Source organism: Kiloniellales bacterium (genome assembly GCA_030064845.1).
In the GTDB taxonomy this organism is placed as follows: Bacteria; Pseudomonadota; Alphaproteobacteria; order Kiloniellales; family JAKSDN01; genus JASJEC01.
This window is the reverse complement of the sequence record JASJEC010000010.1, coordinates 1-54584: the sequence shown is the minus strand read 5'-3', so window position 1 is coordinate 54584 and position 54584 is coordinate 1. Positions and strand designations below refer to the sequence as shown.

The window sequence follows — 54584 nt, the reverse complement described above, 5'->3', positions numbered from 1 at the left end:
CCAGGCGGCGCAGAATCGGCAGGTTCATCGGTACCAGGGACTCGCCGATATGGAACCGGGGATGGCGATCCTTTTCCAGGACCGTCACCGACCAGCCCTTCTCGGCGAGCAGCGCGGCCGCTGTCGAGCCGGCCGGCCCGCCGCCGATCACCAGCACATCGCAGGACGAGGACGCCGCCGGTAAAGGCCCGTTGCCACGGTGTTCCGTTTGCGCGTCTGTAATGGTCACGCCCTCAGCTCCAGCCGGTTTCGAGCCACCGAAGGCCCCGCGCGAGAGAGACCTCAGCCCAAATTAGTAGCCAACGCGCGGAACGCTCTCAAGCGGGAATCGCCCCCGCGCAAGGGCAGCACGATTAGATTTTTACTCCGCTAACTTTTTTGGCATAACAACAGCGCGCAACGCCTGCTCGGCACTCTGAGCTGGTTGCGATTGCATGCAGCTTAGGGCTTTCCGCCGTGGGAAAACCTGTTTAATTTCAGGAAGCTGATTGATTTGGTGCAGTGAGTGAGCGCGTTTACGGAGATCAAGTTTGTCTAGCCTGACGGCTATGGAACAGGAGGTCGCGGCCCTCATCGTCGAGGCCCTCAATCTGGAGGTTTCGCCGCAAGATATTGCGCCGGAAGACCCGCTCTTCTATGAGGGTCTCGGCCTCGATTCCATCGATGCCCTGGAACTGGCGCTGGAGATCTCACGCAAGTACGGCTTCGAACTGAAAGCCGAGGACGAAGAGAACAAGAAGATCTTCGCGACCCTGCGCAACCTGACCGCGCATGTCGAGAGCAACAGGGCGAAGTAGCGCTTGGTCGCGGCGGGCATGACAGAGCGAACCCGGCACTCCGAGACAGACCCTCTCACGGCCTCGATCCCGTTTCGCCGCGTGCTTGCCCGCGCCGCGCCCGGGTTGCTCTTCGTCTTAGCGATCCATGGCGTGGCTTTGACCGACCTGGCGCCGACGAGCATCGCCGTGCTCTGCGCCGTCTGCTTCCTGAACGGGGTCCTAGCCCGGATGGTCGGGTCCGGCCGCCGCGCCGTGGCCGCCTGGCTGGTCGTCGGCGTCGCCGTCGCGGCTTTGCTGTTCGGCCTCTCCCTGGGCGTGACCGCCGTCGGAAAGGTTGTGTTTCTGCCGCCGATCCTCGCCAATGGCCTTATGTTGATGGTTTTCGCCCGCACGCTACTGCCCGGCCGGGAGGCGTTGATCCAGAAGATGGGCCGGCTCGAAGTCGGCGAGCTCTCGCCCGAGTTTGGCGCCTATATGCGCGGCCTTACCTGGGTCTGGGCCGCCTTCTTCGCGCTGACTTTCCTCGCTTCGATCATCCTGGCCCTCTGGGCGGATCTGGCGACCTGGTCCTGGTCGGTCAACTTCGGAGTGCCTTTTCTGGTTCTGCTTATTTTTCTCGGAGAGCACGGCTATCGGGCGCGACGCTTCGGCGGGCGGACCCCGCTTTCTCCGCTCCTGACCTTGCGCGCGGCACTACGCCCCTCCGCCTGGATTGCCGATGCCTAGCAGAGAGCCTTGGACCGCTTAGGATCGATAGCCCTTTCCGCCTCCCGGGACCCGGAGCGTACGGTGTTCTGGGACCGGGGGCGCGCGGTTTCCCAGGGCAGGCTCTTCGCGGACGCCTCCTGTCTCGCGGGAGCCCTGCCCGAGCGGCCTTACGTCCTGAACCTCTGCGATCGGCGTCACGGTTTCCTGGCCGGGACCCTGGCGGCCATCCTGCGGGGACAAACGGTCGTTCTGCCGAACGACCGGTCGCGCCGTTTCGCCGATGAGCTCGAGCGGGCGTTGCCCGGGCTCTACGCGATCGGCGATGCCGCGTGGGGCGATCATCCGTTCGAGCCCCTGGATGTGACGCCGAGCCTCGGCCAAGGCGGTCCGCTTGCCGAACTGCTCCATGCCGACGCGCGGCGCGGTAGTCTCATGGTCTTCACCTCGGGCAGTACCGGCAAGCCCCAGCCGCACCTCAAGTCCCTGGGCATGCTGCGCTTCGTCGCCCGTGCGCTGGTCGACCGCTTCGAGCTCGGCGGCGGCACGGTGGTCGCCACGGTGCCGTCGCAGCATATGTACGGTCTGGAAACCTCGATCGCCCTGCCCTTGTGGAGCACGATCGCGGTCCATGCGGGGCGTCCCTTCTACCCGGCCGACGTTGCGCGTGCCCTCGATGAAGTCCCGGGCCCACGCATCCTGGTCACGACTCCGATCCATATGCGGGCCTTGCTCGCCAGCGAAGTCCGCCTGCCGCCCCTGCACATGACGATCTCGGCGACGGCGCCGCTCAGCCGTGAGATGGCGGCGCAATTCGAGCAGCGATTCGACACGCGGATCCATGAGATCTTCGGGTTCTCTGAAGCCGGGACCGTGGCGACCCGCCGGACTGTCGAAGAGACCGCCTGGCTGGCCTGCGACGGGCTGACATTCCGCGAAGATGCTGGGATCTGCCGAGTCCATGGGGCGCAGTTTCCCGCGCCGGTACCCCTCAACGACATGGTCGATCTCCTGGCTCCCAACCGCTTCCTGTTGCGCAGGCGGACATCCGACAACGTCAACGTGGCCGGAAAGCGGACCTCACTGGCAGGCCTCAACGCCGTGCTCAACGCGATCGATGGCGTGGTGGACGGCACCTTCTACCTGGAGGACGAAGGGGAAGCGGCGCGGCCGGCGCGCCTGATCGCGTTCGTCGTCGCGCCGGAGGCCAGGTCCAAGGACATTCGAGAGGCGCTCAGAAAGGCGCTCGACCCGGTCTTCGTGCCGCGCCGGATCTATCGGGTGCCGGGACTGCCCAGGAACGACAACGGCAAGCTGACACAGGCCGCCCTGGTCGACCTCGCGGCAAGGGTCGCGGGGGCCGCCTGATGGAGCCGGCGGAAGAAGGCCTGGTGATCCCGGCAGATCATCCCGCCCTGGCGGGGCACTTTCCCGGCCGGCCCCTCGTCCCCGGTGCGGTTCTGTTGGACCATGTGCTGGATTTCGCCGAGCGTTCGTCCGGTCTGCGGATCGGCCGCCTGCTCTCCGCCAAGTTCCGGGCACCGCTGGAGCCAGGCATAGCCTGCAGGCTTCGATTGGCGCGGCGCGGCGATGGCGCTATAGAGGTCACCTGTGAAGCGGCAGGGGCGGTTGTGATGGTAGCCCTGCTCGAGACCGGGGAATGCGTTTAAGGCTGTGACCAAGTCCGCCTGGCAGGAACGGCCCGAGCGCGGCGTCGATTTCGTGACCCGCTTGTTTATTTGGCTCAATCTCAGCGCCAGTGAGACCCTGGGCCGCCTGTTGCTCTATCCGATCGCCGCCTACTTCCTGGTCTTTTCCGGCGCTACGCGGCGCGCCTCGCGGAAGTATCTGGCACTGGCGACAGGACGTCCGGCATCCCTGCGCCAGGTCTATCGGCACTATCTGACGTTCTGCCGCATGACGCTGGACCGCGTCTATTTCCTCACGGGTCGCGTCGATGGTTTCGATCTCGTGCTGGAGGGCAAGGAAGTCTTCGACACGCAGTACGAAAAGGGACGGGGGTGCCTTTTGCTGGGCGCCCATATCGGCAGCTTCGAGGCCTTGCGGGCTGTCGCGCCGCCGTCCCGGAATTTGAGAATCAAGGTATTGATGTATCCCGACAACTCGCCAATGGTCATGTCGCTCGTGCGGTCGCTGAACCCGGAGCTGGCGAGCGACATCATACCCCTGGGTCGTCCGGAGACCATGCTGGCCGTCAAGCAGCACGTTGAGAGCGGGGGGCTGATCGGGCTTCTCGGGGACCGCAGCACCAAGGGCGACAAGCTGGTTCGTACCCAATTGCTGGGCAAGCCCGCATATCTGCCTGCCGGGCCCATGCTGCTCGCGGCCATGCTCAAGGTGCCGGTGATCATCTTCTGCGGCCTCTATACGGGGGAGCGCCGCTACAAAGTTCATCTCGAGCTTTTCGCCGATCAGGTCGTGATCGATCCGCGGCATCAGGAGGATGACCTCCAGCGCGTCATTGATCACTATGCGTCGCGCCTTGAGCATTACTGCCGGCTGGCACCCTACAATTGGTCGAACTTCTACGACTTCTGGGACCTCGCCAAGGATGACCGCTAGCCATCAAGGATGGGGCGGGCGGCCGCCGCTTGGCGCCCTCTGGCCGCAGTGCAAGGGGGTGCTGTTTGTTCTCTTGCTCTGCTGCGTGCCTGATGCCGGCCGGGCGGCCGACTGGAATCTCACCCGCCTGGCCGAGTTGGTCTCGGAAGCCGGCCCCGGCACTTACCGCTTCGCCGAGGAACGATATCTGCAGTACCTGACCGAGCCTTTGCGGCTCGAAGGCACGCTCTCCTACACGCAGCAGGGTCAACTGGTCCGGCGGGTCACCAGCCCACGGCTCGAGCAGGCGATCATCGAAGGCAATCTGGTTACGATCCAGATGAACAAAGTCGATCCGCCGGTCCGCGTCCTGCTCTCGGAGCAGCCGGTCCTGAATGCACTGATCCTGGCTTTGCGAGCGACGCTGACCGGCGACCTGCCCATGCTGAACGAGACCTTCAAAACTCAGTTGACGGGCTCCGAGCAGGCCTGGGCCCTGCGCTTGATCCCGGATTCCAATGATCTGCGCCAAGCCGTCGACGGGGTCACGATCGAAGGCCGGTCCAATGAGATCCGAAGCATCGAAATCGTGGAGGCTAACGGCGACCGCTCCGTGATCACCATTCGTAGCCGCCTATGAATTTGGTGCGGGTCTTCAGGCTCGGGTGCCTCTTCGCCCTGCTTGCCGCCAGCGCCGCGCTGGTCTTCAACGTCGCCGAATTGCGCAGCGATCTCAGCTTCGTGGTCCCGCGCAACCCCTCCCCCGATGTCTCGCTTCTGGCCGAGAGATTGCAGCGCGGACCCTCGTCGGGCCTGATCCTTGTTGCCATCGACGGCCCCCCGGGCGAGGCCCTGGCGCAAGCGAGCGGAGATCTGGCGGCGGCCTTGAGGCAGAGCGGCGTCTTTCACCTTGTCGCGAACGGCCAGTTCAAATCCCACCAGCGTGAACTCGCATTTCTTCACGAGCACCGCTATCTCCTCAATCCGGCGATCGAACCCGGCGACTTCACGGTCGAGACTCTGCGCGCCGGGCTGCAGTCGACCCTCTCTACCTTGGCTACGGCCTATGGGCCACTGGCGAAGCGCTACCTGCCGAGCGACCCGACGGGCCGCGTGCAGCAAGTGGCAGGCTACTGGACCGCGGGCGTAGGACAGGGGCGCAGTGCCGGCGTCTGGCTCTCGGAAGACGGGCGCCGGGCCTTCCTTCTGCTCTGGTCGAAGGGCGAGGGCTTCGACCTGGACCAACAAGAGGCCATCTTGGGCCTAATCAGGAACGCCTTCGCGAAGATCAACGCGGCCGGGACGCTCGATCTCATTCTTTCCGGGCCGAGCGTCTTCGCCGCGGCCGCCAGGGAAACCATCAAGCAGGACATGCACGACCTCTCCAGCCTTTCCATAGCTCTGGTTATGGCGCTCTTGTTCCTGGCATTCCGTTCTCCCACGGTGGTCGCGGTCCTGGTCCTGCCGCTCGGCTTCGGGGTCTGCGCCGGCGCACTTGCCGTGCAGTTCGCCTTCGGCGAAATCCACGGCATCGCCATGGCTTTCGGCGCGACCCTGATTGGCGTGGCGGTCGACTACCCGATTCACGTCGTCAGCCACAGCGGCGTTGCGGGTTCACCGGTCCGGGTCTGGCGCACCCTGCGATTGGGCGTTCTCACCACGATGGCGGCCTTCCTACCGTTCTCCCTTTCCAGCTTCCCCGGGCTCGGTCAGATCGGACTCTTCGCTGTGGTTGGACTGCCGGTTGCGGCGCTGGTTACGCGCTTTCTCCTGCCCTCGGTCCTGCCCGGGGATCCCATGCCCGGCCCGGGGCCTTCGTGGCGCCGGATGATCGCCGCTTCTCCCGGATTGTCGCGCTTGCGCATTCCGCTCGCCCTTGTCGCCGTCTTGGGAGTCTGCCTCGTCTGGGTGCGCGATCAGAGCATTTGGGAGAGCGATTTGCGCAACCTCAGCCCGGCGGCTGCGGCCCTGCGGACTCTCGACCGGGATCTCCGGCGGGAGATCGGCGCCGCCGACGTGCGCTTTCTGATGGTTCTGCGGGGCGGGTCGCAGGAAGCGCTCCTGCGCCGCTCGGAGGCGATGATGCCGGCCCTCGATCGTTTGCGCGACCAGGGCCGGCTCTTGGGCTTCGACCTTCTGGCGCGCTACCTGCCCAGTTCGGCCAGCCAGGCGCAGCGCCGCGAAGCCTTGCCTGCGGTCCCGGAGCTTCGTTCCGCGTTGCAGGAGGCGACCCAGGGCCTGCCGTTTCGCGAGAATCTCTTTGAGCCCTTCATCGAAGACGTCGCGCGAGCGTCCGCGGCGCCCACGCTAACTCTGGAGGATTATCGGGCCGCCGGCCTGGGTTGGCGGGTCGATCCGCTGATTTTTCGCCAGGGCGGAACCTGGGTCGCGATGATCGTCCCGACCGGGGTGCGCGACCCTGCCGATCTCGCCGAATTCGTGACGGCGCAGAGCCGCGGAGACCTCGCGCTTCTCGATCTGAAGGCGGGATCGGAGGCTCTGGTGGCGGACTATCGCGAGGAAGCTTTTCTCTGGCTCGGTCTCGGCTTCCTCGTCGCCATCGGGGTCCTGGTTCTCGGTCAGAGATCAACCCTCGGCGTGGTCCGGGTGCTGCTTCCGGTCTGCATTGCCGTCACGCTCACCACCTGTACCCTGGTGCTGACCGGCATCTCGCTGTCGCTCTTCCACCTGCTCTCCATGCTGCTGGTGCTCGGCGTCGGGCTGGACTACGCTCTCTTCTTCGATCGAAACACCGAGGATGACGAGTCCCGAGCCCGAACCCTGCGCGCCAACGTCTTGTGCGGCGCGACCTCGTTCAGCGTCTTCGCCATACTCGCCACCTCCGAAGTTCCGGCCTTGCGGGGCATCGGTGTCACGGTGGCTCTCGGAGCGCTATTCTCCCTGATAACAGCAGTCATCTACGCGAACCGAGCCAGGGTATAAGTCGCGATGAGCGCCTTGGTTGTCACCAGCTACTCGACAGTGAACGCGGCCGGCCGTGGCAGCTCCGCGACCCTGAAGGCCCTCTGCGACGGCACTTCGGGACTGCGCCCCTGCGACTACGACGGGGCCGACCTCGATACCTTCATTGGGCGGGTCGACGGGGTGGAGGACTGCCGGATCCGCCCTGACCTGAGCAGCTACGACTGCCGCAACAACCGTCTGGCGCAGATGGGCTTGGAAACCGACGGCTTCGCCTCCGCCGTTTCCGGGGCGGTCGAGCGCTACGGCGCGGAGCGGATCGCGGTGATCATGGGGAGCAGCACCTCGGGCGTCGGTGAAGGCGAGGATGCTTACCGCAGGCGGCCCGACGAAGCGGCGCCCTTGCCGGAAGACTTCGACTTTCAGCGCACCCACGACTACTACTCCCTGACCTGCTTCGTCTCCGAATACCTTGGGCTTTTGGGGCCGAGTGCGACGGTTTCGGCGGCCTGCGCCTCGAGCAGCAAGGTCTTCGCCGATGCCTGGCAGTGGATCGAAACCGGCATCTGCGACGCCGCCGTGGTGGGCGGGGTCGACAGCCTCTGCTTGATGACCCTGCGCGGCTTCAACGCACTCGAGCTGCTATCCAAGGGCCCTTGCAGGCCGAACGACGCGGCGCGCTCGGGCATCTCGATCGCGGAAGCTGCTGGCTTCGCCCTGATCGAACGCCCGGAACGGGCTACCCGCGCTGGACCCCAACTGCTCGGCTACGGGGAGAGCAGTGACGCCTTCCACATGTCGTCGCCCCATCCAGAGGGCTTGGGCGCCTCCTTGGCGATGGCCGCGGCTCTGGAGCGGGCAGGCATCGGTCCGGGCGATATCGACTATATCAATCTCCACGGCACCGGGAGCGGCGCAAACGATAGCGTCGAGGACTCGGCGGTCTTTCGGATTTTCGGCGCCGAGGTCGCAACCGGTTCGACCAAGGGCTGGACCGGGCATGCCTTGGGCGCGGCCGGCATCACCGAGGCCGTAATCAGCTGGCTTTGCCTCGAGGAACAGCTGGTGCCCGGAAACCTGAACCTCACAACAATCGACCCGGAACTGCGGTGCAGGGTTCAGATCGACACGGAACGCAAGCCGGTCGCGCGGGTCTTGAGCAACTCCTTCGGATTCGGCGGCAACAACTGCAGCCTGGTCTTCGGTCGGTCCGTGCCGTGAAGGTCGGGATCACCGCGATCGGCGTCTTGGGCCCGGGCCTCGAAGGCTGGGACCAGAGCCGCGCCGTGCTGCGCGGCGACACGGCCTACCGCGAGCAGGCCTTTGAGCCGCCAGCACCGGAGATCCTGCCGAGCCGTGAGCGCCGGCGCTGCGGCGCGTCAGTGCGTCTTGCCCTCGGAGTCGCGCTCGAAGCGGTCGACCGGTCGGGGCGCCGGCCGGACGAGCTTGCGGTGGTGTTCGGCTCCTCGGGCGGCAGTGGCCTGGAGGTCCACCGGATCCTGACAGCGCTCAGCCAGCCGGAGATGCTGGTTTCGCCGACCCACTTCCACAACTCGGTGCACAATGCGGCCGTCGGCTATTGGTGTATCGCCACCTCTTGCCACCTGCCGAGCACGAGCATAGCGGCCTATGACTATACTTTCGCCGCGGCGCTGCTGAAGGCCTCCGCGCAAGTGGTGACGGAAGCCCGGCCGGTGCTTCTGGTGGCGTTCGATACCCCATTCCCCGAGCCGCTTCATGCCAGACGGCCGCTCTCGCATCCCTTGGCCCTCGCCATGGTCATGGCGCCCGCCGGCGACCAAGCAGCCTACGGCAAGCTGGAGGTTGCCTGGCGAGCCGGCGCCCCTCGGGTCGAAGAGACGCCGCCGAGCGACCCCGGACTGCGGCCGCTCTGGTACGGCAATCCCGCTGGCCGCGGACTTCCGCTGCTGGAAGCGATTGTGCGGGGCCGCGCGGGGCAGGTATTTATGCGGTTTCCCGATAACGGGCACCTGGAACTGGCGCTGACGCCGACATGAACCGGAGCGAGATCACCCGGATGCTGCCTCATGACGGCTCGATGGTGCTGCTCGACCGGATCGCCTCCTGTAGCGAGCGCGAGATCGTCTGCGCGACACGTTCCCATCTCGATCCGGATAATCCCCTGCGCCGCCGAGGTCTGTTGCCGGTGATTTGCGGGATCGAATATGCCGCCCAGGCCATGGCGGTGCACGGCACCCTGAATGCCGGATCCAAGGCCCGTCCCGGCGTGCTCGCCAGTGTCAGGAAAGTCTCCTGGTCGACCGACCGGCTCGACGATGTGGCGGGTGAGCTCGCGGTGCGCGCGGAGGTTCTGATGGCAGTCCAGGATCGTTCGATCTACGCGTTCCGACTGCAATCCGGAGATGCCGACGTGCTCACGGGCGAAGCCGCGGTTTTTCTTCTATGAGTGGGCTTCGGGCCCTCGTAACCGGCGGCAGCGGCGCCATCGGCTCGGCCATCTGTCATGCCTTGGCGCGCGATGGACGCCGGGTCGTGGTCCACGGCAGCGGCCGGAACCGGCAACCCGAGACGGTCGCCGCGGCGATCGAGCAGGCCGGTGGGCAGGCCGAAACGGTGTACTTCGACGTGACCGACGAGACAGCCTGCCGTGAGCGGCTGGAAGCCTTGCTCGCCGACGCGCCGATCCAGATATTGGTCAATAACGCCGGTCTGCATCGAGACGTTCCGCTCGCGGGCATGTCAGCCGAGCAGTGGCATGACGTGCTGCGCACGACGCTGGACGGCTTCTTCAACGTAACGAGGCCGCTGATCCTGCCAATGATGAGGACGCGATGGGGCCGCGTGGTCAATCTCTCCTCGCTTTCGGCCATCAAGGGCAATCGCGGTCAGGTGAACTACGCGGCCGCCAAGGCCGGACTCCACGGCGCGACCAAGTCGCTCGCCTTGGAATGCGCCGGCCGCGGGATCACCGTCAACGCGGTGGCACCGGGCGTGGTCGATACGCCCGAGACGCGGGAAGCCTTCACGGCCGAGAGTATCGCCAGCCTCGTGCCCATGAAGCGGGCGGGCCGACCGGAAGAGATCGCCGATCTCGTGGCTTTTCTCGCCTCCGAACGCGCTGGCTACATTACCGGACAGGTCATCGCGATCGACGGCGGCATCGCCTAAAGCGGATCATGTTCTAACGGAAACGCTTCGCGGTTCCGGGCAAGGCATATAGATCCGCTCTAGCTGTCGGCGCGTCTGCCCAGGGGTGCGCGCTCGGCAGCGTTTTGGTCCAGGGGCTCGGAGGCGTCGCCAGGCAGCGAGCGGCGGCTGCGCGCCAGCAGCCATTGCCGCGTCATCGCCGCCAACCCGTCGAGATAGAGGCCCCGGGAAACCAGCTTCCGCGTCACCATCACGGTAATCTGCCAAATGTCGGTGACGGGGCGAAAGTGGCTCGCGCGTCTGGTCACCTGGTCGTAGAGCGCGGGGATGGAAACCGGGACGCTGCGGTATCCGGCGCTGGCGGCATCGATCAGAATTTCGCTCTCGAAAACGAACCCTTGGAGGCGTTCGTACTTGGGCTCGACCAGCTCCAGGACGGCGCGGGGGTAGAGCCGGTAACCGCACTGGCTGTCCTTGATCGGATAGCCGCAGGCCCAGGAAATCCAGAAGTTGGCAAAACGGTTGGCGAATAGGCGCGAGCCGGGAAAGCTTTCACGGCCGATGTCCCGGGCACCGATCGCGATATGGCCGGGCGTCTTCGCGAACTGCCGCAGAAAAGCCGGGAGGTCCTCCGGGCGGTGCTGACCGTCCCCGTCCAGGGTGACGACGGCGGCGGCGCCCTGCGTCAGCGCGTGCGCCATTCCCGTGGTCAAGGCGGCCGACTTGCCGCGCCGGTCGCTGTGGCGGAGGAGCGTAATCGGCAGATCGCCGAGGCACTGGGCCGTGCCGTCGTCCGACCCGTCGTCGACCACCACGACATGGGGGACGTGGAGGAGCACGCCCGCGACCAAGGCCCGAATCGTCGCGGCCTCGTTGAGCGCCGGTATCACGACATAGACCGGGCCGGTGGTAGACAAGACCTGGGCACTCCTGCGCTCGGCGTGGAACAAGAGCCTGTTCCGCCCGGCGGTTCGAAAAGAAGGCCGACGTCCCGCCTCCGGCCGCCGGGACCGGGGGTGGTCTTCAGAGGGCCTCAGCTGCTCCAGACGAACCCTTCGATCTCGAACAGGAGGTTCGCCCGGCAGATGTCGGCTTCGACGTACAGCATCGGCGTATCCGGCCCGAGCACGCCTTCGAGATGCCGCCTGACCGCGCCGTAGTCGTCGGTGTTCCGGATGAAGGCCTTGAAGAAACTGCGCTCCGGGACCAGCGGAAAACGCGCGCCCGACAGCTTCTCCCCATTGGCGATCAAGGCACGAAGGTTGAAGACTGTTTCTTCGGTCTGGGCGACCGGCAGCTCGAGATGCTTGGTCCTGTGGCCGGCGACGCTGGCCGTGCCTGAAAGGAATAGAACGGCAGACCCGGGCCAGCGCTTGACCAGAGCCCTGGAGAACGAGGGGCTGCGCGGGCCGTACTGGGGCGGATAGTGATAGGCGCTGACCTGATTGGGGTTCTCCACCGGCAGTCCAGGCTCGCGAGCGGCCAGACAATAGAGGCAGAGGTCGCCGACGCGGGGACCGATTGCGCTGGCCGAGGGATAGCGCTCGGCCAGCTCCGGACGCTCCATCATGAAGGCGTCGTGCCGCCCGATGCAAAACCTCTTGTAGCGTTCCATCCCGTCGGCGTCGTCGTTGATGCCGGGAACGATATTCCAGACCCGCAGCAGGTGCCGGTAGCCGAACTGCTCGATCAGCCGCAACATGCGCAGATAGAGGTCCTGGACTTGGAGCGTAATGCCGCCTCCCGTCTCGATCGGCACTTGCACGCCGACGAAGATCAACTGATCGGTTGCCGCGACCTGGAAACCCTCGTGGCGGTCATAGCGCGGCGACTCCGGCACGTGCCACGTCTCGACGGTGGTGCCGCTGCCGTCGCAGGGCCGCATGCCGCTGCTCAGCCTCGGCCAAGCCGCGTCGGGCAGAGCTTGATCGCCGTGCACGATGGTCGCCAGTATCGGCGGCCGCAGCCCGGCCGGTTGCTGGATGAAATCACGGTAGCTGGAATAGCGGCACGCGAAGGGCGCCCGTTCCATGACCTGTTGGTGTGAGCCCGTCATCCTGACCTTCTGCCTTGGGGCCGCTGATCTGGCGCCGGGGACAGGTCCGCCAAGACGCGGATCGCCGGCCCGGCGCCGTGAAAACGAAGATCGTTCCCGCCAAAACCTACCGCCGAAATGCCGCTTCCTCTTAGGGGCCGCCCGATCGACGGGCAATACCCTTCACGTCCCTTCCAGGCCGCGCGCCGTCCGGCCGAAGGGCGAAGGCGCTGCTCGGCGCGTCTCCGAAGACCAGTGTTTCCCGCTACGCTTCGATGGCTTTCGGCAGGCATGAACTCTCTAACTGTCTCAGTTGTTCCTAGCGGCTCAATTGACCGAAACCGGATTGGGGGCAAAGGCGCCGGCATCGAGCTTCTCTCTCAGCAGCCCGACTAGCTTCGTGACGCTTCCCAGCTTCTTAATGGCAGAATTGTATTCCTGCCGAAGGGTCAGGGCCATGCTCAAGCCTTCCGCGGAGATGTCGAGGATCTTGAACCGATTCTCGCGTTCACGCATGCGCCAGATCAGATTGATCGGGTCCTGTTCGTCGCGGAAGATCACCACCGTGACAAAGATGTGACCGCCCTTGGATTCGTCACGGTTTATGCTGACGATCTCGAAACCGCTGCCCGAGTATTCGTGGTCGTCGCGCGTGAACATGGGCAGGAACCGCTGGACCGCAATGTCTTCAAAGACCCGCAGGAAGTCCGCACGTTCCTGCTTGGTTGCGCGCCGCCAGTGGGCGCCCAGAACGAACTTGCCGATCGTCCTGACATCCACGGCCTCGTTGAAGAGCTCTCGGAATCGCTGATCCCGCTCGGCCGGCGAAAGCGCCTCGTCATTGATTTCCTCGACCGCCCGCTTCCCGAAGTTGACGAGGAATTCACCGGCCTCTTGAGTGCTGGCCGCCATGACCCGCCCGTCGGCGAGCCAGACGAAGGCTGCCATGAGAAGGGCCGCTGTCAGACCGGCCCAGGGCGGGAGGCGTCGCACCAAAGTTCCTTGCATATCTATCTTCCTTCTCTGTTGCCTATGCGAGGCTCAGGGCAATAACGGGGTGGCCGCTCATCCACCGCCGGCGCTCTTCAGGTAGGCGCGGGCACGGGCGACCTTATCCAGGCAGTTCGGATAGCGCTCGAACTGGAGCTGCACCTTTGCGGCGCTGAGCAGCGAGGCGGCCTTGGTCCATTGAACGGTTCCGCCCAGATCCAAGTCCTCGGCCTTCTTGAGCGCGACATAGCCGGCTTCGATGCCCCGCGCGCAGGCTTCGTGCTGCTCTGCGTCGAACCTGCTTGTGCAGGCACCGAGCCCGACCGCAACAATGAGACCCGCTGTAAATCGAGCAGCCTGCCTGCCTTGGCGCATCATGCTCGTTCGATTTGGTTTCTCGACAGACCCGTGCTAGCAGTCAATCGGCGCTCACGACAATGATTGATTCGCAGCCTCCATCCCGAGGGCAAGTGCCGTTCTCCTGACCGTGGCGAGTGGTGGCAGTTTTGGGAGTACACGGTCAAACGTAAGGATGGAGTTAAGGTTAGCGGGCGACGTGGTGCCGGATGGCCGTTGTACAAGGACTGAGCCGTTGCACAAGTTGATGGGGTCTCGGCAATCGCGGCGAGGGGGCATGGAAGACGTATCGCGCGTTGAGAAGACCGAGGGCGTTTTGCCGCCGCACCCCACCTTGCGGCAGTGCTACAGAGTCGACGACGAGCGGCCGGGCTATATCCAAACGCTGTTCGACGCTTCCGCTCGGCACTATGACTGGATCAGTGCGCTCATGAGCTTCGGCACGGACAGGCGTTATCGCGGTGACGTCTTGCGTCGGCATGGCTTGACGCCAGGCATGGCCATGCTGGATGTGGCCTGCGGCACCGGCCTCGTGTCGGTTCCGGCAAGAAGGATCGTTGGCCCTTCCGGTATGGTCGTGAGCCTGGATCCCAGCCCCGGCATGCTCTCTCGGGCGGTCGAGCGCGGCCGGGCGGATTTTCCCGTTCTCGGCGCGGCCGAGAACCTGCCCCTGGAGAGCGATTGCTTCGATCTCTTGTGCATGGGCTTTGCGCTGCGCCATGTCGAAGACCTCTACGCCGCCTTCTCGGAGTACAAGCGCGTGCTGAAATCCGGCGGTAAAGTTCTGATATTGGATATGACCCTGCCGCCCTCGCGCCGAGCCTATCCTTTCATCAAGTTCTACCTGAATTCCTTTGTTCCCTTCTTGGCCAGGGTCAGCACCTTCAACAATCAGGCGACCCACCTGTTGAAGTACTTCTGGGACACCGTCGACCAATGTGTGCCGCCCGAGGCGATACTGGGCGCGCTGCGCGACGTCGGCTTCGAGCAGGTCGATCGTAAGGTCGAGGCCAAGGTCTTCAGCGAGTACACGGCGATCAAGCCGTAGAACACTTCCCTCTGCCGCAACGCCGCAAGCCGGCCGGGCTCGGCGCGCCGGCATCGGCCCCGCAGGGTGCCGCTGGGGCGAGCCGCGCCGCCCTACGCACGCATGGGTGAGTTTACGCAAATCCCAAACAAAAACCCGAGAAGTCATAAGTAAAAACAAAGACAATTTAAGTAATACATATCTCTTATCCCAAAATAACAAATATAGAACAGAGCTAGTCTCAGTATTTTAGCATTTATTAATTGAGACGGTAGAAGAATACCCTACAAGTTTTCTGGCAGTGACATTGGAGTGTTTCGGCATGCATGGTCTAGCGCAAAGCGGTAGGCGGGTCCTCGGGGGACTGCGCCGGCTGTTGTCCGAGGATCGGGGCGCCTCCATGCCCATCGTCGCCGCCGTTCTGGTCCCCCTCATGGGATTCGTCGGCCTCGCGACCGACGCCGCGCGGGCCTACGTCGTCAAGGCGAGGCTGGGCGACGCCCTCGACGCCGCGGGCTTGGCCAGCGCGCACGAGGTCTTCGCGAGCGACTTCTCGACCCAAGTGGAACAGTACTTCAAGGCCAACTTCCCCGATGGCTACCTGGGCGCCGATGTTACGCTGGGCGAGCCTCAATTGAGCAACAACAACAACGTGCTGACCCTGACCGCCTCGGCGGAGATCAACACGACCTTCATGCGCCTCTTCGGCTTCAATTCGCTGAACATCGTCAGCTCGACCGAGGTCACCCGCCTCACGTCGAGCCTGGACGTGGTGCTTTCCATGGACATGTCGGGCTCGATGGGCAACTCCGACGGCAGCGGCAGCACGCGGATCGCGGCCGCCCGATCGGCCGCCAAGGAGATGATCGACATTCTCTTCGGCTCGTCCGAGAGCAAGGACCTGCTGCAGGTCGGGCTCGTGCCCTGGAACGGCAAGGTCAACGTCACCCTGAACAATGGGCCGGCCTTCGATCCCGCGCTGACCGATCCGGTGACGGTGCCGACCTTCACGAATCCCGTGACCGGCCTGGCGCAGACCCAAGTCTTCTATGCCAACAACTCGCCGGTGCCGCTCCTGGTTCCGCCGCCGGCCGGATGGGACGGCTGCGTCAATGCGCGCTACATCGACGGCGAGGACGAGAACCAGCAGGGCGACGTCTGGCTCGGGCCGGAGACCTACGACGAAACCGATTGGTTCGGCTGGGAGCCGAACACCCTGTCCCGGTGTCTCAGCCACGGCATCACGCCGCTACAGAGCACGCAGACCGACATCAACGACGCGATCGACGAGCTCCTGTCCCCGGACCACGTGACCAACATCGCACAGGGCCTCGCCTGGGCCTGGCGCGTTGTTTCGCCGGGCGCCCCCTTCGACCAAGCCGATCCCAATCCCAAGGGAAATCACCAGCGCGCCATCGTGCTGCTCACCGACGGAGAGCAGTGGGGCAACAGCCGGGACGCCTACAAGGCGGTGTTCGGCTCCGGATCCAGCGCCGGGCCGAACGGCCAGAACGACCGCCTGCGCGAGCTGGCGACCAACATCAAGCGCGAAGGCATCAGGATCTTCGTCATCCAGTTCTACTACGACTCCGGTTCCCTGGCCAATCTGATGAAGGATGTGGCCTCGGGCTCCGGCGCCCCCTACTACCACTTTGCTCCGGACGGCGACGCGCTGCGTGACGCTTTCACCGAGGTCGCCGACGAGCTCTCGGCCTTGAGGATCTCAAGATGACGACCAAGAAAGCGGGCCTCCTCCGGCGCCTTCGGCGCTCCGAGCGGGGCGCGACGGCCCTGGAATTCAGCTTCGTGATGCCGATCCTGGTGCTCCTGGTGCTCGGCTCCATCGAGTTCAGCATGATCGCTTTCGCCAGCGCCTTGCTCGAGGGCGGTCTGCGCGAAGCCTCCCGCTTCGGCATCACCGGACAGGTGCCGGAGGGAACGACTCGCGAGCAGTACATCGTCGATGTGATGAACGCGCACGGCAACGGCGTCGTGAGACTCACCGAAGAGGACGTCTCGGTCCTGACCTACCCGAACTTCAGCAAGATCGGGCAGCCCGAGCCCTTCACCGACGAGAACGGCAATGGCACCTACGATTCCAGCGAGCCCTACACCGACGTCAACTGCAACAACCAGTGGGACGAGGACATGGGACTGGCCGGCGCCGGCGCGGGCGGCGAGGTGGTCCTCTACAGCGTGACCTACGAATTGGAGCTGATGACCGGCTATCTCAATGGCGTCATAGGCAAGGACGGCAAGTTCCCGCTCGCGGCCAGCGTCGCCGTGCGCAACGAGCCCTTCGAAGGGGGGACCGGGATATGCCAGTAGCCAGAACGCGCGCCCGTGCCGCGAAGGGACGCCGCAGCTGGTCTCCTTTTCGCCTCCTGTCTTCCGGGGAGAGCGGCGTCGCCATCGTCGACTTCGCCCTGGTGGCGCCGTTCCTGGTCTTCCTGTTCATGGGCGGGGTCGAGATCAGCCGTTTCGCCCTGCTCAATCAGAAGCTGTCGCGCGTGGCGACCAACGCCAGCGACCTGGTTTCCCAGTCGGAGTTCCTGACCGAAGACGACATGGAGCAGGTCTTCATCGCCACGCAGTTCTCACTGCAACCTTTCGCGCTCGGCGACGACGGCGTCGTCATCCTCTCTTCCGTCAGCACGGAGGACGAGCCGACCGATCCGCGCGTCAACTGGCAGCGTTCCGGCGGCGGAACCGGGTCGTTCTCGAGCCGGGTCGGCAGTCCGGGCGGGCCGGCCGACCTGCCGTTCGGCTACGAGATGAAGGCCAACCGCAACATCATCGTCTCGGAGGTCTACTTCGATTTCGAGCCGCTATTCTTCGGCGGCGTGACCTCGCCGAAGGAGCTTGCGCACTTTGCGATCTATCGTCCGCGCCTGGGCGCGCTCACTGAAATTCTGCCCTGAGGGGCGGCCGGTCACATCTCGGCGGCGAGCAGGCGGCAGAGCTGGCTGACCGCCTGCTGGTGACGTTCGTTGGTGATGTTCGCGAAGTTGCGCGAGACCTCGAGACACAGCCGCTGCCTGTTGTCGAGCACGGTGCGCTCTCCGCCGTCCTCCAGCTCTTGGAAGAAGTAGCCGATATCGACCCTTAGAGCGCAGGCCAATTCGAACAGCCGCCCGGCCGAGATTCGGTTGACGCCGCGCTCGTACTTGTGCGCTTGCTGAAAGGTGACGCCGATCAGCTTGGCCAGTTGTTGCTGGGTCAGCCCGAGTTCGATGCGACGCTTGCGGATCCTCAGACCCACGTGCCGATCGACGGATTCGCAGCTGGGTGATGATCTCTTCGCCAAGGGAGGACCTGCCATGAAATTTTAGCAATTTGGTATTAGTCGAAAAGTCAATCTACGCAAAACTCAGAAAAATTCAACTACAAATAACAGTTAAATAGAATAAATATTGATCAGTTTACTATAGAATTTTGTAAATATAAAGCGATTGCAGACATATATCGGCCCTACTCAAACCGCGATATTGTATTGACTGTTTGCCGGACCTGCGGCGTTCAACTCCTCCGACGCCTTTCGATAGAGCGCGTTCCCAGTATCGGCGCCGTCCGACGTGAGCGCCGGCCCCGGCATAGCGTTGGTCTCGATCGCTTGGCCAATCAGTTGCGCCAGAAAGCCGGCAGAAGCCCCGTAGGGTAGGGAGTAGGCGCCCTTGGCGCCGCCCTGGGGCGACGACGCGCCGCGCGTGCCCTCGAAGCCTCCCGAGCCCGTACCGGGGCGCTCGGGCGCCGGTTCCGGTGGGCGCCGCAGCGAGAATCGCCCCGACGCGAGACGCGCTCGGTTCTCGAGCCGTTCGACGCGCGCTTCGTCCTCGCCGCGAACGCCATAAGTGACTGGCCGCAGCGCCGGGGCGGGTGCAGGACTGGAAAACGGAATCGGCAGTTTGTTCATCTGCCGCGAATGTCTGGTATCTTTCTTAAAATTGGCTCAAATTTGAGAGCATTTTAGGCAGTCGCTCGATGGAACAAAAAGATTAATCAAGATAGCGGGTGAAAAAGCCTGAAATACCACTAGATTTTCAAATATAGTAAACACAAGTGATTTAGGAAATGTTGTGATTTACACGAGTTAATCAAGTATTCAGATAATATTAAGGCGCGACCCATACTCTCCCAAGTCGGGCCTGCTTGGCCCGGCAGGTCGCTTCCCAGGCAGGGGAGCAGATCTTCAGGTAGGAGAACCCGACCTTGCCAACCGCCGATTCCGAGGAAAGCCTGGCTGAGCTGGCTCGCCTTCTGACGGTGATCGAGGCATCGGGCGACCTTCTCTACGACTGGGACCTCACGAGCGACCGTCTGGTGTGGACCGGCGCGACCCCGCGGCTCTTCGGCGAGTCCAAGACCGGCTTTCCCGAGGTCGGGGAGGCCTTTCAGGGCCGGATCCATCCGGAGGACTTGCCGCACTGCGTGAGCGCGCGGGTCGATCACATTTCCGGCCTTGGCGAGTACGACTGCGAGTACCGCGTGCGGCGCGCCGACGGGCGTTTCCAATGGGTGCACGACCGCGGAACCGTGAAACACGCCGCCAACGGGACCCCCTGCCGCATGGTTGGAATCCTCCGCCTGGTAACCCGGCGCAAGCAGCACGAGGCGAAGCTCGAGTATCTCGCCGGTTTCGACGACCTGACCGGTCAGTTCAACAAGCTCCGGGTCCGCGAGGCGCTGGATCATGCCCTGCGCGACGGCGAGCCGGGCCAGGGCGGGGCCTTCGTCACGATCGGTCTCGACCGCATGGGACTGATCAACGCGGTCTACGGCCATGAAGCGGGCGACCGCGTCATCTTCGAGATCGCCCAGCGCCTGGAGCGGGAGTTCGGCGAGGGCGGGGTGATCGGCCGCCTCGACAGCGACCGTTTCGGCGTCGTGCTGACCGACTGCAGCGAAGAACAGGCGCTGGAGATCTCCGAGCGGCTGCTGCATGCCGTGCGCCACTACCCGATCGAGATCGGCGGCCGGGAGGTCCACGTGTCCGCCTCGGCCGGCCTGGTGCTCTACCCGGGGCAGGGCGACGCCTCCTTCGACATCATCACCAAGGGTGATGCAGCGCTGCTCAGGGCCAAGACCGCCGCGCGCGACGGCGTCGCCCTCTACGAGCTGACCGAAGCGCAGCGCCAGGACCAGCTCGACAGCATGAACGTCGGCGAAGAGGTGAAGCTGGCCCTCAAGGAGAACCGCCTCGCCTTCGCCTATCAGCCCATGGTCGATGCCGAAACCGGCGAGATCCGCTGTTACGAGTGTCTGCTGCGCATGCGGAGCCCGAGCGGCGATACCGTCCCGGCGCACCGTTTCGTTCCGGTGGTCGAGAACCTCGGCTTGGTGCGGACCATCGACCGGCGCGCCCTGGAGCTGGTCATCCGCGACCTCGAGACCCACCCCGATATCGAGCTCGCTCTCAACATCTCGGGCCTGACCGCGACGGATCGCTCGTGGCTGCGGCTGCTGAAGTCGCGGATCAAGGACCGTCCCGATCTGGCGCGCCGCCTCATCGTGGAGATCACCGAGACCGCGGCGCTGCAGGACATCGAGGAATCGGCGAGCTTCGTGTCCGCGATCCGCCAGCTGGGCTGCCGCGTGGCCGTCGACGATTTCGGCGCCGGTTATACGACATTCCGCTACCTCAAGGCCCTGACCGTGGATCTGGTCAAGATCGACGGGTCCTTCACCCGCGACATCGACACCTCGTCGGAGAACCAGCTGTTCATTCGAAACCTGCTGGACCTGGCCCGGAGCTTCGGTCTCCTGACGGTCGCCGAATGCGTCGAGCGGTCGGAGGAGGCCTCTTATCTGCGCCGTGAGGGTGTCGACATGCTGCAGGGGCACCTGTTCGGACTGCCGCTGGACGCCCTCCCCGATCCGGGCAGCAGTTCCCGGCTCGTGCCACGAGAGGTGGAAACTCAGGGTGCGCGCTCACACGTCGGCTGACCGCCTAGCCCTTCTTGCGTCCTGGTGTCAGAGACTCGAGCTGTTTCTGTAGAAGATCGACCTGTTGCTTCAGCTGGGCGAGGCTTTCCTGCTGGGCCTTGTCGCCGGGACCGGTCGCTCCCTTGGGCGGTTTGGCCTGAGGGTAGCCGCCCTGCGCGCGCGCCTTCTCGCCCCCCTGCTGCTCGACGCCGCCTTGCTCGCTCCCGTCCTGCTCGCCGAAGGGGGAGAACATGCGCAGCGTGCTCTCGAACAGCGCGAGGTTCTGCTTGCCCATCTCCTCCAGGTTGCCGAACGGAAACATGCTACCGAAGGTCTCCTGCATCGACTGGCGCATATGGTCCTGGTTTGTGGCGAAGGCCTCCATCATGTGCTCGAGGTAGCGCGGCACCACCCATTGCAGATTGTCGCCGTAGAGGCTTATCAGCTGTCGCAGAAAGGCGATGGGCAGCATGTTCTGGCCCTTCGATTCCTCCTCTACGATGATTTGAGTGAGGACGGCGCGCGTGATGTCCTCGCCTGTCTTGGCGTCGTAGACCGCGAAATCGATGCCGTCCTTGACCATCTGGCAGAGGTGATCGAGCGTGACATAGCTGCTGGTCGCCGTGTTGTAGAGACGGCGGTTGGCATATTTCTTGATCGTGATTGGCGCATTGTCGCCGGCTTTTCCCGCGTCGGCCAAAGTCACCGCCTTTTCTTTACAGTTTTTCTATCGCTACTTAGCTAACCTACCACCGGCCCGACGGACCTTGTCCAACTTTTTTTGCGGTGCATCGGTGTTACGCGGCATTGCAGCAACGGCGACTCCCTTACTGCGGGCCGGACGTCCACCTTTCTGGCAGGGCAGAGGTCGGCTGGTTATACTGCGGCGCGATGACGGACCGAGCTGATCTCGAGGCGCTGGCACGCCGCTATCTCGATCTGTGGCAGGATCAGATGAGCGCCCTCGCCGGAGATCCGGCGTTCGTTCGCGCGATGGACACCTTGATCGCTGCCACCGGGTTGACGGTGCCGGCCGGGGCGACGGCCTGGTCGATGTGGCCGGAGATGATGAAACTGATGATCGCCGCGGCGGATCAGCCGGCGCCCCGGAGCGGAGAGACGGTCGACAGGCATGACAGCGCAGAGCCGCAAGCATCCGCCGCCGCGCCAGGGGCCCCGTCCCTTGCCGCTTCATTTGGCGACCGCGCAGTTGACGTGGCTGAGCTCGCTCGCCGCCTTGCCGCGCTTGAGAGACGGGTCGCTGCCTTGGAGTCCGGCACTGGCCGAAGCCGGAGCCGCCCTCAGCCGAAGCCTCGCCGGCGTCGATCCTGACGAGTTTTCGGGGGCGGTCCAGGCCGAGGTATGCCGGCGGCAGTCGGCCCTGCTGGCCGGAATCGCTGGCTACCGGGCTCACCCCTACAGGCGGGAGGCGCGCACGCGCCCGATCGCTTGGCAGAGAGGCAGCACGCGGCTGGTGGACTACCGCTCCGACCCGACGGGTCGGGCGGGAGGCGCCCGCCCTCTCATCGTGATCCCTTCCCTGATCAACCGGGCCTATATCCTCGATCTAACGCCGCGCACGAGCCTGATGGGATGGCTCGCGAGCCAGGGCTTCGACCCCTTTCTCGTCGATTGGGACCATCCTGGTTCCGCCGAGCGCGGCTTCGGGCTGAGCGACTACGTCAGCGACCGCCTGATTCCCTGCCTGGAGCAGGTTTCCGAGCGCACCGGCGCGCGCCCGGCGATCATCGGCTACTGCATGGGCGGTCTGCTGGCGCTGGCGTTGGCGCAGAAGCGTCCTGATGTGACCGGCTTGGCCCTGCTCGCAACGCCGTGGGACTTTCACGCCGGTTACGGCGCGCAGGCGCGCCTGGCGGCAACCGGCTTGGCGTCCTTCGGTCCGCTGCTCGACCAACTGGGAGTCCTGCCGGTCGATGTGATCCAGGCCTTCTTCGCCGCCCTGGATCCGCAAGGCGTTAGCAGGAAGTTCATCGACTTCGCCGGCCTCGACCAGGGGAGCGAAAAGGCGCGGAACTTCGTGGCCCTGGAGGATTGGCTGAACGACGGGGTGCCCCTGGTGGCGCCGGTCGCGCAGGAGTGCCTGGCCGGCTGGTACGGCCGGAACACCACGGCCACGGGCGGCTGGCTGGTGGATGGCGAGGCGGTAGATCCGCGTCGGCTCTCCGTACCCGCCCTCTGCCTCGTGCCGGCGCAGGACCGTATCGTTCCGCCGGCTTCGGCCGAAGCGCTTGCGGCGGCGCTGCCTGAGGTCGAAGTGTTGCGCCCGGCCGTGGGCCACATCGGCATGATCGTGAGCAATGCGGCGCGCAAGCGCGTCTGGCGGCCGCTCGGGACCTGGCTCGAAGACCGCTTCCGAACCTGAGTCGCGCCCGACCTTGGCGGGCCCTAGGGCCGCTCTTGCTTCGCCGAACCGGCTCGTGCGAGCATAATCCCCTTGTGCCCCAAGCGGCGGGGGGCCTATAACTGTCGCATTGTGCACTGCAGCAAAACGCGGTTCGGCGGCAAACTCCGGCACGCTGGCTGGAAGCGGCACGACCTCAAAACGGGAGAAAACTGGCGATGACGGAAGTGGTAATTGCCGGGGCCGCACGGACCCCGGTCGGAGCGTTCAATGGGGGACTCTCGAGCGTTCCGGCATCTTATCTGGGCACTGTTGCGATCACCGAGGCCATGAAACGGGCCAATGTCGAAGGAGCCGATGTCGACGAAGCCATTCTCGGCCAGATCCTGACCGCCGGCACCGGGCAGAACCCGGCCCGCCAGGCGGCCATGGGGGCGGGCATTCCTTTCGAGAAGACGGCTTACCAGATCAATCAGCTCTGCGGCTCGGGCCTGCGCACTGTCGCCCTTGGCTATCAGGCGATTCGCCTCGGCGACTCCAAAATCGTGGTGGCTGGCGGCCAGGAATCCATGAGCCAGTCGCCCCATGTCGCCCATCTGCGCAACGGGACCAAGATGGGCGATCTCAAGATGGTCGACACCATGCTTAGGGACGGTCTGTTTGACGCCTTCCACGGCTACCACATGGGCAATACCGCCGAGAACGTGGCGCGTAAGTGGCAGCTGACCCGCGAGGAGCAGGACGCCTTCGCCGCCGCGTCGCAGCAGAAGGCCGAAGCGGCCCAGAAGGCCGGCAAGTTCACCGATGAGATCGTGCCCGTGACCATCAAGACCCGCAAGGGCGAGACCATGGTCGAGACCGACGAGCATCCCAAGCACGGCACCACCGCGGAGTCGCTCTCCAGCCTGCGTGCCGCCTTCGACAAGGAAGGCACCGTCACCGCCGGCAACGCCAGCGGGATCAACGACGGCGCCGCGGCGGTCGTTCTCATGTCGGCGGAGGAAGCCAACAAGCGGGGCGTTCAGCCGCTCGCGCGGATCGTCTCTTGGGCGACCTGCGGCGTCGATCCGGCGATCATGGGCACGGGGCCGATCCCGGCCAGCCGCAAGGCGCTGGAGCAGGCCGGCTGGTCGGTCGATGACCTCGACCTGATCGAGGCCAACGAGGCCTTCGCCGCCCAGGCTCTGGCGGTCAACAAGGACCTGGGCTGGGATACCGGCAAGGTTAACGTCAACGGCGGCGCCATTGCTCTCGGCCACCCGATCGGCGCATCGGGCGCCCGCGTGCTGGTCACGCTGCTGCACGAGATGGCCCGGCAGGACGCCAAGAAGGGCCTGGCCACGCTGTGCATCGGCGGCGGCATGGGTATTGCCCTCTGCGTCGAGCGCTGACCGGGTCGCTCTCGCGTGATCGGCGGGCCGAAGGTTAACGGTCGGCCGCAATAAAAAGAGCTTGAGTGTGATCAAGGCCCTAACGGGTCTTGATCACGCTATAGTATAGTCGTGGCGTCATGTACGGCACGGCAAGCAAAAGAGATAGCAAGGGAAGGGAAGGCCATGGCGCGAGTTGCGCTCGTAACGGGGGGAACCCGTGGTATCGGTGCCGCCATCTCGGTGGCGCTGAAGGAGGCTGGGTATACTGTCGCGGCCAGCTACGGCGGCAACGATGAGGCGGCCAATCGATTCAAGGACGAGACGGGCATCTCGGTCTACAAGTGGGACGTCTCCGACTTCGGTGCCTGCGCCGCCGGCGTCTCCGACGTGGAGGCAGGTCTGGGGCCGGTCGACGTGCTGGTCAACAACGCCGGCATCACCCGGGACGGGACCCTGCACAAGATGTCGCCCGAGAACTGGCAGGCGGTGATCTCGACCAACCTGGACTCGGTCTTCAACATGTCCCGGGCGGTGATCGAAGGTATGCGCAGCCGGGGTTTCGGCCGGATCATCTCGATCTCCTCGGTCAACGGGCAGAAGGGCCAGTTCGGCCAGGCCAACTATTCGGCCGCCAAGGCCGGCCTGGTTGGCTTCACCAAGGCCGTCGCCCAGGAGAACGCGGGCAAGGGCATCACGGTCAACGTGGTGTCGCCGGGCTACATCGGCACCGAGATGGTGCGCGCCGTGCCGGAGGAGGTCCTCAAGAGCAGGATCCTGCCGCTGATCCCGGTCGGACGTCTCGGGGAGCCGGAAGAGGTCGCCCGTTGCGTCGCCTTCCTGGCGAGCGACGATGCCGGCTTCATCACGGGTTCGACGATCTCGGTGAACGGCGGTCAGTACCTGGCCTAGAGCAGATCCTGGTTTGATGGAATCGCCAAGGGCGGTTCTTCAAACCGAGTGAAACTGCTCTAAGACGATGATCTAGAGCGGATCATAATTTGACGGAGGCGCTTCGCGGTTCCGGCAAAAGAGTTCCGTGCGAAGTCAAGTTGTTGGAGCAGACCCGACCCGGGTTCGGTGGAGTCGTCAAGGACGATCCATCGACCCGGCGGCTCCGCTCGAGTCTTACGGTGTCGGGCGTGGGGAAACGTCGCGCCGACCCCTTCCGGTCAGAAGTTGTAGCGGAATCCTATCAAGCCGCTGTGGGCCGAATAGCCCTCGGCGTCCTCGCTGCCTTCGTCCGGGCCGGAACTGAGGCCGAGGTTCTCGGCGGCGAAGAAGCGGTACCCCAAGAAGATCTCGACCGGGTCGTCGGGTTGGTACGAGAGGCCGAGCATTCCCTGGTAGGCGATGTGTGCCTCGTCGTCCTGGTACCAGGGATCGTCCAAGCCGGCCGCGCCTGCAGACACCCCGCCGCCCTCTCCCGGCAGGCGCGCGAGCCCCAGGCCCGCGCCGGCGAAGAGGCGCCACCGCGGCGAGACGCTGTAGTCGTAGTAGCCATTAGCCATGAGGGCGCTCGACCCGGCCTCGGGGCCGATCACGTCCGTCAGGGGGAAGAGGTCGTCGGAGGCCTGCCAACCTACCCCGTCCGCCAGCTCCGCGCCCGAGAGAATCTGGCCTTCGGCCCGAAAACCGCTCCAGCTGAAATCCAGGGGATCGACCAGGTCACTGTCCTCCGGGGACGGCTCGTCAAGGGCCGGCGGCTCTTGCGGCACGCCCTGATCGAAGTTGCCGATGACGTACCAGCTGTCCTGAGCCCCGGCCTGGCTTGGCCAGACGGCCAGGGCTCCAAGCACCGGCAACACCAGGCTGAGCGGGGTCGGTTCGTGATGGTATGCGGCGGTCGGCAAGGTTCTATTACGGCTCCGGTCGCCGGTGCCTTCGCGTCCGCGGAGAAGATCAAGTGCCGTTGCGCGATGACCACCGGCAATGCTCAATCCCAGATGCTATCGGGCAGAGTGTTAAATTTGGTTAACGCGGCGGTGGCCGGCGGCGCTTCCGCTGTGTCAGTCCGGTGTCAATTCTCACCTCGCGGGTCGGCGCGGGCATTGTCTTGCCGTTCGCCGTAACCTCGCCAAGATGTCCTGCCGCCTCACCCGGCGGAAACGGCCGCGGCTGGACGTGAAGGGGAAGGCCCGATGAGAAGCGACTATCCGAACCGTCCCTTGGTCGGCGTCGGGGTGGTGGTGTTCAAAGACGACCGTGTGCTGCTGATCCGCCGGGGCAAGCCGCCGCGCGCGGGGGTCTGGTCGCTGCCGGGCGGCCGGCAGCGGCTGGGCGAGCGGGTGCGCGAAACCGCGGTCAGAGAGGTCGCCGAAGAGTGCGGCATCGAGATCGAGGTGACGGCCCTGCTCGACGTGCTGGATTCCATGACCCGCGACGACCAGGGTGTGCTCGCCTACCACTACACCCTGGTGGATTTCCTGGCCGAGTGGCGCCACGGGGAAGCTCGCGCCGGAGGTGACGCCGCCGAGGTCGCCTGGGCCTCCCCGGCGGACCTGGATCATTTCGATCTATGGCGCGAAACGCTGCGCATCATCCGCCTGGGGGCCGAGCAGCGAAACTAGCGGGCACTCAGTCGGGCGGCATGGTCGCCTTCATGGAGGGGCGCTCGGCGAAGTCAGCGTACCAGGCGGCCAGCCGCGGCCGACCCTCGCGCCAGGCATCCTCGGCGAAGCGGAAGTCGAGATAGCCCAGGGCGCAGGCGACCGCGATCTGGGCCAGATTGACCGGCCCGGTGAGCGGCGCGCCGTCGGCCTGGCGCTCCAGGGTGTCCAGCGCCTTGGCGATCTTGCTCTGCTGGCGTCCCAGCCAGTCGTCCCAGCGCAGCTCGGCGGGACGCATCTTGATCTCGATGATCCGGGCGACCGCGCTATCCATGATGCCGTCGGCCAGCGCCGCCGTATTGAGGACCTGCCAGCGCGTTGTCCCGGCATCTGGGATCAGGGGCGCGCCGCCGTGCAGGGAATCGAGATGCTCGCAGATCAGCGGGGAGTCGCAGAGGACCGTACCCTCGTCGGTGGTCAGCGCCGGGACCTTGCCGAGGGGGTTGTCGTCCTGGATGTCGGTCGCCGGATCCCAGACGTTGGTTGCCACCCGCTCGATGCGGCCGTCGAGACCTGTCTCGAGCGCCATGACCGCGACCTTTCGGACATAGGGGCTGGTCGGCGCGTAGCGCAGTTTCATGGTTGCCTCCCGATGTTTCCTGCCAAGCCTCCGGCGGTCGCCGGGCGGCGCACGTTAACACTCCGGGCGGGCCGGGCAAGGGCGCCTTTCGCCGGGCCGCCCGGCCTGCTAAGATCGGTCTCATCATGTGGCACGATGTCGTTGATCTCAGGGACTTTTACGAAACCCAGCTGGGCGAGGTCGCGCGCCAGACGATCCGCCGCGCGGTGCGCAACCTCTGGCCCGACCTGCACGGGCAGTCGCTGCTCGGTCTAGGCTACGCGACCCCCTATCTGCGCCAGTTCCGCGCCGAGGCCGCCCCGCTCCTGGCCTGCATGCCGGCGGCCCAGGGCGTGCTGCACTGGCCGCCGGAGGGACCCAACACCGTCGCGCTCGCCGACGAGTTCGAGCTCCCGCTGCCCGACTACTCGATCGACCGGGTTCTCCTGGTCCACGCCTTCGAGAGCACCGAGAACCTGCGGGCCATGTTGCACGAGGTCTGGCGGGTCCTGACAGGGGACGGCCGGGTCCTGATCGTCGTGCCCAACCGGCGCGGCCTCTGGACCCGCTTCGAGCGGACCCCCTTCGGCTGGGGCCATCCCTTTAGCCGGGCCCAGCTGTCGAGGCTTCTGCGGGACAACCTCTTCACGCCGGCGCGCACCGAGCGGGCGCTCTACATCCCGCCGGTCAGATCGCGGACGCTGTTGCGCTCCGCGATGGCGTGGGAGCGTCTCGGCCAGCGCTGGTTCCCGACCTTTTCCGGGGTCCTCATGATCGAGGCGAGCAAGCAGCTCTACGCGCCCACCGCGGTGCGGGAACGGGCCCGGCGGCGACGGCCCGTGGTGGTCGCCTTTCCCCAGGTCGCGCGCCGCCTGTCGCGCAGCGACGAGAGCTAGCCGCTACGTCCCACCCACTTTACGGGTCTGCGTGGCGCCCTCCTGCCGACAGGCCGGTAAAGCCGTGCAGCGCGCTGCTGACGCGTCGAAATGCGGGCGCTGACAGGGGCTGGAAGTCTTTGCTTTTGCCCCGCCGCCGGACTATTTCTTGCGCCCGCCACAACGCTTTTGGGCCATTCAGGCCAATCCGGCGAGGAGAAGGAATTTCCATGCCGCTTGCCGCGAGACCGGGCATCGAGCAGATCAAGGCCTACGTCGGGGGCGAATCCGGGCTGGCCGGCGCCGACCGGGTCATCCGGCTGGCCTCCAACGAGAACCCGCTGGGGCCGAGCCCCGCCGCCGTCGACGCCTACCGGGCGATCGCGCAGGATCTCCACCGCTATCCGGACGGCGGCAGCGTCGAGCTGCGCGAGACGCTGCAGCAGGTTCATGGTCTGGACGCGGCGCAGATCGTCTGCGGTTCCGGCTCCGACGAGCTGATCGCCCTGCTGGTGCGGCTCTACGCCGGGCCGGGCGACGAGGTGCTGTACAGCGCCCACGGCTTTCTCATGTACGCCATCGCCGCCAAGGGCGTCGGCGCGACGCCGGTCTCGGCGCCGGAGAGCAACCTGACGGCCGATGTCGACGCGCTCCTGGAACGGGTAAGCGAGCGCACCCGGCTGGTCTTCCTTGCCAACCCCAACAACCCCACGGGCAGCTACCTGCCGACCGCGGAATTGGCGCGCTTGCGGGCAGGCCTGCCGGACAACGTGCTGCTGGTCATCGACGCCGCCTACGCCGAGTACGTGAGCGCGTCCGACTACGACGACGGGGCCGGCCTGGTCGCCGCGCTCGATAACGTCGTCATGCTGCGCACCTTCTCCAAGATCTACGGGCTGGCCGCCCTGCGCCTCGGCTGGGCCTACTGCCCGCCGGCCGTCGCCGACCTGCTCAACCGCCTGCGCGGCCCCTTCAACGTGACGGCGCCGGCGCAGGCGGCCGGCGTCGCTGCCCTGCGCGACCAGGCCTATGTGCACCGCTGCCGGGACGACAACGCCCGGACCCTGGCGTGGTTCACGGAGCGGGTCCGAGGTCTCGGTCTGGAGGTCGCGCCCAGCGTCGGCAACTTCGTGCTGGCGAGCTTCCCAGAACGGCCCGGCGCCGACGCCAAGGCGGCCGCCGCGCATCTGAGGCGCCGCGGGATCCTGGTCCGCGGCATGGCTGGCTACGGCCTGCCGAGCGCGCTACGCATCTCGATAGGCACCGACGAGGACATGGCGGCGGTGGTGGAGGCCCTGTCGGACCTGGCGTCATGAGCGCGGAACGCACGACGCTCCCGTTTCGCCGGGTTGCGATCCTCGGCATGGGTCTGATTGGCTCGTCCCTTGCCAGGGCCGCGCAGCGTCACGGGCTCGCCGAGTCGATCGTCGGCTGCGCGCGCAGCCCGGAGACCCGCAAGGCGGCGCTCGACTTGGGGCTCGCCGAACGGATGGAAGAATCCGCCGCGGCGAGCGTGACGGGCGCCGACCTGGTCCTGCTGTGCACCCCGATCGGCACCTTCGAGAGCCTGGCCCGGGCCATCGCGCCCGCGCTGGAGCCGGGCGCGATCGTCAGCGACGTCGGCTCGGTCAAGCAGTCGGTGGTTCGCGACGTCGGACCCCATCTGCCCGAGGGGGTTCACCTCGTACCGGGCCATCCGATCGCCGGCACCGAGCAGTCCGGCCCGGAGGCCGGCTTCGCAGAGCTGTTCGAGGACCGCTGGTGCATTCTCACCCCGCCGCCGGGCACCGACACCCGGTCCGTCGAGCGGGTCGCCGACTTCTGGCGGGCCTGCGGCAGCCAGGTCGAGATCATGGAGGCGGGGCATCACGACAAGGTGCTGGCGATCACCTCGCACCTGCCCCACCTCATCGCCTACACCATCGTCGGCACCGCGACCGATCTCGAGGAGGGCGAACGGGCCGAGGTGATCAAGTTCTCGGCCAGCGGCTTCCGCGACTTCACCCGGATCGCCGCCTCCGATCCGGTCATGTGGCGAGATGTCTTCCTGAACAACAGGGACGCCGTGCTGGAGATTCTCCAACGCTTCTCGGAGGACATCACCGCGCTGCAGAGGGCGATCCGCTGGGGCGAGGGCGCGGTTCTGGAGCAGCATTTCACGCGCACGCGCGCGATCCGGCGACGCGTGATCGAGGCGCACCAGGCCGGTACCTTCGATACTAGAGAACCGGAGAAAGCCGGGCGACCGCCAGAGGGCCCAGATAAAGGCGGCCCCGCGTAAGGTTGACCGGCATGGACATGGCGCCGCTCCCCCGGCGCGAGACGCCGACCCCCAGGAGCGCCAGCACCCCGCGCGCCGCCCGCGCCTGCTTGGCCTCGATCAAGCCGGCTTCGGCCAGCAGGTCGACGAGCTGGTCGAGCCCGTGGAAACGCGCACGCAGCTTGCCGCTCGGCCTGAGCTCGGGGTCCAGGGTCAGGGTGCCGCGTCCCTCGGCGTAGAGCGGGCCCCAGGTCAGGACCAGCCGGTGGACCTGGACCAGTCCGCCGGCGTCCCGCCAGGCAGCCAGCGCCGCGGCGCGATCCTCCGCTCGGCCGCCGGCCTCGAGGCGGCCCTTGAGCGTGGCGTCGATCTCTAGGCGTTCGATCTCCTGGCCGAGCACCGCCTCGACCCGGTCAGGCAGGACCAGGCCGCCCAGGTCGATCCGGAAATCAAGGCTCTCGGGCTGTTCTCCGTCGCCCTGGCGCAGCGGGCCGAGGATCGCCGAGAGGCGCTCGGCGCTGACTTCGGTGGGCGGCAGCGCGCCTTCGGACAGCTCCGCCTGCAGGGACCCGGTCTCCAGGAAGATCCGCTCGAGGCCGCCATGGGGCTGCAGGGTGACCTGCGAGCGCCCGCTCGAGAGCGCGAGCTCGGCCGAACGGGCCTCGGGCCCGGCCTCGTCGAAGCGGTGCCGTCCGGTCAGGTCGATCTCGAATTCGAAGGGTTTCCAGGGATCGGCGCTGGCCGCGAGGGAGGTCCCGCTGTAGCGCCAGCCGGCCGGCGCCGCGATACGCGGCGCGGCGAAGACCGTGCGGGCCCGGCCGGGAAATCCGCCGATCTCGGGCCGGCCGAATTCGATGGCGTAGCCCCGCGCCTCCTGCTCGGTTTGCCATTCGGCGATCGCCTGCGCCGCCCGGCCCGCCGCCCAGAACCAGTAGCCGGCGTAGGTCGCGGCGAGCAGGACTCCGAGCAGGGCCGCGGCGGCGAGCAGCCGGCGGCCCCAGCGGCGCACGGCGCCGGGCCGGTCGGCTTGCCCCGCGGCGTCGCCGGCCGTCATAATGCGCGGCCCAAGCGAAGATCAGTGTCCCGTTCCGAGAACCCATGTCCAAGTCCGCCGTGGAGCCGGCCAAGAGCCAAGGCGAGGTCGCCGGACGGGCCCGCCTCGTGCTGCCTCAGGGCCGGGATTTCTGGGTCTTCGGCTACGGCTCCTTGATGTGGCATCCGGGTTTCCCCCACATCGAGGTAAGGGTCGCCCGTCTCAGCGGCTATCACCGCCGCTTCTGCGTCTATTCCCACCGCTACCGCGGCACGCGGGAACGGCCGGGCCTGGTCCTCGGCCTCGACCGGGGCGGCTCCTGCCGCGGCCTGGTCTACCGGGTCCCCGCGGCGGAAGGCGAGGCCGCCATGGCCTACCTCTACGAACGCGAGATGGTGACCGGCGTCTACATGCCAACTTGGCTCACGGTCGCCACCGAAGCGGGCGCGCTCAGCGCCGCCGGGTTCGTCGTCGACCGCGCCCACGGTCAGTACACGGGACGGCTCAGCCTGGATGAGACCGCGTCCCTGATCGTCCAAGGCCGGGGCGAGAGAGGAACCTGCGGCGAGTACCTGGCGAAGACGGTCGGGCATCTGGAAGGTCTCGGTTTGGGGGCGGGTTCGCTGAAACGCCTGTTGAAGCTGGTCGACGCGCGCCGCTCCGGGCGGTAACCGCTTGGCGGGTCACTGGCACTTGGAGTAGCCGCAGGACGTGCAGAGGTCGCAGCCTTCCTGGTGGATAAGGCTCGCCGCGCCGCACTTGGGGCACTGGCGCACAAGCGACCCCGGCGCCTCGGCGCCGCCCGCCCGAAGGCGCAGCGCCTGCCTCTCCTCGTCCGGGCGATCCTCGGGGCGCGGCAGAAAGCCGATATCCATCATGTGGCGTTCCAGCACCTCGCCGATCGCGGCCAGCAGGGAGGGAACGTAGCGCCCGTGCATCCAGGCGCCGCCGCGCGGATCGAACACCGCCTTGAGCTCCTCGACCACGAAAGAAAGGTCACCGCCGCGCCGGAACACGGCCGAGATCATCCTGGTCAGCGCGACGGTCCAGGCATAGTGCTCCATGTTCTTGGAATTGATGAAGACCTCGAAGGGCCGGCGCCGGCCGTCGGTCATCACGTCGTTGACAGTGATGTAGATCGCGTGGTCGCTCTCCGGCCAGCGTAGCTTGTAGGTGCGGCCGGGCAGGGCCTCGGGCCGATCGAGCGGCTTGGCCATGTAGACCACGGCCCCTTCCTTCTCGACTTCCGCCGCTCGGCCGGTCGTCGCCACCGGCCCGGCCGCCGGCTCCTCAGGCGGCTCGGCGTCGGCGGCGACCAGGACCGCGCCCGTCACTGGGTTCGGCCGGTAGGTCGTGCAGCCCTTGCAGCCCAGCTCGTAGGCCCGGGCGTAGACGTCCTTGAAGGCCTCGAAGGAGATGTCGGCCGGCAGGTTGATCGTCTTGGAGACGGCGCTGTCGATCTTGCGCTGCACCGCGGCCTGCATCACGAGGTGTTCCTCCGGCGTCAGGGCCTGGGCGTCGACGAAGGCGTCGGTGAGCGGCGCGTCCGCGCCCTTGACTTGGCGGTAGAGCCGGTAGGCGTAGTCGCTGACATCCTCCTCGAGATGGGTGCCGTCGGCCTGCAGCACGCGGCGCCGGTGCCTGAAGCTGAACACCGGCTCGAGGCCGGACGAGAGGTTGTCCGCCAGCAGCGACGTGGTGCCGGTCGGCGCAACGGTGTTGACCAGAGCGTTGCGCATGCCGTGCTCGGCGATCAGCGCCCGCGTCTCGGCGTCGAGCGCCGCGACGGTCTCGCCCTCCAGATACTTGTCCCGGTCGAACAGGGGGAAGGCGCCCTTCTCGCGGGCCAGCGCCGCCGATGCGCGGTAGCTGGCGCGACGCAGCGCCTCGAGCCAGCTCTCGGTCGCGGCCACCGCCTCCGGGCTGCCGTAGCGCAGACCGCACATGATCAGGGCGTCCGCCAGGCCCGTGATGCCGAGGCCGATCCGGCGCTTGTCGCGCGCCTCTTTCTTCTGCTGAGGCAGGGGAAAGCGCGAGGCATCGATGGCGTTGTCCAGCATCCGGACGGCGACCGGCACCAGCTGCTCGAGACGGCCGAAGTCGAGCGCCGCGTCGGCCTCGAAGGGCCGCTCGACCAGCGCCGCCAGGTTGACCGCGCCGAGCAGGCAGGCACCGTAGGCGGGTAGCGGCTGCTCGGAGCAGGGGTTGGTGGCGAAGATCTCCTCGCAGTAGCTGAGATTGTTCCGCCGGTTGACCTGATCGATGAAGATCACGCCCGGTTCGGCGTAGTCGTAGGTCGCGCGCATGATGCGGTCCCAGAGGTCGCGCGCGCGCACGACCCGGTCCACCCGATCGCCGAAGCGCAGTTCCCAGGGCCCGTCGTTGCTGACTGCCGCCATGAAGGCGTCGGTCACCAGGACCGAGAGGTTGAACATGGTCAGGCGACCGGACTGCTGCTTGGCCTCGATGAAGGCCTCGATATCCGGGTGGTCGCAGCGCAGGGTCGCCATCATGGCGCCGCGCCGGGCGCCGGCGCTCATGATGGTCCGGCACATGGCGTCCCAGACGTCCATGAAGCTGAGTGGGCCGGAGGCGTCGGCGCCTACGCCGCTGACCGGCGCGCCGGCCGGCCTCAGGGACGAGAAGTCGTAGCCGATGCCGCCGCCCTGCTGCAGCGTCAGCGCCGCTTCTCTCAGGTGCGCGAAGATCCCGCCCATGTCGTCCGGGATCCGGCCCATGACGAAGCAGTTGAACAGCGTGACCTTGCGCCTGGTTCCGGCGCCCGCCAGGATGCGCCCCGCCGGGATGAACTGAAAGCCTTGCAGGGCCTTGAAGAAGCTGCCAGTCCAGGCTTTCGGGTCGTCCTCGGGTGCCGCCAGGGCCTTGGCGACCCGCCGCCAGGTATGCTCGATCGTTTTGTCCACAGGCTCGCCCGCCTCGTTCTTGAGGCGGTACTTCATGTCCCAAATGCGTTGAGCCAGGGGCGAAAGGTCGGTCATGGTCATAGGTCCTTCGCGCTGATCGCGATCAAGCCGGCGACAGCTAAACTAACTATATAGAACTAAAGCAGAATATTCGACACTCGCCGGCCGCTAATTCGTGCCCGCCGCGGCAACCGTAGCAGCGGCCCGGTCGCGGCGTGAGAAGCGCGGTCAGGGGCCCGGGTACGGTTCCAAAAAGCCTTGAATCCTCAATAGTGTACGTATGATCACTCCACAGCTTTATCCACAAGTTTCGGCGCTGTTCCGGTCCCCTCCGGCCTCCGCGATAAGACGCTCGCTGTTCGCCTCGATCACCTCCTTCAGCCGGTCGAGGAACTCCCGGCGGGGCAGTCCCGGGGGCATGCTCGGCAGCACCTCGAGCAGGATCCGCCCGGGCCGCTTGACGAACTTCCGGCGGCCCCAGAACAGACCCGAATTGAGGGCGACCGGGACCACGGGGACGTCGAGGGCGCGATACAAGGCGGCCACGCCTGGATGGTAGGGCCGGTGGTCGCCCGGCGCGGTGCGGGTACCCTCGGGAAAGATGACGATCGACCGGCCCGCCGCGAGCCGGTCCTCGGCGTCGGCGATCAGACCCTTGAGCGCTCGCGGCCCGCCGGCCCGGTCGATGGCGATCATCTGGGCGTGCGCCAGGGCCCGGCCGAACAGCGGGATGCGCAGCAGCTCCTGCTTCAGCACGTAGCAGGGCGCGTCGAAGACGAAGAGAAAGATCAGCGTGTCCCAGGCGGACTGATGCTTGGAGGCGATGATGCAGGGTCCCGGCGGCAGCCTTTCCAGGCCGAGCAGCCGGTGATCGATGCCGCAGAACAGCTTGAGCAGGCCGAACACGCTCCCGATCCAGAAGCGGCCCAGGGTGAAGACCGCATGGGGCCGGCAGAACGCGACCACCCAGGGAACCGTGATTATCGCCAGGAACACGGTCCAGACCCAGAAGCAGACATTGAAGGCGAGCGAACGCAGGACTTTCATGTGCCGGGCGCCGTGAGCCAGGTCCGCGCCACCGCGATCAGATACTTGCTGTACTCCGAGATCAGCAGATAGGCGCTGCCCGGCCAGAGCCACCAGTTCTCCTGCTTGAAGGTCTGCGGAAACACCGGGTGCGGCACGATCACCGCTTCGGGCATGGCGTGGCGGAACTCGAGCAGGCTGCGCGGCATGTGGTAGCTGGCGGTCACCAGGCGCAGCGACCGGAACCCCTGCTGCTCCATCCAGGCGGCCGTCTCGACCGCGTTGCCGCGGGTATTGTCAGCCTCGTGGCCCAGCGTGACGCAGCAGGAGAACTCCTCCGGCGACTGTTGGCGCACGCGAAACAGCTCGGTGATATCGACGCCGCGGTAGACGCCCGAAATGAAGAGCTTGCGCGCTTTCTCCTCGGTCAGCAGGTCGAGCCCCTGGGTGAGCCGCTCGCTACCCCCGGTCAGCACGACGATGGCGTCGGTGCCGCGTTCGAGGTCGGCGACCCCCGTCGGCAGGGCGGCGGCGTAGCGGACCAGCCCGGTAATCCAGGCCACGGCCAGCAGCGCTATCACGCCCCCGCCGATGTAGAGCGATGAGCGACGGCGCTTCCGGGTGAAGTTGCGCAAGAGTCCGACCCGTGTCAGGGCAGCTTCGCGAGGGTGCCGAGCACCGTCAGGCGAGCGGTCATCCTGGCTGCCAGCGCGGTGACCAACGGCAGCACCAGCAAGATGCCCCATTCCGGGGCCGAGAGGGAATAGACCGGCAGGCTGACCGCCTCCAGACGGTCGGAAAGCAGGCCCAGCGGCAGAATCGTGGCGCCGGCCAGGATCAGGCCAATGATGCCGCCGCGCAGCCCGAGCCGCATGGCGTGGCGCTGGAACTGGGCGGCGATGTAGGAGTCCCGGGCGCCGATGAGATGCAGGATCTCGATCACCGGCCGGTGGATCGACAGGCCCGTGCGGGTCACGAAGACGACCGCGAGCACGGCGGAGACGGCAACCAGGGCGACGATGCCGCCTGCGACCAGCTGGATCATCCGCGCCAGGCGCAGGAGACCGCCCAGCCACTGCTGGTGGTCGTCGACCCGGGTGCCGGGGACGGCGCCTTCGACGCGCCGGCCCAGGGCGGCCATGTCAGGCGGGGCGTCGATGTCGATGGTGACCGCGATCAGGGAGGGGAGCGGCAGGTTCTCGTCGGCCAAGGTCGTTCCGAGCCAGGGTTCCAGCAGCCCGGCCATGCGCTCGGGCCCGTAGGCTTCGCTCGACCGCACGCCCGGTGTTCCCCGAAGCGCGCCCATGACCCGCTCGATCCGTTCGGCGACCTCCTCGGTGCCGGCCTCGGGACCGACTGCGGGTATCTCGATGGTCAGCTCGCTGCTCAAGCCGCGGTCCCAGCGCTGCACCACCTTCTGCATCAGCATGGCGCTGGTCAGCGCCAGGGCCGCCAGATAGACCATGAAGGCGACCAGCCAGGGCAGGAATCGCTCGGAGGAATCCCGTGCGAGCGGCAGGTCGGCGGAAACGCGCGCCATCTAGTCCCGGCTCCCTGCCGTCGCCGCGGCTTCCGGCCGGCTCGGCTTCTCCACCCGGACGGTCCCGTCGCCGAGGCGCAGTATCGGGTGCTTGAACCGTTCGATCAGGTCTCTGCTGTGGGTGGCGATCACCACCGTGGTCCCGATCTTGTTGAGCTCGTCGAAGAGGTAGAGCAGGCGCATGGCGTGCCGGTGGTCGACGTTGCCGGTCGGCTCGTCGGCCAGGATCAGGTTGGGCTGGCCGATCACGGCGCGGGCGATCGCGACCCGCTGCTGCTGTCCGCCGGACAAGGTGGCCGGCAGGCTGTCGGCCGAGTCGCCCAGGCCGACCCAGGCGAGCAGCTCGGCCACGTGCTCGCGAATCTTGTCTTCGCGACGGCCGGCGATCCTGAGCGGCAGGGCGACGTTCTCCGCCACGCTCAGATGAGTCAGCAGCCGGAAGTCCTGAAACACGACGCCGATCTGCCGACGGAACAGCGCCCGCTCGTCACGGGTCAGGCTGGTCGAATCCCGCCCGAACAGCGTCATGCGGCCATCCGCCGGGTTGTTCGCGAGGAACATGGTTCGTAGCAGGGACGACTTGCCCGAGCCGCTCGGCCCGACCACGAAGTGGAACGATCCCGGGCGCAGGTGGAAAGACATGCCGCTCAGGATGTCGGGGCCGTTTCCGTATCTGATGGCGACATCCTCGAAACGAACCAAGGGCGTGTCGTCCTTTCGATCAGGCGGGTCGGTGAGGCTGGCGCGAGAAAGAAATAGTCCCGCGACCGGCGTAAAGCAACGACGGCGTCGGGTCCGGGCGGCTCCTTGCCTTGACGAATAGGCACCCCTATAAGGGGAATACTCACCCATTCCGACGCCTGTTGCCGCGGCGAGTCATGATCCTCGAATGCCCTTCCTGTGCGGCTCGGTTCAACGTCGACTCGGATCTCATCGGGACCGAGGGACGGACCGTCCGATGCGGCAGCTGCGGCCACTCCTGGCATCAGACGGCCGAGCAGCTGGATATCGGCCTCGAAATCGTGGTCGAGGAAGCGGAGGCCGGCGTCTCCGGCGCGTCCCTCGATATCAAGGAGGACGATATCGAGGCGCGGCTCAGCGAAACCCGCAGGCGCACCAAGGCGCGCAACGCCGCGGCGACGGTGCGGGAGAAGCCCGGTTCGAAAGGATTGCCGGTCGGCTGGCTGCTCCTGCTCCTGGTGGTCGGCGGCGTCGCAGCGGGCGGCGTCCTGGGACGCACCCAGATCATCGCCATGGCCCCGGCCACGTCCAAGGTCTACGAGATGGTGGGCCTGGAGACGGCGGTGGGCGCCGGCCTGGAGATGAAGGAGGTAACCTCGACCCGCACGGTGATCGACGGGATCTCTACTCTTCTAATTCGGGGCGTGATCGTAAACGCGACCGGGGAGGAGCTGGCGATCCCCCGCATGCAGGCGCGGCTGGTCGATGCGGCCGGGGTCGAACTGGCGTCCTGGGAGTTCGATGCCAACGCGCCGAACCTGCCGCCCGGCGGCTTCACCAACTTCGAGACGAAGACGCAGGATCCGCCGCCTCAGGGCAACGTGAAGCTGGCGTTCATCAAATAGGTGCCGGTTTCCACCCCTAGAGCAGATCGCGGTCAAATGGAATCGCCTGAGGCGATCCATTTGCCGCGTGAATCTGCTCTAAACTTATGACGTAAAGCGGCTTCACGCATTCAAACGGGATCAGGAACTTATCCCGTTTGAATGCGATCCGCTCTGGGTCCCGAGCGGCCTGAAGCTTAACAAAGCATTAACCGGTATTTCCTACCCTCGTCGGCGTCCAAATCGAGCCGCTTCGGCCTGTCACAAGGGAAACAGTCGCCGCCGATGGCAAAAATCCTGATTGCCGAAGACGATCTCGCGGTCCAGAACTTCGTCGCCCGGGCCTTGACGCACCGGGGACACGAGGTCGCCGCGGTGGCCGACGGCACGCAAGCGCTCGAAGCGCTGGAAAAGAAGCACTTCGAGCTGCTCATCACGGACATCGTCATGCCCGGACTTGACGGGATCGGTCTCGCCCTCAGGGTCGCGCGGGAGTATCCCCAGCTGCCGGTTCTCCTGATGAGCGGCTACTCGGCGGAGCGGCAGCGTGCCCATAACCTCGACCAGCTGATCTGCCGCGTGGTTTCCAAGCCTTTCACGCTCAAGGCGATCTGCGACGCCGCCGAGGAAACGCTAACCGAAGAGGGCTTCGGCGACCGCCTGGACGCCTGAGCCCAGCCCGGTGCGGCGGGCTCAGAACTGCTGCAGCAGGCGGTCGATGTAGTCGAGCTCCAGGGTGGGACGGCCCGTTTCGCCGCGCCGCTTGCGCAGCTCTTTGAGGATGCTCCGCGCCCTCTGCAACTCCATCTCGTCGGGAATTTCGACGCCCTCGATCTGGTCGAGGCCGTTCTGGCCCCGGTTGCGGCCGAGCGGGTCGAAGCTGCTGCCCGGCTCCGCGCCAACCGGGCCGTTGCCGCGCTGGGCCTGGCTCTGGCCCATGCGTTCCATGAAGCTGTCGGCCATCGACTGCATGCCCTGTTGGAGCTGGTCGAGGGCGCGGCTCTGCGGATCGATGGCGCCGAGGGGTTGGTCTTGGTTGAGCGCGTCGCGCGCGTCGCGCATCGCCTGCTCGGCGCGGCCGAAGGGCCGGGGTATGTCGCCCAGCATCTCGCCAAGCTGACGCATCATCTCGCCCAGCTGGCGGCGGATCGCCTCCTGGGACTGGGCGTCGAGCTGATTCTCCGTCGGATTGCCGGCCCCCGTGCGGCCCTCTCCGCTTTCGCCGCCTTCGGGGGGCTGGGTGCCGCGCTGCTGAGACTGTGAACGCTCGTAGCTCCGGTCCAGCAGCTCCTGCTGACGGCGCATGAGCTCTTCCATGTCGCGCATCATCTCCCAGGCGTTCTGGCCCTCCTGGTCCATCATCTGGGCGAAGGGATTGGTGCGCATGTTCTCGAGGATGTTCTGCAGCTGTGACAAGAGGTCGCGCGCCGCGTCGCGCGCCCCGCTGCGGGCCAGCTCGCGGGCCCGTTCCAGCATCTCGCGCAGGGCCTGGCTCTCGATCATCTCGGAGTCCTGGGGCATGGGCTGCGGCTGCTGTGCGCCCTGCGCCAGCTGTTCGCTCATCCGCTCGGCGAGAGCCTCGAGGAAGCGGTCCAGGGCTTCGCGCAGCTCGTCCATGAGCCGCTCGATCTCCTCGTCGGAGGCGCCCTCGGCGAGGGCGCGCATCAGGGCCTCCTGCAGCTCGCGCAGGTCGGCCTCGGCGGTCGCCAGCTCGCCCTCCTCAATGCGCAGCGCGGTGTCCCACAGCAGGGTCTGGACCTGCTCGATCGCCTCGTCGGACTTGTCGAGCATCAGCCTGCTCTCGGCGATCATCATGGCGAGCGCGGCGGTCAGGTCGTGGAAGAAATGCTGGGGCCGGCCGTAGAGCTCGGCCAGGCCGCGGGCGACCGGGAAACGCTTGTCGGGTTCCAGGGTCAGCTGCCGGCGCAGCTCGACCAGGGCGCGGGCCACCGGATGGTTGAAGATGCGCTCCGGCAGAACGGTCCGGACCACATCGCTGCGGCCTTCCTGGGCCAGGGCGTCCAGGGCGACCAATTGGATCTCGACCGCGAGGCCGGCCCAGGGATGGGGCGTCAGGTCGTGGAAAGAGCTGCTCTCGACGTCGCGCAGGTTGCTGGCCGCGAGCGGCAGGTCGAGCACCAGGGGCTCGCCGGTGTCCCGGTCGATCCGGTTGATGACGGCCTGCGCCTTGGTCAGCCCGTAGTCGTCCCGCGCGGTGAGCTCGATGCGCAGGGCGCTGCGCTCGGTCCGGCCGGGCGGCGCCAGGAACTCGATCTCCGGCGCCGCGTCGGGCAGGATTTCGAGCGGCCAGGCCGCCAGCTCCTTGTCGCCGCGGACGATCGCGAGCCGCGTGCCGACGGTCAGCTCCTGGCTGATTTTGTAGACCCCCTCGGCAACCTGCGTGAAAGCCGCGCGGGTCTCGTCGACCGCCAGGCCCGGCGTTCCCCCGGAGCCCTGCACCTGGGCGAGAATGGTGCTGCCGACCGGTGTCGCGATGGTTGCCGGCGCGGCCTGGTCGGTGCCGAGGAACAGCGGCGGCAGCCCGGTGTACGCCGGCGGGTTGATCCAGGCGTCGATTCGGCTGGGCACGGCCGGTCCGGCCGCGGCGACCCCGGGCATCACCGACGCCTGCAGGCGGTCGCGCCACTCCGGGCCGGCGCCCGCGAACGCGATCACCAGCAGCAGGAGCAGGCCGCAGCGCAGCACCAGGGGATCGACCTTGGCCAAAACGGGCCGCGGCGGCCCCGCCCGCAGCCGTCCGATCTCATCCAGCTGGCGCTTGCGGTTGATTTCCCAGAGCCCGGCGGCCGCCCGGTCCCCGGGGCTGGTCGCGAGGCTGTCGTCGAGCGCGGTGAGGGGGCGGTGTGCGAGGCCGCTGTCGATCTCCAGGCGGCGGCGGGCGTGCGCCAGATCGGGCAGCTCCCAGCCGCGGAAGGCCCGCCACAGCGTCCAACCGAAGCCCGCCGCGAAGCCGATCAGGACCAGAAGGTGCAGCCAGGCCGGCAGCTGCGCCGGGATGCCGAGCAGGGCGAAGCTGAGAAAGGCGAGCAGCAGCACGACGACCGGCCAGAATCGAGGTGCCAGCGCTTCCCAGGTCAGGGCCGCGCCGCTCAGGCCGAGCTTGAGCGCCAGGAGCCCCTGGCCTCGGCGGCCGGCGCCGCGGCCGGCGGTCGGCTTGGATGAGGTGGCGATCAGTCTTCCTCCTCTCAAACGGGGCCTCGGGCGATGCCCTCGGTGCCCGCGCCGGCCGGCTCGGCCAGCCAGGTCGGCAGGCGGTCCTCCTCGATCAGCGCCGCCAGGTCCCGTCGCGGCCGGATGACCGCGTGCTCGTGGCCCCTGACCAGGACCTCCGGCGCCGGCGACCGCGCATTATACGTCGAACTCATGACCGCACCATAAGCACCGGTTGAAAAGATCGCGAGCAGGTCGCCCTGCTCGAGAGCCGGCAGATCGCGCTCGCGCGCGAAAGTGTCCGTGGTCTCGCATATGGGGCCGACCACGTCGCATGGCGAGGTCTCGGCGCCGAACGGCGCTTCCTTGACCGGCAGGATGGTGTGCCAGGCCTGATAGAGCATTGGGCGGATCAGGTCGTTCATGGCGGCGTCCATGATGACGTAGCGACGGGCGCTGCCCTCTTTGACGTAGATCACGCGGGACACCAGGATGCCGGCGTTGCCGACCAGCAGGCGGCCGGGCTCGAAGATCAGGTCGGCGCCCAGGCTCCCCGTCGTCTCGCCCACGATCGCGGCGTATTCGCCGAGGTCGGCCGGCGGCTCGCCCTTGTAGGGGATGCCGAGGCCGCCGCCGAGATCGAGTCGGCGCAAGGGGTACCCCGCGGCGCGCAGCTCCCGATAGAGCTCGGCCAGGCGCCCGAAGGCCTCCCGGTAGGGCGAGAGGTCGGTCAGCTGAGAGCCGATATGAACCGCCAGGCCTTCCAGCGAGATGCCGGGCAGGTCGCGCGCCCGCGCGAAGCAGGCCGGCGCCTGGTCGATGTCGATACCGAACTTGTGACCGCTCCGTCCGGTGGAGATGTTGGCGTGGGTGCGGGCGTCGACGTCGGGATTGACCCGGATCGCCACCGGCGCCCGCTTTCCCCGTTGCACGGCGATCTCGTTCAACAGCTCCAGTTCGGGCCAGGACTCGACGTTGATCTGCAGGATGCCGAGATCGAGCGCCAGGCCCAGTTCCCGCGCGGTCTTGCCGACCCCGGCGAAGACGATCTTCTCGGGCGGGATCCCCGCGGCCAGGGCCCGCTTCAGCTCGCCTTCGGAGACCACGTCGGCGCCGCTGCCCAGGGCGGCCAGGGTCCGCACCAGGGCCAGGTTGCCGTTGGCCTTGAGGGAGTAGCAGATCGTTGAGGGCAGGCCCTCCAGCGCTTTCGCGAAGTCCCGGTAGGCGGTCTCCAGCGCGCCCGAGGCGTAGCAGTAGAACGGCGTGCCGACGGACTCGGCGATCGCCGCGATCGGCGTCTCCTCGGCGTGCAGCTGCCCGCCCCGGTATGAAAAGAAGTCCATGGGCTGCTAGATCCCGAAGTTTTCGACTCGTTCGGGCGACCGGGGAAAGGGTGACAGGCGCCGTTCCCTGCGCTCCCGCTTGAGGCGCGGCTCCGGGCTCGGCTGCAGCTTCTCCTCGTCGCCGGCCGGCAGCACCGAGGCCGGTGCCGGGTAGGCCCGCGGGAAGGTGTAAGCGCCGGCCTCGTCCTCCGGCGGGCGCACGTTGCCCTTCTTGCCGCAGGCCCCGAGAAGGACCGCGGCTAGCAGCAGAGCGGCCAGGGCGAACCGGGCCGGGTCGAGCCAGGCGCGCGCGGTCATAGGAAGCGGCTCCGCGCCGCGGCGACGGCCTCGCGGACCCGCTCCGGTGCCGTGCCGCCGAGGCTGGTCCGACTCGCCACGGCCCGATCGACGGTGAGCACGTCGAAAATGCCCGCGGTGATGCGCGGTTCGACCTCCTGCATCGCGGCGAGCTCGAGCTCGCCCAGGCCGCATCCGCGCTGTTCCGCGCGCTTGACGATCTCTCCGGTGACGTGATGGGCGTCGCGGAACGGCAGGCCTAGTTCCCGCACCAGCCAGTCGGCCAGATCCGTCGCCGTGATGTAGCCCGCCGCCGTAGCGGCCCGCATGCGCTCGCCGTTCGCCTGGAGGTCGCCGAGCATGCCGGTCATCACCGCTGTGCAGACGTCGAGGGTGTCGGCGGCGTCGAATACCGGCTCCTTGTCTTCCTGCATGTCCTTGCCGTAGGCGAGTGGCAGGCCCTTGATCACCGTCAAGAGACCGATCAGCGACCCGACCACCCGCCCCGACTTGCCGCGCACCAGCTCGGCGGCGTCCGGGTTCTTCTTCTGCGGCATGATCGAGCTGCCAGTGGTGAAGGCGTCCGACAGGCGGACGAAGGCGAAGCCCTCGGTGCACCAGAGCACCAGTTCCTCGGCCAGGCGCGAGAGGTGAACCGCCAGGATCGCGCCCGCCGCAAGGAACTCCAGCGCGAAATCCCGGTCCGACACGGCGTCGATCGAATTGGCCATGGGACGCGCGAAGCCCAGCGCGGCCGCCGTCGCCTCGCGGTCGATCGGAAAGGCGGTGCCGGCCAGGGCGGCGGCGCCGAGCGGGCACTCGTTGATCCGGGTGCGGCAGTCGGCGAGGCGTCCCCGGTCGCGTCCGAACATCTCGACGTAGGCCATGAGGTGATGGCCGAAGGTGACCGGCTGAGCCGCCTGCAGGTGGGTGTAGCCGGGCATGATCGTGTCGGCGTGGACGCCGGCCTGTTCCAGCAGCGCCGCCTGCAGGTCGCGCAGGCGCCGGTCCAGGCCGTCGACGGCGTCGCGCACCCAGAGGCGGAAGTCGGTCGCGACCTGATCGTTGCGCGAACGGGCGGTATGCAGCCGGCCGCCGGCGTCGCCGATCAGCGCCTTGAGCCGCGCCTCGACATTCATATGGATGTCTTCCAGCGCCGGGTCGAAGGGGAAGCCGCCGGCCTCGATCTCCGCCTCGACCCGGGCCAGGCCCTCGGCGATGGCCTCGCCGTCTTCGGGCGGGATGATGCCGCGGTCCGCCAGCATCGCGGCGTGGGCGCGGGACGCGCGGATGTCCTGCGCGTAGAGCCGGCGGTCGAAGGCGATCGAGGCGTTGATCTGCTCCATCACCTCGGCCGGGCCGACGGTGAAGCGGCCGCCCCACATGACGTTCGCTGCCTCGGGCGCTCCCTCGGGCGCTCCCCCAGGGGCACCCCCAACGGCTCCCGCGTTAGCCGCAGCCCTCCGCGCCTCGGCGGATTCCTCCTTGCCTGGTGCGCCGCCGGACCGATATCCCTTAGTCGTGCTCATTCTCGCGCCGTGGACGCATCCGCTCTTGGCCAAAAAATTTGCCCTCGCCGCCGCCGCTGTGGCCATGATCGCGCTGTCGACAACAGCCGCTGCCACCGACCAGCCGCCGCTCAAGGGCGTCTTCGCCGACAAATTTAGCCCTTTGACACCGCCTATACCAGCGCCGCAGGCGGTCTTTTCCGACGGTGCGGGCCGGCCTGTGACGCTGCAGGATTTCCACGGGCAGGTCGTGGTGCTGAACTTCTGGGCAACGTGGTGCGCGCCCTGCGTCCACGAGATGCCGACGCTGGACAATCTCCAGGCGAAGCTCGGCGGGCCGCGCCTGCGGGTCGTGGCGGTTTCCGAGGACCGCGGCGGCGCCAAAGTGGTCGAGCCTTTCATGGCCCGGACCGGCTTGAAGCATTTGAGCGTCTACATCGATCGGAAGGGCGCCCTGTTCCGCGAGTTCGGCGCCAAGGGGTTGCCGACGACCATCCTGATAGACGCCGAGGGGCGTGTCGTCGGCGGCTTGGAAGGTCCCGCCGAGTGGGATTCCGACGATGCCTTGGAACTGATCCGCTTCTACATGGACCGCGGCGCCGCCGCGCCGCTCAAGACCGGCGGCTGAGCCGGCCGATTCCGCCTGCCTCCTTTTTGACCCCACCTTTAGGCGCACACAGGGTTGACGATTCCTTTAGGCCGCTATACGAGGATAGGACGGGCAAAGAGAGGGGTCGTGATGCGTTCTGTTCTTGCAGCCGGCATTCTGCTGGCGGCATCTAGCTTCAGTTCCTACGCTGGCGAGACACACGTCTACACCGTCCTGAAGGACGGAGAGCCGATCGGCGAGAAGAGCGTCACCTTCCACCGTGACGAGAACGTCTTGAAGGTGGCGGTGAATTGGGACGTGGAGATCGAATTCGCCGGCCTGACCTTCTTCCGCTACGAGCACAACCGGGTCGAGGAGTGGGTCAACGGCGCGATCACGAACCTCGTCGGCCAGACCCACGACGACGGCACGGACTACGACGTCTCCTACCGTTGCGGCGGCGAAGGCTGCGTATGGACCGTGAACGGAACGGTGTCAGTCATGCCGAACAACGTCGCGCCGGCGTCGGTCTGGAACAAGATCGCGTTCGGCTCGAAGTCGATGGTCAGCCCGGTCGACAAGGAATTATACGAGGTCACCATCAAGCCGGTCGGCTGGCAGACCGTCGAGACCGGCCAGGGGCCGGTCAAGGCGGAACTGGTGCGGGTCCGCGGCAACATCGAGCGGGACCTCTGGTACGACGCCACCGACCGCCTCGTGCGCATGCGCTTCGATTTCAAGGACGCCGAGATCGAGCTGGTGCTCGACGGCGTCACCAACATCCAGACGGCGCAGGACTAGCGCCTCTCTCGACCGGAAGCGCCGTCCCTCCCCGTCTAGGACAGCGCGTTCGCGCCAATCTTCCCGTTCAGAGCTGAAGTTGCCGAAGAGGCCGGCTCGACACCCCGTGTCCCGGATGGAACGGCGCGCGCGGCCTCAGCGCGTCGGGACCGGCTCGTCGCCCGAATAGTCGTAAAAGCCCCGGCCCGCCTTGCGGCCCAGCCATCCGGCCTCGACGTACTTCACCAGAAGGGGACAGGGCCGGTACTTGGAATCGGCCAGGCCCTCATAGAGCACGTGCATCACGGCGAGGCAGGTGTCGAGGCCGATGAAGTCGGCCAGCTCCAGCGGCCCCATGGGGTGGCGCGCGCCGAGCTTCATGGAGGTGTCGATAGCCGTGACCGAACCGACGCCCTCGTAGAGCGTGTAGACCGCCTCGTTGATCATCGGCAGGAGTATCCGGTTGACGATGAAGGCGGGAAAGTCTTCGGCCAGGGCCGGCGTCTTGCCGAGGGTCAAGGTCAGAGCCTTGATCTTCTTGAAAGTCTCCTCCTCCGTCGCGATCCCGCGGATCAGCTCGACCAGTTTCATTAGGGGAACCGGGTTCATGAAGTGCATGCCCATGAACTGGCCGGGGCGGTCCGTGCTGGAAGCGAGGCGGGTGATCGAGATCGAGGAGGTGTTGGAGCAGATCACCGCCTCGGGCTTCAGGATCGGGCAGAGTTCCTGGAAGATCTTCTTCTTGACCTCCTCGACCTCCGTCACCGACTCGATGACCGCGTCGGCGTCCTTGCAGTCCGCGAGGCTGGTCGCCGTGGCGATGCGTTTCAGGGCGCCGTCCTTGTCGGCTTCCGTGATCTGTTCCCGGCTGACCTGGCGGGACATGTTCTTCTCGATCGAGACCCGAGCGGCCTGAAGGCGCTCCTCGCTCAGGTCGCAGAGCAGGACGTCGTAGCCGGCGAGCGCGCAGACGTGCGCGATGCCGTTGCCCATCTGACCGGCGCCGATGACGCCGATCTGTTTCATGTTGCTGATATCGACCTCGGCTGTTTTCTGTTCTGACATGAGCTGTCCGTTGCCCGCCGTTTGTTCCGGTCCCGTCTCGCGCGCAGCCGCGCTCTGCTCAGCTCAGCGCCTCTTCGAGCTCGGGCACCGCCTTGAAGAGGTCGGCCACCAGGCCGTAGTCGGCGACCTGGAAGATCGGCGCGTCCTCGTCCTTGTTGATCGCCACGATGATCTTCGAGTCCTTCATGCCGGCCAGGTGCTGGATGGCGCCTGAGATGCCGACCGCGATGTAGAGGTCGGGCGCCACCACCTTGCCGGTCTGGCCGACCTGGTAGTCGTTGGGCACATAGCCGGCGTCGACCGCGGCGCGCGACGCGCCGACCGCCGCCCCCAGCTTGTCGGCGATCCGCTCCAGCATGGCGAAGTTCTCGCCGCTCTGCATGCCGCGGCCGCCGGACACGATGATCTTGGCGCTGGTCAGCTCGGGCCGCTCCGACTCGGTAAGCTCCTGTCCCAGGAAGCTGGACAGGCCGAGATCGCCGGTGCCGGCGACGGCGGCGGTCTCCGCCTGGCCGCCCTCGGCCGCGACCGCCTCGAAGGCCGTGCTGCGGATCGTCACCACCTTGATGGCGTCGCTCGACTTCACGGTGGCCAGCGCGTTGCCTGCGTAGATCGGCCGCACGAAGGTGTCGGCTGACTTCACCTCGCTGATGTCGGAGATCTGCTGCACGTCGAGCAGCGCGGCGACGCGCGGCATCAGGTTCTTCCCCGTCGTGGTTGCCGGGGCCAGCAGGTGGCCGTAGTCCTTGGCCAGTTGGGCGACCAGCGGGGCGACGTTCTCCGCCAGCTGGTGTTCGTACTCGTCGGCCTCGGCGACCAGCACCTTGGCGACGCCCGCGACCGCGGCGGCGGCCTCGACCACCGCGGCGCAGCCCTTGCCGGCGATCAGCATGTGGATCGGCTCGCCGCCGGCGATCTCGGCGGCGGCCGCGACCGTGTTCAGCGTCGCGGGCTTCAGCTCGGCGTTATCGTGTTCGCCAACAACCAGAACGCTCATCAGATCACCTTTGCTTCGTTCTTCAGCTTCTCGATCAGTTCGGCCGCGCTCTCGACCTTGACGCCGGCCTGACGCGGCGGCGGCTCGCTGACCTCCAGCACCTCGAGGCGCGGCGCCACGTCGACGCCCAGGTCGGCCGGGGTCACCGTCTCGATCGGCTTCTTCTTGGCCTTCATGATGTTGGGCAGCGAGGCGTAGCGCGGCTCGTTCAGCCGCAGGTCCACGGTGACGACAGACGGCATCTTGAGCGAGACCGATTCGAGGCCGCCGTCGACCTCGCGGGTCACCTTGGCGCCGTCGGCGCCGATCTCCAGCTTCGAGATGAAGGTGCCCTGGGGCCAGCCGAGCAGGGCGGAGAGCATCTGGCCGGTCTGGTTGTTGTCGCCGTCGATCGCCTGCTTGCCGAGGATCACCAGGTCGGGGCCTTCCTTCTCGACCACGGCCTTGAGCAGCTTGGCGATGGCCAGCGGCTCGAGCGGCCCGTCCTCCTGGATCAGGATGCCCCGGTCGGCGCCCATGGCCAGTGCCGTGCGCAGGGTCTCCTGGGACTGGGCCGTGCCGGCGGCGACCGCGATCACCTCGGTCGCGGTACCGGCTTCCTTCAGCCGGATCGCGGCCTCGACCGCGATCTCGCAGAACGGGTTCATGGCCATCTTGACGTTGTTCAGCTCGACGCCGCTCTTGTCCGCCTTGACCCGGACCTTGACGTTGGCGTCGATGACCCGCTTGATCGGTGTCAGCACCTTCATCGCTTCGCATCCACCCTTCAGAAATCACGCCGCAGCACTCCCCGCGGCCTGCTGCCATAGCGCGCTCGCGGCGGTGCGGCAAGATTAAATTATCCGGCCGTTATGCCCGCCAGATAAGGCATTTCGCGACCGCACACTAGGAGCGGTGTTTGGGCCCTGTCAACGCGCGGCAAACGCCTGGACCCGCGGTTTCCTAGCGATTGGCCCCAGGAACCCAGAGCACGTCGCCGCCGCCCCGGTCGTTGACGTGGCGCGCCAGGACGAACAGCAGGTCGGACAGGCGGTTGATGTAGCGCAACGCCTCGGGATTGACCGCCTCCCGCCGGGCCAGGAGGGTCATCTCCCGTTCGGCCCGCCGGGTCACGGTGCGCGCCAGGTGCAGCGCGGCGGCCGTCGGGCTGCCGCCCGGCAGGACGAAGGACTTGAGCGGCGCGAGCTCGGCGTTCAGTGCGTCGATCTCCCGCTCCAGGCGCTCGACCTGGCCCGCGGTCATGCGCAGCGGCGGGTACTTGGGGTTCTCCTGCTCGGGCGTGCAAAGGTCGCCGCCCAGGTCGAAGAGGTCGTTCTGGATGCGGCTCAGGGTCTCGTCGGCGCCGCCCTCCGCGTGCAGCCGGGCCAGGCCGATGGCCGCGTTGGCCTCGTCCACGGTGCCGTAGGCCGCGACCCTGAGGTCATGCTTCTCGACCCGGGTGCCGTCGCCGAGCGACGTTTCTCCCCGGTCGCCGCCACGGGTGTAGATCCGCGTCAATTGAACCACGCTTCGGGCTCCCTCAGTCCTTTGTCAGCATCGCGACGGCGAACAGCAGCAGGGCGATGCCCTGGAAGATGATCCGGAAGCGCATCAGGCGGTTGCCGTACTTCTTGTTGAAGTCGCCGCCGCGCGCCATGGCGAAGAGCCCGACGAAGAGCACGCCGAGCGTCATGAAGAGCGCGATGCCGAGAAGGGTCAGGGAAAGTCCGCTCATCGCGATGGTATAACGCCGGCGGCGGGCGCAAGCCAGCGCGATGTGCCGCCGGTTTTCTAAAGCAGGATAACGGTGAGCGCGACGTTCTCCACCGCGGCGTCCTTCAGGACCTCGAGCAGCCGGTCGAACTCCGGGCCGAGGCGCGCGCGGCCGGCGGCGGCCGCCTCGATCTCGATCGTGGCGGGGCCTTCAAGGTCTCCGGTCAGCACGTCCCAGAGGGCGTCGAGGTTGCGGCCGTAGTAATCGGGAAAGCTGAGATCGGCGGCCAGCCGGTCGTGGACCTCGCCGATCCCGGCGAGCGCGGCCGCGTCGATCCGGCAGATTCGGGGGGGCGTCATCGGGGGACGGTCATCGCGGGTCGATCCGCACGAAGCTGTCGTAGTGGTCGAGGGTGACCCAGAGCGTCCACCCGCCGGTCTCCTGCTCGACGAAGACCAGGCGCCGCGCGCCGCGCCGCTTGGTGCCCGCGAAATCCAGGTCGGCCTCGACGTAGCGTCCGTCGAAGTCGGCCGGCAGGCGCCGCTCGCGGTTGTGGAAGCGGTTGCCGCCGATCGCCGCCCCCGGCGCGCTGTCCCAGAGGTTTCGGCCCGGGCGCCAGCCCCGGTCCCGGGCCTGGCGCTTGGTCAGGTAGCAGTCCGGCAGGCGGCCCCGCTGGTTCACGAAGGTTGTCACCCTGACGAAAGCGGTCGCGTGGTCGAGGCGGAGGGCCGCCGCGGTCTCGGCGAGCGCCCGGTCGTGCGGCCCGGAGATCTCCAGGTTCGTGCCGCAGACCTCTTGGGCTCCGGCCCCGTTCCCGGTCCACAAGAGCAGGACCAGGGCTTGCAAAGCGGCGAAGAGGATCCGACGTCCCATGGCAGGGTTATAGGCTGCCCACCAGAGAGCGGGAAGTGACCATGGCTCGTGAACACAGCTATCTCGCCACCACCCGCTGGACCGGGGCGGCCGAGGGGCCCACCGTGGACCCCGGGCGCTTCTCCCGGGCCTACCGGATCGAGGTGCCGGGCAAGCCGCCGATCGAGGGCTCCTCGGACCCGGCCTTCCTGGGCGACCCGGCGCGGCACAACCCCGAGGACCTGCTGGTCGCCGCGCTCTCGGCCTGCCACATGCTCTGGTACCTTCACCTCTGCGCGGTCAAGGGCGTGGTGGTGACCGCCTACGAGGACGCGGCGGAGGGCACCATGCTGGAAGAGCCGCGCAAGGGCCGCTTCACCGAGGTGATCCTGCGCCCCCAGGTCACGATCACCGCCGAGAGCGACGCGGAGCGGGCCCGGCAGCTCCACGAACGCGCCCACGCCGAGTGCTTCATCGCCAACTCGGTCAACTTCCCGGTGCGCTGCGCGCCGGAGATCGTGAAGGGCTAGAACCCACGGGCCCTCACCCCGGCCCTCTCCCGCGGGGAGAGGGAGTGCAACGGCGGCGATGGTTTTTGCCCTCTCCCGCCGGGAGAGGGAGGGCCCCACAGCGAAGCTGTGGGAGGGTGAGGGCCGGTTGGTTCAGTTCGGCCCAGGCACTGGCGACGCCTTCGCGGAATCGCTCCCAGCCTCATTGCGCGGCGTCGGGTGACGGCTTGCTCGCGCTGTCCGAGCGGCAATTGATGTGCGCCATGAGTGTCGCGTAGGAGATGTTGAAGGCCATCGGCGACTGCAGATCGGTCAAGGCCACCTCAGTCAGAAGAGTGATGACCTCTGGGTATTCCGCAGCAAGGGCTTCGCAGGACTCCTTTATGGCAAGAAACGCGTCTGGCGTGATCGGCGCGTCCGAATCCTTCACCAGTTTATCCGTGCAATCAGAGAACAGGTGGCGTGCGACGAAAAGGTGTCGGAGCTCTTTCTCGACGGGCGGCTCCGGGGCTTCAAGCATCGACGTCATGCAGCGGCATTGATCCGGGCTGTGGCCGACTGCATGGAGGCAGAAGCTCTGGAGGTCAGCGGCGCGTTCGTCGGCCAGCCCGGCTGACGCGGCGAGCGACATTACCGCGGCCGTGGCGAAGGTCTTCAGCGTCACGCGCCGTCGCCGTCTCCTCGCCATTCGCTCGTCCCACTAGCGCTTGTTTGCGCTTTCGGCATAGGCGCCGGGAGCGGTCAGTTCCGCCCGGGCGTCAGCAGGCCTCTCGCGATGACCTGGGCCTGGATCTCGGCGGCGCCCTCGAAGATGTTGAGGATCCGGGCGTCGCAGAGCACGCGGCTGATCTTGTACTCCTCGGCGTAGCCGTTGCCGCCGTGCACCTGAAGCGCGTTGTCGGCGTTGGCCCAGGCGACCCGGGCGGCCAGCAGCTTGGCCATGCCGGCCTCGATGTCGCAGCGCCGGTCGGAATCCTTCTCGCGCGCGGCGGCGTAGGTCAGCTGCCGGGCCACCATGGTCTCGACCGCCATCCAGGCGAGCTTGCCGGCGACGCGCGGGAACTCGAGGATCGCCTTGCCGAACTGCTGGCGCTCGCGGGCGTAGTCGAGGCCCAGCTCCAGCGCGTTCTGGGCCACGCCGACGGCCCGGGCGGCGGTCTGGATGCGCGCCGACTCGAAGGTCGCCATGAGCTGCTTGAAGCCCTCGCCCTCGACCTCGCCCAGCAGGTTCCCCGCCGCGACCTCGAAGCCGTCGAAGCCGAGCTCGTACTCCTTCATGCCCCGGTAGCCGAGCACGCCGATCTCGCCACCGGTCATGCCGGGCGCGGGGAAGGGGTTCTCGTCCGTGCCCCGGGGCTTCTCGGCCAGGAACATCGAGAGGCCCTTGTAGCCCTTCTCGTCCGGGTTGGTGCGCGCCAGCAGGGTCATGACGTCGGTGCGCGCCGCGTGGGTGATCCAGGTCTTGTTGCCGGTGATCCTGTAGGTCTCGCCGTCGCGCACGGCGCGGGTCCTGAGCGCCCCCAGGTCGGAGCCGGTGCCCGGCTCGGTGAAGACCGCGGTCGGCAGGATCTCGCCCGACGAGATGCGCGGCAGCCAGGCCTGCTTCTGCGCCTCGGTGCCGCCCAGGCGGATCAGCTCGGCGGCGATCTCGGAGCGCGTGCCGAGCGAGCCGAGGCCGATGTAGCCGCGCGACAGCTCCTCGGTGACCACGCACATGGCCATCTTGCCCATGCCCAGGCCGCCGTACTCCTCGGGCGCGGTCAGCCCGAAGACACCCAGCTCGGCCAAGGCCTCGACCACCGCCATGGGAATCAGAGCGTCCTCCAGGTGCCAGGCGTGGGCCGCCTCCGCATGGTCGTCGGCAAACTTGCGGAACTGGTCGCGGATCAGGTCCAGGGTCTCGTCGCCCAGCGCGGCCTCGCCGAAGTCGCCCTCGGCAATCAGCTCGGCGATCCGCGCACGGACGCTCGCGCTGTTGGCCTCGCGGAGCGACCGTACGGCCGGGTCGTTGAGGAAGCCGGCCATCTCGATCTGGGAGACGCCCAGGTCGGCGGGACGTACGACTTCGACCTGGCTGAGCGCGATGCCGCCGGTCATCTGGGCTAGGTACTCGCCGAAGGCCGCGCGCAGCATCAGGCCCTCCAGCTCGCCCAGTCCGCCGGCCGCGTCCAGGCTCTCGGCCCACTGCACCATGGCCTTCAGAGCGGCGCCGTAGGTCGCCAGCCAGGCATAGCCGTGGGCGGCGAACTGCTCGGCCTCGAGGCGGGCGGCCTCGACCCGGCCTTCGGGCGCGACCTTGGCGGCGACCGCGGTCTTGGCCGAGGCGATGAAGCGCTCGGCGGCGGCCAGCGCCTCGCGATACTGGTCGAGCGCCGAGGTCTCGGTGGGCGCGTCGGCCCGGCGGGCCGCGGTGACGGCGGTCTCCTGTCTCATGATATCGCTACCTTCAAAGCGGAAAGCTCAGTCGGTGGAGGAGCAGGACGGTGCTTCGGTCGCCACGCCATTATCGGAAGTGCTTCAGCTTGCATCGTGCCAGCCCCTGCCCAAGGTGTAACCGGAATGTGAGAAACGATAGCCATCGGCGTCGGACCATAATCCGCAGAAGAGGTATCGATCATCCTGCTGACTGGCACGAAATGCGATGATGGCCGGTTCGAGCCGCGCCCGAGTTTGCCTAATCTTTTCCAAGGTGGGCTGCTCAAAAATCATGACACGCAAACCTGCTCGGCACTGAATAAGCTTGCAGAAATCGTTCCAGATTTCATCGAAGCTATGTAGCCACTCGCTTTCAACCGCCAGAACGAGATCCGTGTAAGCCTCTGAAGACCGGTCGTAGTCGAGCCAACAGACATCGTATAGCCACTCGCCTGGAAAGCCCTTCTTCCTCTGCTTTCTGAAGGTGCTTTTCCCGCAGGCTTCATAGCCCAATTCATGGCCCATCTGGCACAGCCTGTCGGTAATGGCCAAGGTCCAGTCGTTGCTGCTCCCCGGGCCTTGCAGAGTCGTGGCCAGAGGCTGTCGGCCATTAGCGAGTGCCGCGACCTCATCGAGCTGGGCCTTGATCTCTTGTTCCAGTGCCTCGGGCAAGGAAGGACCTCCTAGGGCGACGCCGCCCCTAGCCCTCCATCGCGTCCTCGATGGTGCGCATGCCGGGTCGCTTGGCCGAGACCAGCACGGCCATGTTCCCGGGCTTGTGCTCGTTCTTCATCATCTTTGTGTGGGCCCGCGGGATGTCGTGCCAGGGAAGGAC

Annotated in this window: 60 protein-coding genes (1 of these 60 running past the window's edge); 29 read left to right on the top strand and 31 right to left on the bottom strand. The window is 66.9% G+C overall.

The genetic code is table 11. From position 1 onward, the window contains the following. Positions 1-229: the 5' end (the start) of an NAD(P)/FAD-dependent oxidoreductase gene (locus QNJ67_05895; GenBank protein MDJ0608490.1), read on the bottom strand. It extends 1148 nt beyond the left edge of the window; 229 of the gene's 1377 nt are visible here — the first part of the coding sequence; it begins with the start codon at positions 227-229; its stop codon lies beyond the left edge, outside the window. Between the two features lie 301 nt (positions 230-530). Between QNJ67_05895 and QNJ67_05890 the strand changes: the two genes are divergently transcribed. The 11 genes from QNJ67_05890 to fabG all read left to right on the top strand — a co-directional run bounded on the left by QNJ67_05890 (position 531) and on the right by fabG (position 10118). After that, positions 531-797 (top strand): phosphopantetheine-binding protein, encoded by a 267-nt coding sequence (locus QNJ67_05890; protein MDJ0608489.1) that lies wholly within the window; start codon positions 531-533, stop codon positions 795-797. Between the two features lie 3 nt (positions 798-800). After that, positions 801-1505 (top strand): hypothetical protein, encoded by a 705-nt coding sequence (locus QNJ67_05885; protein ID MDJ0608488.1) that lies wholly within the window; start codon positions 801-803, stop codon positions 1503-1505. 63 nt (positions 1506-1568) lie between these two features. Continuing rightward, positions 1569-2852: an AMP-binding protein gene (locus tag QNJ67_05880; protein ID MDJ0608487.1), complete on the top strand. Its 1284-nt coding sequence runs from the start codon at positions 1569-1571 to the stop codon at positions 2850-2852. Continuing rightward, positions 2852-3154 (top strand): hypothetical protein, encoded by a 303-nt coding sequence (locus QNJ67_05875; protein ID MDJ0608486.1) that lies wholly within the window; start codon positions 2852-2854, stop codon positions 3152-3154. The genes QNJ67_05880 and QNJ67_05875 overlap by 1 nt, the downstream gene beginning before the upstream one ends. 4 nt (positions 3155-3158) lie before the next feature. After that, a complete protein-coding gene (locus tag QNJ67_05870) occupies positions 3159-4067 on the top strand; it encodes a hypothetical protein (protein MDJ0608485.1) in 909 nt (302 codons plus the stop codon). Further along, the gene (locus QNJ67_05865) at positions 4057-4686 is read left to right on the top strand and encodes a hypothetical protein (GenBank protein ID MDJ0608484.1); all 630 of its coding nucleotides are present in this window, start codon (positions 4057-4059) and stop codon (positions 4684-4686) included. The genes QNJ67_05870 and QNJ67_05865 overlap by 11 nt, the downstream gene beginning before the upstream one ends. After that, the gene (locus tag QNJ67_05860; protein ID MDJ0608483.1) at positions 4683-6989 is read left to right on the top strand and encodes an MMPL family transporter; all 2307 of its coding nucleotides are present in this window, start codon (positions 4683-4685) and stop codon (positions 6987-6989) included. Before QNJ67_05865 ends, QNJ67_05860 begins: the two co-directional genes overlap by 4 nt. Before the next feature lie 6 nt (positions 6990-6995). Beyond that, positions 6996-8189 carry a beta-ketoacyl-[acyl-carrier-protein] synthase family protein gene (locus tag QNJ67_05855; protein ID MDJ0608482.1) on the top strand — a complete coding sequence of 398 codons (1194 nt, stop codon included), beginning with the start codon at positions 6996-6998 and terminating at the stop codon, positions 8187-8189. Continuing rightward, the gene (locus tag QNJ67_05850) at positions 8186-8986 is read left to right on the top strand and encodes a beta-ketoacyl synthase chain length factor (GenBank protein ID MDJ0608481.1); all 801 of its coding nucleotides are present in this window, start codon (positions 8186-8188) and stop codon (positions 8984-8986) included. The genes QNJ67_05855 and QNJ67_05850 overlap by 4 nt, the downstream gene beginning before the upstream one ends. Beyond that, on the top strand, positions 8983-9396 hold the full coding sequence (locus QNJ67_05845) for a hypothetical protein (GenBank protein ID MDJ0608480.1): 414 nt from the start codon (positions 8983-8985) through the stop codon (positions 9394-9396). The genes QNJ67_05850 and QNJ67_05845 overlap by 4 nt, the downstream gene beginning before the upstream one ends. Next, positions 9393-10118, top strand: coding sequence for a 3-oxoacyl-ACP reductase FabG (gene fabG, locus QNJ67_05840; protein ID MDJ0608479.1), 726 nt, complete (start codon positions 9393-9395; stop codon positions 10116-10118). Before QNJ67_05845 ends, fabG begins: the two co-directional genes overlap by 4 nt. 59 nt (positions 10119-10177) lie before the next feature. Here the strand turns inward: fabG and QNJ67_05835 are convergent, their stop codons facing one another. From QNJ67_05835 to QNJ67_05820, 4 genes are all read right to left on the bottom strand, one after another. Further along, a complete protein-coding gene (locus tag QNJ67_05835; GenBank protein ID MDJ0608478.1) occupies positions 10178-11014 on the bottom strand; it encodes a glycosyltransferase family 2 protein in 837 nt (278 codons plus the stop codon). Between the two features lie 116 nt (positions 11015-11130). Next, complete coding sequence (locus tag QNJ67_05830) at positions 11131-12153, bottom strand: hypothetical protein (GenBank protein MDJ0608477.1); 1023 nt, start codon at positions 12151-12153, stop codon at positions 11131-11133. 306 nt (positions 12154-12459) lie between these two features. Beyond that, positions 12460-13080 carry an ABC transporter substrate-binding protein gene (locus QNJ67_05825; GenBank protein MDJ0608476.1) on the bottom strand — a complete coding sequence of 207 codons (621 nt, stop codon included), beginning with the start codon at positions 13078-13080 and terminating at the stop codon, positions 12460-12462. A 117-nt stretch (positions 13081-13197) separates the two neighbouring features. Then, entirely contained in the window at positions 13198-13497 is a 300-nt protein-coding gene (locus tag QNJ67_05820; GenBank protein MDJ0608475.1) for a hypothetical protein, read from the bottom strand. 259 nt (positions 13498-13756) lie between these two features. On the opposite strand from QNJ67_05820, the gene QNJ67_05815 reads away from it, so the two are divergent. The 4 genes from QNJ67_05815 (at position 13757) to QNJ67_05800 (ending at position 17427) form a co-directional block, all read left to right on the top strand. Next, positions 13757-14527 carry a class I SAM-dependent methyltransferase gene (locus QNJ67_05815; GenBank protein ID MDJ0608474.1) on the top strand — a complete coding sequence of 257 codons (771 nt, stop codon included), beginning with the start codon at positions 13757-13759 and terminating at the stop codon, positions 14525-14527. A 355-nt stretch (positions 14528-14882) separates the two neighbouring features. Continuing rightward, positions 14883-16238: a VWA domain-containing protein gene (locus tag QNJ67_05810; GenBank protein MDJ0608473.1), complete on the top strand. Its 1356-nt coding sequence runs from the start codon at positions 14883-14885 to the stop codon at positions 16236-16238. Next, a complete protein-coding gene (locus tag QNJ67_05805; GenBank protein MDJ0608472.1) occupies positions 16235-16834 on the top strand; it encodes a pilus assembly protein in 600 nt (199 codons plus the stop codon). The genes QNJ67_05810 and QNJ67_05805 overlap by 4 nt, the downstream gene beginning before the upstream one ends. Next, positions 16825-17427 carry a pilus assembly protein gene (locus QNJ67_05800; protein MDJ0608471.1) on the top strand — a complete coding sequence of 201 codons (603 nt, stop codon included), beginning with the start codon at positions 16825-16827 and terminating at the stop codon, positions 17425-17427. Before QNJ67_05805 ends, QNJ67_05800 begins: the two co-directional genes overlap by 10 nt. Positions 17428-17438: 11 nt before the next feature. Here the strand turns inward: QNJ67_05800 and QNJ67_05795 are convergent, their stop codons facing one another. Together QNJ67_05795 and QNJ67_05790 are read right to left on the bottom strand one after the other, a co-directional pair. Further along, positions 17439-17828, bottom strand: a complete 390-nt coding sequence (locus QNJ67_05795; protein ID MDJ0608470.1) for a helix-turn-helix transcriptional regulator — start codon at positions 17826-17828, stop codon at positions 17439-17441. 153 nt (positions 17829-17981) lie between these two features. Then, positions 17982-18419, bottom strand: a complete 438-nt coding sequence (locus QNJ67_05790; protein MDJ0608469.1) for a hypothetical protein — start codon at positions 18417-18419, stop codon at positions 17982-17984. A gap of 296 nt (positions 18420-18715) precedes the next feature. On the opposite strand from QNJ67_05790, the gene QNJ67_05785 reads away from it, so the two are divergent. Beyond that, positions 18716-20449, top strand: a complete 1734-nt coding sequence (locus QNJ67_05785; protein MDJ0608468.1) for an EAL domain-containing protein — start codon at positions 18716-18718, stop codon at positions 20447-20449. A gap of 4 nt (positions 20450-20453) precedes the next feature. On the opposite strand, the gene phaR is transcribed toward QNJ67_05785, so the two are convergent. Then, on the bottom strand, positions 20454-21128 hold the full coding sequence (phaR, locus tag QNJ67_05780; GenBank protein ID MDJ0608467.1) for a polyhydroxyalkanoate synthesis repressor PhaR: 675 nt from the start codon (positions 21126-21128) through the stop codon (positions 20454-20456). Between the two features lie 432 nt (positions 21129-21560). On the opposite strand from phaR, the gene QNJ67_05775 reads away from it, so the two are divergent. The 3 genes from QNJ67_05775 to phbB all read left to right on the top strand — a co-directional run bounded on the left by QNJ67_05775 (position 21561) and on the right by phbB (position 25072). Then, positions 21561-22811 (top strand): alpha/beta fold hydrolase, encoded by a 1251-nt coding sequence (locus QNJ67_05775; GenBank protein MDJ0608466.1) that lies wholly within the window; start codon positions 21561-21563, stop codon positions 22809-22811. A 197-nt stretch (positions 22812-23008) separates the two neighbouring features. Further along, positions 23009-24181 (top strand): acetyl-CoA C-acetyltransferase, encoded by a 1173-nt coding sequence (locus QNJ67_05770; GenBank protein ID MDJ0608465.1) that lies wholly within the window; start codon positions 23009-23011, stop codon positions 24179-24181. Positions 24182-24346: 165 nt separating this feature from the next. Beyond that, complete coding sequence (gene phbB / locus QNJ67_05765) at positions 24347-25072, top strand: acetoacetyl-CoA reductase (protein ID MDJ0608464.1); 726 nt, start codon at positions 24347-24349, stop codon at positions 25070-25072. 260 nt (positions 25073-25332) lie between these two features. Here phbB and QNJ67_05760 read toward each other — a convergent pair whose 3' ends face one another. Next, entirely contained in the window at positions 25333-26013 is a 681-nt protein-coding gene (locus QNJ67_05760) for an outer membrane beta-barrel protein (GenBank protein ID MDJ0608463.1), read from the bottom strand. Between the two features lie 288 nt (positions 26014-26301). Between QNJ67_05760 and QNJ67_05755 the strand changes: the two genes are divergently transcribed. Next, positions 26302-26730 (top strand): NUDIX hydrolase, encoded by a 429-nt coding sequence (locus QNJ67_05755; GenBank protein ID MDJ0608462.1) that lies wholly within the window; start codon positions 26302-26304, stop codon positions 26728-26730. A gap of 7 nt (positions 26731-26737) precedes the next feature. Here QNJ67_05755 and QNJ67_05750 read toward each other — a convergent pair whose 3' ends face one another. Then, complete coding sequence (locus tag QNJ67_05750) at positions 26738-27349, bottom strand: glutathione S-transferase N-terminal domain-containing protein (GenBank protein ID MDJ0608461.1); 612 nt, start codon at positions 27347-27349, stop codon at positions 26738-26740. Between the two features lie 125 nt (positions 27350-27474). On the opposite strand from QNJ67_05750, the gene QNJ67_05745 reads away from it, so the two are divergent. The 3 genes from QNJ67_05745 (at position 27475) to QNJ67_05735 (ending at position 30484) form a co-directional block, all read left to right on the top strand. Then, entirely contained in the window at positions 27475-28224 is a 750-nt protein-coding gene (locus QNJ67_05745) for a methyltransferase domain-containing protein (GenBank protein MDJ0608460.1), read from the top strand. 209 nt (positions 28225-28433) lie between these two features. Further along, a complete protein-coding gene (gene hisC / locus QNJ67_05740; protein MDJ0608459.1) occupies positions 28434-29519 on the top strand; it encodes a histidinol-phosphate transaminase in 1086 nt (361 codons plus the stop codon). Continuing rightward, a complete protein-coding gene (locus tag QNJ67_05735) occupies positions 29516-30484 on the top strand; it encodes a prephenate/arogenate dehydrogenase family protein (protein ID MDJ0608458.1) in 969 nt (322 codons plus the stop codon). Before hisC ends, QNJ67_05735 begins: the two co-directional genes overlap by 4 nt. Here the strand turns inward: QNJ67_05735 and QNJ67_05730 are convergent. Then, the gene (locus QNJ67_05730) at positions 30423-31517 is read right to left on the bottom strand and encodes a DUF2125 domain-containing protein (GenBank protein MDJ0608457.1); all 1095 of its coding nucleotides are present in this window, start codon (positions 31515-31517) and stop codon (positions 30423-30425) included. The genes QNJ67_05735 and QNJ67_05730 overlap by 62 nt on opposite strands. 44 nt (positions 31518-31561) lie before the next feature. Here QNJ67_05730 and QNJ67_05725 point away from each other — a divergent pair, with 44 nt between their 5' ends. Then, a complete protein-coding gene (locus tag QNJ67_05725) occupies positions 31562-32167 on the top strand; it encodes a gamma-glutamylcyclotransferase (protein MDJ0608456.1) in 606 nt (201 codons plus the stop codon). Positions 32168-32179: 12 nt separating this feature from the next. Here the strand turns inward: QNJ67_05725 and QNJ67_05720 are convergent, their stop codons facing one another. The 5 genes from QNJ67_05720 to QNJ67_05700 form a co-directional block, all read right to left on the bottom strand. Further along, positions 32180-34495 (bottom strand): adenosylcobalamin-dependent ribonucleoside-diphosphate reductase, encoded by a 2316-nt coding sequence (locus QNJ67_05720; protein MDJ0608455.1) that lies wholly within the window; start codon positions 34493-34495, stop codon positions 32180-32182. A gap of 222 nt (positions 34496-34717) precedes the next feature. Then, a complete protein-coding gene (locus QNJ67_05715) occupies positions 34718-35467 on the bottom strand; it encodes a lysophospholipid acyltransferase family protein (protein MDJ0608454.1) in 750 nt (249 codons plus the stop codon). Further along, on the bottom strand, positions 35464-36081 hold the full coding sequence (locus QNJ67_05710) for a YdcF family protein (GenBank protein ID MDJ0608453.1): 618 nt from the start codon (positions 36079-36081) through the stop codon (positions 35464-35466). The genes QNJ67_05715 and QNJ67_05710 overlap by 4 nt, the downstream gene beginning before the upstream one ends. 14 nt (positions 36082-36095) lie before the next feature. Then, complete coding sequence (locus tag QNJ67_05705; protein MDJ0608452.1) at positions 36096-36986, bottom strand: hypothetical protein; 891 nt, start codon at positions 36984-36986, stop codon at positions 36096-36098. Continuing rightward, positions 36987-37688 carry an ATP-binding cassette domain-containing protein gene (locus tag QNJ67_05700; GenBank protein ID MDJ0608451.1) on the bottom strand — a complete coding sequence of 234 codons (702 nt, stop codon included), beginning with the start codon at positions 37686-37688 and terminating at the stop codon, positions 36987-36989. A gap of 176 nt (positions 37689-37864) precedes the next feature. Between QNJ67_05700 and QNJ67_05695 the strand changes: the two genes are divergently transcribed. Both QNJ67_05695 and QNJ67_05690 read left to right on the top strand, forming a co-directional pair. Continuing rightward, the gene (locus QNJ67_05695) at positions 37865-38572 is read left to right on the top strand and encodes a DUF3426 domain-containing protein (protein MDJ0608450.1); all 708 of its coding nucleotides are present in this window, start codon (positions 37865-37867) and stop codon (positions 38570-38572) included. Between the two features lie 264 nt (positions 38573-38836). Further along, positions 38837-39223, top strand: a complete 387-nt coding sequence (locus QNJ67_05690; protein ID MDJ0608449.1) for a response regulator — start codon at positions 38837-38839, stop codon at positions 39221-39223. A 21-nt stretch (positions 39224-39244) separates the two neighbouring features. On the opposite strand, the gene QNJ67_05685 is transcribed toward QNJ67_05690, so the two are convergent. The 4 genes from QNJ67_05685 to argH are packed head-to-tail and all read right to left on the bottom strand — an operon-like array spanning position 39245 to position 44726. Beyond that, positions 39245-41761: a TIGR02302 family protein gene (locus QNJ67_05685; GenBank protein ID MDJ0608448.1), complete on the bottom strand. Its 2517-nt coding sequence runs from the start codon at positions 41759-41761 to the stop codon at positions 39245-39247. Next, positions 41758-43065, bottom strand: a complete 1308-nt coding sequence (lysA, locus tag QNJ67_05680; GenBank protein MDJ0608447.1) for a diaminopimelate decarboxylase — start codon at positions 43063-43065, stop codon at positions 41758-41760. The genes QNJ67_05685 and lysA overlap by 4 nt, the downstream gene beginning before the upstream one ends. 6 nt (positions 43066-43071) lie before the next feature. Then, positions 43072-43362, bottom strand: coding sequence for a hypothetical protein (locus tag QNJ67_05675; protein MDJ0608446.1), 291 nt, complete (start codon positions 43360-43362; stop codon positions 43072-43074). After that, positions 43359-44726, bottom strand: a complete 1368-nt coding sequence (gene argH / locus QNJ67_05670) for an argininosuccinate lyase (protein MDJ0608445.1) — start codon at positions 44724-44726, stop codon at positions 43359-43361. Before argH ends, QNJ67_05675 begins: the two co-directional genes overlap by 4 nt. Positions 44727-44862: 136 nt before the next feature. On the opposite strand from argH, the gene QNJ67_05665 reads away from it, so the two are divergent. Then, positions 44863-45477 (top strand): TlpA disulfide reductase family protein, encoded by a 615-nt coding sequence (locus QNJ67_05665; protein MDJ0608444.1) that lies wholly within the window; start codon positions 44863-44865, stop codon positions 45475-45477. Between the two features lie 111 nt (positions 45478-45588). Next, entirely contained in the window at positions 45589-46239 is a 651-nt protein-coding gene (locus tag QNJ67_05660; GenBank protein ID MDJ0608443.1) for a DUF6134 family protein, read from the top strand. A 135-nt stretch (positions 46240-46374) separates the two neighbouring features. Here the strand turns inward: QNJ67_05660 and QNJ67_05655 are convergent, their stop codons facing one another. From QNJ67_05655 to QNJ67_05625, 7 genes are all read right to left on the bottom strand, one after another. Further along, on the bottom strand, positions 46375-47253 hold the full coding sequence (locus tag QNJ67_05655) for a 3-hydroxybutyryl-CoA dehydrogenase (protein MDJ0608442.1): 879 nt from the start codon (positions 47251-47253) through the stop codon (positions 46375-46377). A gap of 88 nt (positions 47254-47341) precedes the next feature. Continuing rightward, positions 47342-48280 carry an FAD-binding protein gene (locus QNJ67_05650; GenBank protein MDJ0608441.1) on the bottom strand — a complete coding sequence of 313 codons (939 nt, stop codon included), beginning with the start codon at positions 48278-48280 and terminating at the stop codon, positions 47342-47344. Next, positions 48280-49029, bottom strand: coding sequence for an electron transfer flavoprotein subunit beta/FixA family protein (locus QNJ67_05645; protein ID MDJ0608440.1), 750 nt, complete (start codon positions 49027-49029; stop codon positions 48280-48282). The genes QNJ67_05650 and QNJ67_05645 overlap by 1 nt, the downstream gene beginning before the upstream one ends. Positions 49030-49222: 193 nt before the next feature. Further along, positions 49223-49786: a cob(I)yrinic acid a,c-diamide adenosyltransferase gene (locus tag QNJ67_05640; protein ID MDJ0608439.1), complete on the bottom strand. Its 564-nt coding sequence runs from the start codon at positions 49784-49786 to the stop codon at positions 49223-49225. 13 nt (positions 49787-49799) lie between these two features. Beyond that, on the bottom strand, positions 49800-49994 hold the full coding sequence (locus QNJ67_05635; protein ID MDJ0608438.1) for a twin transmembrane helix small protein: 195 nt from the start codon (positions 49992-49994) through the stop codon (positions 49800-49802). Between the two features lie 56 nt (positions 49995-50050). After that, complete coding sequence (locus QNJ67_05630; protein ID MDJ0608437.1) at positions 50051-50332, bottom strand: barstar family protein; 282 nt, start codon at positions 50330-50332, stop codon at positions 50051-50053. Between the two features lie 10 nt (positions 50333-50342). Further along, positions 50343-50846, bottom strand: coding sequence for a ribonuclease domain-containing protein (locus QNJ67_05625; protein MDJ0608436.1), 504 nt, complete (start codon positions 50844-50846; stop codon positions 50343-50345). Positions 50847-50887: 41 nt separating this feature from the next. On the opposite strand from QNJ67_05625, the gene QNJ67_05620 reads away from it, so the two are divergent. Beyond that, positions 50888-51355 (top strand): OsmC family protein, encoded by a 468-nt coding sequence (locus QNJ67_05620; GenBank protein MDJ0608435.1) that lies wholly within the window; start codon positions 50888-50890, stop codon positions 51353-51355. Positions 51356-51536: 181 nt separating this feature from the next. Here the strand turns inward: QNJ67_05620 and QNJ67_05615 are convergent, their stop codons facing one another. From QNJ67_05615 to QNJ67_05600, 4 genes are all read right to left on the bottom strand, one after another. Then, positions 51537-51998: a hypothetical protein gene (locus QNJ67_05615; GenBank protein MDJ0608434.1), complete on the bottom strand. Its 462-nt coding sequence runs from the start codon at positions 51996-51998 to the stop codon at positions 51537-51539. A 77-nt stretch (positions 51999-52075) separates the two neighbouring features. Next, positions 52076-53767 carry an acyl-CoA dehydrogenase family protein gene (locus QNJ67_05610; GenBank protein MDJ0608433.1) on the bottom strand — a complete coding sequence of 564 codons (1692 nt, stop codon included), beginning with the start codon at positions 53765-53767 and terminating at the stop codon, positions 52076-52078. Between the two features lie 84 nt (positions 53768-53851). Further along, positions 53852-54421, bottom strand: a complete 570-nt coding sequence (locus QNJ67_05605) for a hypothetical protein (protein MDJ0608432.1) — start codon at positions 54419-54421, stop codon at positions 53852-53854. A 28-nt stretch (positions 54422-54449) separates the two neighbouring features. Beyond that, positions 54450-54584, bottom strand: a 135-nt coding sequence (locus tag QNJ67_05600) for a crotonyl-CoA carboxylase/reductase (GenBank protein MDJ0608431.1), incomplete at its 5' end; no start/stop codon positions are given.

Excerpts from the sequence above, each read along its gene's own strand:
- QNJ67_05875 (MDJ0608486.1), top strand. The coding sequence starts at position 2,852 with ATGGAGCCGGCGGAAGAAGGCCTGGTGATCCCGGCAGATCATCCCGCC.
- QNJ67_05865 (MDJ0608484.1), top strand. The coding sequence starts at position 4,057 with ATGACCGCTAGCCATCAAGGATGGGGCGGGCGGCCGCCGCTTGGCGCC.
- QNJ67_05860 (MDJ0608483.1), top strand. The coding sequence starts at position 4,683 with ATGAATTTGGTGCGGGTCTTCAGGCTCGGGTGCCTCTTCGCCCTGCTT.
- QNJ67_05855 (MDJ0608482.1), top strand. The coding sequence starts at position 6,996 with ATGAGCGCCTTGGTTGTCACCAGCTACTCGACAGTGAACGCGGCCGGC.
- QNJ67_05845 (MDJ0608480.1), top strand. The coding sequence starts at position 8,983 with ATGAACCGGAGCGAGATCACCCGGATGCTGCCTCATGACGGCTCGATG.
- fabG (MDJ0608479.1), top strand. The coding sequence starts at position 9,393 with ATGAGTGGGCTTCGGGCCCTCGTAACCGGCGGCAGCGGCGCCATCGGC.
- QNJ67_05830 (MDJ0608477.1), bottom strand. The coding sequence starts at position 12,153 with ATGACGGGCTCACACCAACAGGTCATGGAACGGGCGCCCTTCGCGTGC.
- QNJ67_05825 (MDJ0608476.1), bottom strand. The coding sequence starts at position 13,080 with ATGGCAGCCTTCGTCTGGCTCGCCGACGGGCGGGTCATGGCGGCCAGC.
- QNJ67_05820 (MDJ0608475.1), bottom strand. The coding sequence starts at position 13,497 with ATGCGCCAAGGCAGGCAGGCTGCTCGATTTACAGCGGGTCTCATTGTT.
- QNJ67_05815 (MDJ0608474.1), top strand. The coding sequence starts at position 13,757 with ATGGAAGACGTATCGCGCGTTGAGAAGACCGAGGGCGTTTTGCCGCCG.
- QNJ67_05805 (MDJ0608472.1), top strand. The coding sequence starts at position 16,235 with ATGACGACCAAGAAAGCGGGCCTCCTCCGGCGCCTTCGGCGCTCCGAG.
- QNJ67_05800 (MDJ0608471.1), top strand. The coding sequence starts at position 16,825 with ATGCCAGTAGCCAGAACGCGCGCCCGTGCCGCGAAGGGACGCCGCAGC.
- QNJ67_05795 (MDJ0608470.1), bottom strand. The coding sequence starts at position 17,828 with ATGGCAGGTCCTCCCTTGGCGAAGAGATCATCACCCAGCTGCGAATCC.
- QNJ67_05790 (MDJ0608469.1), bottom strand. The coding sequence starts at position 18,419 with ATGAACAAACTGCCGATTCCGTTTTCCAGTCCTGCACCCGCCCCGGCG.
- QNJ67_05775 (MDJ0608466.1), top strand. The coding sequence starts at position 21,561 with ATGACAGCGCAGAGCCGCAAGCATCCGCCGCCGCGCCAGGGGCCCCGT.
- QNJ67_05770 (MDJ0608465.1), top strand. The coding sequence starts at position 23,009 with ATGACGGAAGTGGTAATTGCCGGGGCCGCACGGACCCCGGTCGGAGCG.
- phbB (MDJ0608464.1), top strand. The coding sequence starts at position 24,347 with ATGGCGCGAGTTGCGCTCGTAACGGGGGGAACCCGTGGTATCGGTGCC.
- QNJ67_05755 (MDJ0608462.1), top strand. The coding sequence starts at position 26,302 with ATGAGAAGCGACTATCCGAACCGTCCCTTGGTCGGCGTCGGGGTGGTG.
- QNJ67_05750 (MDJ0608461.1), bottom strand. The coding sequence starts at position 27,349 with ATGAAACTGCGCTACGCGCCGACCAGCCCCTATGTCCGAAAGGTCGCG.
- QNJ67_05745 (MDJ0608460.1), top strand. The coding sequence starts at position 27,475 with ATGTGGCACGATGTCGTTGATCTCAGGGACTTTTACGAAACCCAGCTG.
- hisC (MDJ0608459.1), top strand. The coding sequence starts at position 28,434 with ATGCCGCTTGCCGCGAGACCGGGCATCGAGCAGATCAAGGCCTACGTC.
- QNJ67_05735 (MDJ0608458.1), top strand. The coding sequence starts at position 29,516 with ATGAGCGCGGAACGCACGACGCTCCCGTTTCGCCGGGTTGCGATCCTC.
- QNJ67_05730 (MDJ0608457.1), bottom strand. The coding sequence starts at position 31,517 with ATGACGGCCGGCGACGCCGCGGGGCAAGCCGACCGGCCCGGCGCCGTG.
- QNJ67_05725 (MDJ0608456.1), top strand. The coding sequence starts at position 31,562 with ATGTCCAAGTCCGCCGTGGAGCCGGCCAAGAGCCAAGGCGAGGTCGCC.
- QNJ67_05720 (MDJ0608455.1), bottom strand. The coding sequence starts at position 34,495 with ATGACCGACCTTTCGCCCCTGGCTCAACGCATTTGGGACATGAAGTAC.
- QNJ67_05715 (MDJ0608454.1), bottom strand. The coding sequence starts at position 35,467 with ATGAAAGTCCTGCGTTCGCTCGCCTTCAATGTCTGCTTCTGGGTCTGG.
- QNJ67_05705 (MDJ0608452.1), bottom strand. The coding sequence starts at position 36,986 with ATGGCGCGCGTTTCCGCCGACCTGCCGCTCGCACGGGATTCCTCCGAG.
- QNJ67_05695 (MDJ0608450.1), top strand. The coding sequence starts at position 37,865 with ATGATCCTCGAATGCCCTTCCTGTGCGGCTCGGTTCAACGTCGACTCG.
- QNJ67_05690 (MDJ0608449.1), top strand. The coding sequence starts at position 38,837 with ATGGCAAAAATCCTGATTGCCGAAGACGATCTCGCGGTCCAGAACTTC.
- lysA (MDJ0608447.1), bottom strand. The coding sequence starts at position 43,065 with ATGGACTTCTTTTCATACCGGGGCGGGCAGCTGCACGCCGAGGAGACG.
- QNJ67_05675 (MDJ0608446.1), bottom strand. The coding sequence starts at position 43,362 with ATGACCGCGCGCGCCTGGCTCGACCCGGCCCGGTTCGCCCTGGCCGCT.
- argH (MDJ0608445.1), bottom strand. The coding sequence starts at position 44,726 with ATGTGGGGCGGCCGCTTCACCGTCGGCCCGGCCGAGGTGATGGAGCAG.
- QNJ67_05660 (MDJ0608443.1), top strand. The coding sequence starts at position 45,589 with ATGCGTTCTGTTCTTGCAGCCGGCATTCTGCTGGCGGCATCTAGCTTC.
- QNJ67_05650 (MDJ0608441.1), bottom strand. The coding sequence starts at position 48,280 with ATGAGCGTTCTGGTTGTTGGCGAACACGATAACGCCGAGCTGAAGCCC.
- QNJ67_05645 (MDJ0608440.1), bottom strand. The coding sequence starts at position 49,029 with ATGAAGGTGCTGACACCGATCAAGCGGGTCATCGACGCCAACGTCAAG.
- QNJ67_05635 (MDJ0608438.1), bottom strand. The coding sequence starts at position 49,994 with ATGAGCGGACTTTCCCTGACCCTTCTCGGCATCGCGCTCTTCATGACG.
- QNJ67_05630 (MDJ0608437.1), bottom strand. The coding sequence starts at position 50,332 with ATGACGCCCCCCCGAATCTGCCGGATCGACGCGGCCGCGCTCGCCGGG.
- QNJ67_05625 (MDJ0608436.1), bottom strand. The coding sequence starts at position 50,846 with ATGGGACGTCGGATCCTCTTCGCCGCTTTGCAAGCCCTGGTCCTGCTC.
- QNJ67_05620 (MDJ0608435.1), top strand. The coding sequence starts at position 50,888 with ATGGCTCGTGAACACAGCTATCTCGCCACCACCCGCTGGACCGGGGCG.
- QNJ67_05610 (MDJ0608433.1), bottom strand. The coding sequence starts at position 53,767 with ATGAGACAGGAGACCGCCGTCACCGCGGCCCGCCGGGCCGACGCGCCC.